The sequence below is a fragment of the Streptomyces sp. NPDC111507 genome, from assembly GCF_055638955.1.
In genome coordinates this window covers 942,929-998,326 of sequence record NZ_JBVKBU010000002.1, presented here as the reverse complement: position 1 = coordinate 998,326, position 55,398 = coordinate 942,929, and the positions used below count along the sequence as shown (strand labels likewise).

General features: G+C 68.8%; 52 protein-coding genes, 1 tRNA gene and 4 pseudogenes (1 of these 57 running past the window's edge). 23 read left to right on the top strand and 34 right to left on the bottom strand.

Going from position 1 to position 55,398, the window contains the following annotated elements; genetic code table 11:
* Positions 1–65 precede the first annotated feature (65 nt).
* Both ACZ7M2_RS12080 and ACZ7M2_RS12075 read right to left on the bottom strand, forming a co-directional pair.
* Positions 66–683 (bottom strand): flavodoxin family protein, encoded by a 618-nt coding sequence (locus tag ACZ7M2_RS12080; RefSeq protein ID WP_471595110.1) that lies wholly within the window; start codon positions 681–683, stop codon positions 66–68.
* 202 nt (positions 684–885) lie between these two features.
* Positions 886–1,419 carry a DUF6668 family protein gene (locus ACZ7M2_RS12075; RefSeq protein WP_471595109.1) on the bottom strand — a complete coding sequence of 178 codons (534 nt, stop codon included), beginning with the start codon at positions 1,417–1,419 and terminating at the stop codon, positions 886–888.
* A 183-nt stretch (positions 1,420–1,602) separates the two neighbouring features.
* Here ACZ7M2_RS12075 and ACZ7M2_RS12070 point away from each other — a divergent pair, with 183 nt between their 5' ends.
* Complete coding sequence (locus ACZ7M2_RS12070) at positions 1,603–2,781, top strand: tetratricopeptide repeat protein (protein WP_471595108.1); 1,179 nt, start codon at positions 1,603–1,605, stop codon at positions 2,779–2,781.
* Between the two features lie 96 nt (positions 2,782–2,877).
* Here ACZ7M2_RS12070 and ACZ7M2_RS12065 read toward each other — a convergent pair whose 3' ends face one another.
* The 3 genes from ACZ7M2_RS12065 to ACZ7M2_RS12055 all read right to left on the bottom strand — a co-directional run bounded on the left by ACZ7M2_RS12065 (position 2,878) and on the right by ACZ7M2_RS12055 (position 6,045).
* Positions 2,878–3,825, bottom strand: a complete 948-nt coding sequence (locus ACZ7M2_RS12065; RefSeq protein ID WP_190169908.1) for a M28 family metallopeptidase — start codon at positions 3,823–3,825, stop codon at positions 2,878–2,880.
* 149 nt (positions 3,826–3,974) lie between these two features.
* On the bottom strand, positions 3,975–5,048 hold the full coding sequence (gene rarD, locus ACZ7M2_RS12060) for an EamA family transporter RarD (RefSeq protein WP_471595107.1): 1,074 nt from the start codon (positions 5,046–5,048) through the stop codon (positions 3,975–3,977).
* 142 nt (positions 5,049–5,190) lie between these two features.
* Positions 5,191–6,045: an SDR family oxidoreductase gene (locus tag ACZ7M2_RS12055; protein WP_471595106.1), complete on the bottom strand. Its 855-nt coding sequence runs from the start codon at positions 6,043–6,045 to the stop codon at positions 5,191–5,193.
* An 89-nt stretch (positions 6,046–6,134) separates the two neighbouring features.
* Between ACZ7M2_RS12055 and ACZ7M2_RS12050 the strand changes: the two genes are divergently transcribed.
* On the top strand, positions 6,135–6,581 hold the full coding sequence (locus tag ACZ7M2_RS12050; protein ID WP_471595105.1) for a winged helix-turn-helix transcriptional regulator: 447 nt from the start codon (positions 6,135–6,137) through the stop codon (positions 6,579–6,581).
* Positions 6,582–6,627: 46 nt separating this feature from the next.
* Here the strand turns inward: ACZ7M2_RS12050 and ACZ7M2_RS12045 are convergent, their stop codons facing one another.
* From ACZ7M2_RS12045 to ACZ7M2_RS12025, 5 genes are all read right to left on the bottom strand, one after another.
* Positions 6,628–7,707 (bottom strand): 2-oxoacid:ferredoxin oxidoreductase subunit beta, encoded by a 1,080-nt coding sequence (locus ACZ7M2_RS12045; protein ID WP_352046375.1) that lies wholly within the window; start codon positions 7,705–7,707, stop codon positions 6,628–6,630.
* Positions 7,700–9,631 carry a 2-oxoacid:acceptor oxidoreductase subunit alpha gene (locus ACZ7M2_RS12040; RefSeq protein ID WP_471595104.1) on the bottom strand — a complete coding sequence of 644 codons (1,932 nt, stop codon included), beginning with the start codon at positions 9,629–9,631 and terminating at the stop codon, positions 7,700–7,702. Before ACZ7M2_RS12040 ends, ACZ7M2_RS12045 begins: the two co-directional genes overlap by 8 nt.
* A 310-nt stretch (positions 9,632–9,941) precedes the next feature.
* A complete protein-coding gene (locus ACZ7M2_RS12035; RefSeq protein ID WP_060901528.1) occupies positions 9,942–10,601 on the bottom strand; it encodes a LuxR C-terminal-related transcriptional regulator in 660 nt (219 codons plus the stop codon).
* Positions 10,602–11,271: 670 nt separating this feature from the next.
* Complete coding sequence (locus tag ACZ7M2_RS12030) at positions 11,272–12,627, bottom strand: sensor histidine kinase (RefSeq protein ID WP_471595103.1); 1,356 nt, start codon at positions 12,625–12,627, stop codon at positions 11,272–11,274.
* 279 nt (positions 12,628–12,906) lie between these two features.
* Positions 12,907–14,190: a sensor histidine kinase gene (locus ACZ7M2_RS12025; protein WP_471595102.1), complete on the bottom strand. Its 1,284-nt coding sequence runs from the start codon at positions 14,188–14,190 to the stop codon at positions 12,907–12,909.
* Between the two features lie 382 nt (positions 14,191–14,572).
* Between ACZ7M2_RS12025 and ACZ7M2_RS12020 the strand changes: the two genes are divergently transcribed.
* From ACZ7M2_RS12020 to htpX, 11 genes are all read left to right on the top strand, one after another.
* Positions 14,573–14,986, top strand: coding sequence for an NADH-quinone oxidoreductase subunit A (locus ACZ7M2_RS12020; RefSeq protein ID WP_471595101.1), 414 nt, complete (start codon positions 14,573–14,575; stop codon positions 14,984–14,986).
* Positions 14,977–15,606, top strand: coding sequence for an NADH-quinone oxidoreductase subunit B (locus ACZ7M2_RS12015; RefSeq protein WP_471595100.1), 630 nt, complete (start codon positions 14,977–14,979; stop codon positions 15,604–15,606). Before ACZ7M2_RS12020 ends, ACZ7M2_RS12015 begins: the two co-directional genes overlap by 10 nt.
* On the top strand, positions 15,603–16,910 hold the full coding sequence (locus ACZ7M2_RS12010; RefSeq protein WP_471595099.1) for an NADH-quinone oxidoreductase subunit C: 1,308 nt from the start codon (positions 15,603–15,605) through the stop codon (positions 16,908–16,910). The genes ACZ7M2_RS12015 and ACZ7M2_RS12010 overlap by 4 nt, the downstream gene beginning before the upstream one ends.
* Entirely contained in the window at positions 16,907–17,875 is a 969-nt protein-coding gene (locus tag ACZ7M2_RS12005) for a complex I subunit 1/NuoH family protein (RefSeq protein WP_471595098.1), read from the top strand. Before ACZ7M2_RS12010 ends, ACZ7M2_RS12005 begins: the two co-directional genes overlap by 4 nt.
* Positions 17,876–17,877: 2 nt before the next feature.
* A complete protein-coding gene (locus ACZ7M2_RS12000; protein ID WP_471595097.1) occupies positions 17,878–18,615 on the top strand; it encodes a NuoI/complex I 23 kDa subunit family protein in 738 nt (245 codons plus the stop codon).
* Complete coding sequence (locus ACZ7M2_RS11995; RefSeq protein WP_352046384.1) at positions 18,612–19,265, top strand: NADH-quinone oxidoreductase subunit J family protein; 654 nt, start codon at positions 18,612–18,614, stop codon at positions 19,263–19,265. The genes ACZ7M2_RS12000 and ACZ7M2_RS11995 overlap by 4 nt, the downstream gene beginning before the upstream one ends.
* Positions 19,265–19,663 (top strand): NADH-quinone oxidoreductase subunit NuoK, encoded by a 399-nt coding sequence (gene nuoK / locus ACZ7M2_RS11990; RefSeq protein ID WP_054228323.1) that lies wholly within the window; start codon positions 19,265–19,267, stop codon positions 19,661–19,663. Before ACZ7M2_RS11995 ends, nuoK begins: the two co-directional genes overlap by 1 nt.
* Complete coding sequence (locus tag ACZ7M2_RS11985) at positions 19,660–21,651, top strand: NADH-quinone oxidoreductase subunit 5 family protein (RefSeq protein ID WP_471595096.1); 1,992 nt, start codon at positions 19,660–19,662, stop codon at positions 21,649–21,651. Before nuoK ends, ACZ7M2_RS11985 begins: the two co-directional genes overlap by 4 nt.
* A 6-nt stretch (positions 21,652–21,657) precedes the next feature.
* Positions 21,658–23,235 carry an NADH-quinone oxidoreductase subunit M gene (locus ACZ7M2_RS11980; protein ID WP_471595095.1) on the top strand — a complete coding sequence of 526 codons (1,578 nt, stop codon included), beginning with the start codon at positions 21,658–21,660 and terminating at the stop codon, positions 23,233–23,235.
* Positions 23,232–24,731: an NADH-quinone oxidoreductase subunit N gene (locus ACZ7M2_RS11975; protein ID WP_471595094.1), complete on the top strand. Its 1,500-nt coding sequence runs from the start codon at positions 23,232–23,234 to the stop codon at positions 24,729–24,731. The genes ACZ7M2_RS11980 and ACZ7M2_RS11975 overlap by 4 nt, the downstream gene beginning before the upstream one ends.
* A 167-nt stretch (positions 24,732–24,898) precedes the next feature.
* The gene (gene htpX, locus ACZ7M2_RS11970) at positions 24,899–25,762 is read left to right on the top strand and encodes a zinc metalloprotease HtpX (RefSeq protein ID WP_095853138.1); all 864 of its coding nucleotides are present in this window, start codon (positions 24,899–24,901) and stop codon (positions 25,760–25,762) included.
* A 9-nt stretch (positions 25,763–25,771) separates the two neighbouring features.
* Here htpX and ACZ7M2_RS11965 read toward each other — a convergent pair.
* Together ACZ7M2_RS11965 and ACZ7M2_RS11960 are read right to left on the bottom strand one after the other, a co-directional pair.
* Positions 25,772–27,055 (bottom strand): annotated as a pseudogene (locus ACZ7M2_RS11965) (RNA-guided endonuclease InsQ/TnpB family protein).
* 300 nt (positions 27,056–27,355) lie between these two features.
* The gene (locus ACZ7M2_RS11960) at positions 27,356–27,757 is read right to left on the bottom strand and encodes a YccF domain-containing protein (protein ID WP_352046388.1); all 402 of its coding nucleotides are present in this window, start codon (positions 27,755–27,757) and stop codon (positions 27,356–27,358) included.
* Between the two features lie 118 nt (positions 27,758–27,875).
* Here ACZ7M2_RS11960 and ACZ7M2_RS11955 point away from each other — a divergent pair.
* From ACZ7M2_RS11955 to ACZ7M2_RS11945, 3 genes and pseudogenes are all read left to right on the top strand, one after another.
* Positions 27,876–27,974, top strand: a pseudogene (locus ACZ7M2_RS11955) (YccF domain-containing protein); the annotation flags it as partial.
* A gap of 15 nt (positions 27,975–27,989) precedes the next feature.
* Positions 27,990–29,135, top strand: coding sequence for a barstar family protein (locus ACZ7M2_RS11950; RefSeq protein ID WP_471595093.1), 1,146 nt, complete (start codon positions 27,990–27,992; stop codon positions 29,133–29,135).
* Between the two features lie 52 nt (positions 29,136–29,187).
* Positions 29,188–29,754 (top strand): SMI1/KNR4 family protein, encoded by a 567-nt coding sequence (locus tag ACZ7M2_RS11945; protein ID WP_352046390.1) that lies wholly within the window; start codon positions 29,188–29,190, stop codon positions 29,752–29,754.
* A 105-nt stretch (positions 29,755–29,859) separates the two neighbouring features.
* On the opposite strand, the gene ACZ7M2_RS11940 is transcribed toward ACZ7M2_RS11945, so the two are convergent.
* Entirely contained in the window at positions 29,860–31,104 is a 1,245-nt protein-coding gene (locus ACZ7M2_RS11940; RefSeq protein ID WP_471595092.1) for an APC family permease, read from the bottom strand.
* Between the two features lie 171 nt (positions 31,105–31,275).
* Here ACZ7M2_RS11940 and ACZ7M2_RS11935 point away from each other — a divergent pair, with 171 nt between their 5' ends.
* Positions 31,276–31,542 carry a GlsB/YeaQ/YmgE family stress response membrane protein gene (locus tag ACZ7M2_RS11935; RefSeq protein WP_054228314.1) on the top strand — a complete coding sequence of 89 codons (267 nt, stop codon included), beginning with the start codon at positions 31,276–31,278 and terminating at the stop codon, positions 31,540–31,542.
* 130 nt (positions 31,543–31,672) lie between these two features.
* Here ACZ7M2_RS11935 and ACZ7M2_RS11930 read toward each other — a convergent pair whose 3' ends face one another.
* Positions 31,673–32,161, bottom strand: coding sequence for a YajQ family cyclic di-GMP-binding protein (locus ACZ7M2_RS11930; RefSeq protein ID WP_101403673.1), 489 nt, complete (start codon positions 32,159–32,161; stop codon positions 31,673–31,675).
* Positions 32,162–32,363: 202 nt separating this feature from the next.
* Between ACZ7M2_RS11930 and ACZ7M2_RS11925 the strand changes: the two genes are divergently transcribed.
* A tRNA-Tyr gene (locus ACZ7M2_RS11925) sits at positions 32,364–32,445 on the top strand.
* A gap of 153 nt (positions 32,446–32,598) precedes the next feature.
* Here ACZ7M2_RS11925 and ACZ7M2_RS11920 read toward each other — a convergent pair.
* The 15 genes from ACZ7M2_RS11920 to ACZ7M2_RS11850 form a co-directional block, all read right to left on the bottom strand.
* Positions 32,599–33,963, bottom strand: a complete 1,365-nt coding sequence (locus ACZ7M2_RS11920) for a tyrosine-type recombinase/integrase (protein ID WP_471595091.1) — start codon at positions 33,961–33,963, stop codon at positions 32,599–32,601.
* A complete protein-coding gene (locus tag ACZ7M2_RS11915; RefSeq protein WP_471595090.1) occupies positions 33,960–34,169 on the bottom strand; it encodes a helix-turn-helix transcriptional regulator in 210 nt (69 codons plus the stop codon). The genes ACZ7M2_RS11920 and ACZ7M2_RS11915 overlap by 4 nt, the downstream gene beginning before the upstream one ends.
* 248 nt (positions 34,170–34,417) lie before the next feature.
* Positions 34,418–35,572, bottom strand: coding sequence for a DUF3631 domain-containing protein (locus ACZ7M2_RS11910; RefSeq protein WP_471595089.1), 1,155 nt, complete (start codon positions 35,570–35,572; stop codon positions 34,418–34,420).
* Complete coding sequence (locus ACZ7M2_RS11905; RefSeq protein ID WP_471595088.1) at positions 35,569–35,922, bottom strand: hypothetical protein; 354 nt, start codon at positions 35,920–35,922, stop codon at positions 35,569–35,571. Before ACZ7M2_RS11905 ends, ACZ7M2_RS11910 begins: the two co-directional genes overlap by 4 nt.
* On the bottom strand, positions 35,919–36,848 hold the full coding sequence (locus ACZ7M2_RS11900; protein WP_471595087.1) for a bifunctional DNA primase/polymerase: 930 nt from the start codon (positions 36,846–36,848) through the stop codon (positions 35,919–35,921). The genes ACZ7M2_RS11905 and ACZ7M2_RS11900 overlap by 4 nt, the downstream gene beginning before the upstream one ends.
* Before the next feature lie 161 nt (positions 36,849–37,009).
* Complete coding sequence (gene ssb / locus ACZ7M2_RS11895) at positions 37,010–37,468, bottom strand: single-stranded DNA-binding protein (RefSeq protein WP_471595086.1); 459 nt, start codon at positions 37,466–37,468, stop codon at positions 37,010–37,012.
* Between the two features lie 21 nt (positions 37,469–37,489).
* The gene (locus tag ACZ7M2_RS11890) at positions 37,490–37,798 is read right to left on the bottom strand and encodes a hypothetical protein (RefSeq protein ID WP_471595085.1); all 309 of its coding nucleotides are present in this window, start codon (positions 37,796–37,798) and stop codon (positions 37,490–37,492) included.
* Between the two features lie 171 nt (positions 37,799–37,969).
* Positions 37,970–40,006, bottom strand: a complete 2,037-nt coding sequence (gene traB / locus ACZ7M2_RS11885; RefSeq protein WP_471595084.1) for a plasmid transfer protein TraB — start codon at positions 40,004–40,006, stop codon at positions 37,970–37,972.
* Positions 40,007–40,018: 12 nt separating this feature from the next.
* Positions 40,019–40,606: a plasmid transfer protein TraA gene (traA, locus tag ACZ7M2_RS11880; RefSeq protein WP_471595083.1), complete on the bottom strand. Its 588-nt coding sequence runs from the start codon at positions 40,604–40,606 to the stop codon at positions 40,019–40,021.
* A gap of 15 nt (positions 40,607–40,621) precedes the next feature.
* Positions 40,622–41,125: a hypothetical protein gene (locus tag ACZ7M2_RS11875; RefSeq protein WP_471595082.1), complete on the bottom strand. Its 504-nt coding sequence runs from the start codon at positions 41,123–41,125 to the stop codon at positions 40,622–40,624.
* A 47-nt stretch (positions 41,126–41,172) separates the two neighbouring features.
* Complete coding sequence (locus tag ACZ7M2_RS11870; protein WP_471595081.1) at positions 41,173–41,403, bottom strand: hypothetical protein; 231 nt, start codon at positions 41,401–41,403, stop codon at positions 41,173–41,175.
* 29 nt (positions 41,404–41,432) lie between these two features.
* A complete protein-coding gene (locus ACZ7M2_RS11865; protein WP_471595080.1) occupies positions 41,433–41,816 on the bottom strand; it encodes an RRQRL motif-containing zinc-binding protein in 384 nt (127 codons plus the stop codon).
* A 13-nt stretch (positions 41,817–41,829) separates the two neighbouring features.
* Positions 41,830–42,720, bottom strand: coding sequence for a DUF2637 domain-containing protein (locus ACZ7M2_RS11860; protein ID WP_471595079.1), 891 nt, complete (start codon positions 42,718–42,720; stop codon positions 41,830–41,832).
* Complete coding sequence (locus tag ACZ7M2_RS11855) at positions 42,717–43,028, bottom strand: hypothetical protein (protein ID WP_471595078.1); 312 nt, start codon at positions 43,026–43,028, stop codon at positions 42,717–42,719. The genes ACZ7M2_RS11860 and ACZ7M2_RS11855 overlap by 4 nt, the downstream gene beginning before the upstream one ends.
* On the bottom strand, positions 43,025–43,288 hold the full coding sequence (locus tag ACZ7M2_RS11850) for a DUF6284 family protein (RefSeq protein WP_471595077.1): 264 nt from the start codon (positions 43,286–43,288) through the stop codon (positions 43,025–43,027). Before ACZ7M2_RS11850 ends, ACZ7M2_RS11855 begins: the two co-directional genes overlap by 4 nt.
* A 438-nt stretch (positions 43,289–43,726) precedes the next feature.
* Between ACZ7M2_RS11850 and ACZ7M2_RS11845 the strand changes: the two genes are divergently transcribed.
* The gene (locus tag ACZ7M2_RS11845; protein WP_471595234.1) at positions 43,727–44,734 is read left to right on the top strand and encodes an XRE family transcriptional regulator; all 1,008 of its coding nucleotides are present in this window, start codon (positions 43,727–43,729) and stop codon (positions 44,732–44,734) included.
* Here the strand turns inward: ACZ7M2_RS11845 and ACZ7M2_RS11840 are convergent.
* Positions 44,718–45,506 carry an NUDIX domain-containing protein gene (locus ACZ7M2_RS11840; RefSeq protein WP_471595076.1) on the bottom strand — a complete coding sequence of 263 codons (789 nt, stop codon included), beginning with the start codon at positions 45,504–45,506 and terminating at the stop codon, positions 44,718–44,720. The two genes, ACZ7M2_RS11845 and ACZ7M2_RS11840, sit on opposite strands and share 17 nt — an antisense overlap.
* A 200-nt stretch (positions 45,507–45,706) precedes the next feature.
* Between ACZ7M2_RS11840 and ACZ7M2_RS11835 the strand changes: the two are divergent.
* Positions 45,707–45,882: pseudogene (locus tag ACZ7M2_RS11835) on the top strand (GNAT family N-acetyltransferase); the annotation flags it as partial.
* 205 nt (positions 45,883–46,087) lie between these two features.
* Positions 46,088–49,930: an NACHT domain-containing protein gene (locus tag ACZ7M2_RS11830; RefSeq protein ID WP_471595075.1), complete on the top strand. Its 3,843-nt coding sequence runs from the start codon at positions 46,088–46,090 to the stop codon at positions 49,928–49,930.
* 504 nt (positions 49,931–50,434) lie between these two features.
* Here ACZ7M2_RS11830 and ACZ7M2_RS11825 read toward each other — a convergent pair.
* Both ACZ7M2_RS11825 and ACZ7M2_RS11820 read right to left on the bottom strand, forming a co-directional pair.
* Positions 50,435–50,707 (bottom strand): annotated as a pseudogene (locus ACZ7M2_RS11825) (site-specific integrase); the annotation flags it as partial.
* Positions 50,708–51,214: 507 nt separating this feature from the next.
* A complete protein-coding gene (locus ACZ7M2_RS11820) occupies positions 51,215–51,547 on the bottom strand; it encodes a hypothetical protein (RefSeq protein ID WP_352046393.1) in 333 nt (110 codons plus the stop codon).
* A gap of 762 nt (positions 51,548–52,309) precedes the next feature.
* On the opposite strand from ACZ7M2_RS11820, the gene ACZ7M2_RS11815 reads away from it, so the two are divergent.
* The gene (locus ACZ7M2_RS11815) at positions 52,310–53,155 is read left to right on the top strand and encodes a polysaccharide lyase family 7 protein (RefSeq protein ID WP_471595074.1); all 846 of its coding nucleotides are present in this window, start codon (positions 52,310–52,312) and stop codon (positions 53,153–53,155) included.
* Positions 53,156–53,355: 200 nt separating this feature from the next.
* On the top strand, positions 53,356–53,568 hold the full coding sequence (locus ACZ7M2_RS11810; RefSeq protein ID WP_060901523.1) for a hypothetical protein: 213 nt from the start codon (positions 53,356–53,358) through the stop codon (positions 53,566–53,568).
* 33 nt (positions 53,569–53,601) lie between these two features.
* Here the strand turns inward: ACZ7M2_RS11810 and ACZ7M2_RS11805 are convergent, their stop codons facing one another.
* Positions 53,602–54,258: an NAD(P)H-binding protein gene (locus ACZ7M2_RS11805; RefSeq protein ID WP_471595073.1), complete on the bottom strand. Its 657-nt coding sequence runs from the start codon at positions 54,256–54,258 to the stop codon at positions 53,602–53,604.
* 196 nt (positions 54,259–54,454) lie between these two features.
* A protein-coding gene (locus ACZ7M2_RS11800; RefSeq protein ID WP_471595072.1) for an amidohydrolase family protein crosses the window boundary here: on the bottom strand, positions 54,455–55,398 show its 3' portion. The gene runs 307 nt beyond the window's last position; the window shows 944 of its 1,251 coding nt (coding positions 308–1,251); the start codon falls outside the window, past its right edge; the stop codon is at positions 54,455–54,457.

Sequence of the window (55,398 nt, the reverse complement as noted above, 5' to 3'; positions counted from 1 at the left end):
GGTCGCGCAGTTTTTCGCGCCCCTTCAGGGCGCCGCCGAACCGCAGCGGACTTCGCCCGACCCGCTTAGCACGCGGCGGCTGCCATGCCCTGCGTGTCGTGCGTCTCGTAGGGGTAGCGGGCGAGTGGTGCCTCCCGTGCGAAGAACGTCTTCGCATGTGCCAGCGCGGCAGCGTCCTTCAGCACGTCACCGGGCCTGCTGCCGTTGCCGAGCAGGACCCCGCCGAAACGCATGCCCAGGTACGCGGCCGAGTGGTTGAGAGTGCCGATCAGCGGGTCTGCGACCTCTTCCTCCTCGTGCGCCAGCGCGGTGACGCCCCAGAGGGTGCGCCCCGCCATCCTGGCCTTGAAGTCGACGCCGGGCGTGCGCAGCCAGCCCGACCAGTAGTCCAGGTAGCGCTTGGTGAGGCCGGACACCGAGTACCAGTACAGCGGCGAGGCGATCACGATGTCGGTGGCCGCCAGGGTGGCGTCGAGCAGCAGCGCCGGATTGCTCCCCGCGGCCGGGTGTACGTGGTCGCTGTCGCGCCGCAGGTCCACGAAGTCGGGCAGCGTGTGCTCGGCGAGGCTCAGCCAGCGCTGTTCGACATCCGCGGGCAACTGTTCGGCGGCCCGGCGGGCCAGCAGCTCGGTGTTGCCGTCGGGACGGCTGCTGCCGAGCAGGAACAGGAAGTGACGGCTCATGGCTCCCCCAGGGTGCGCGTGCGACGGGCCGCGGAACGCCACGACCGCAACTGCATGCGTACACAATATATGCATACGCATGTGACGTCCATGCCGGGAGACGGGGACGGCGGATACCGGACGCCGACCACCGGCATCCGGTCCGTCCGGGTTCTGTCAGGTTCTGTCAGGTTCTGCCGGGGTCTGCCGGGGTCTGCCGGGGTCAGGGCAGGCGCGCGGCGCCCGTCAGGCGGGCCAGCGCGGCCGTCTCGCGGGGCAACGCCGAGGTGAGGTCACCGATGCGCCACGCCGGGATCCACGGCACCTGATACACGTCGATCAGCGAATCGATCACCTTGACGCGCTGGGCGAGCGGGCGGGGCAGCCGTCCGGGCGCGTCCGCGACCAGCACCACGGCGTCGAGGTCGAGCCCCGGGGGCGCCTCGCCCCGGCGGAAGGTGTCGAGCGTGTGCGAGACGGCGTCCAGTCCCGCCGCGTGCGTACGCCCGACGAGGAGCACCGACCCCGGTTCTCCCTGGTCGGGCCGGGGCCAGTTCCGCCCGGCGTCATGGCCGCCGAAGACCGCGGCGAGCGTGGTGGTGCCGGCCCCGCCGTGCGTCGCGACCCAGGCGAACCGCCGTGGGCCGACGGCGTGGCCGGGTTCGCCCCCGCCGGGTTCGGGCCACAGAATGGGTTCCACTGTGGCGGCGACCGGCCCGCGGAGCCAGATCTCGGGTCCCTCCGCCTCCTGCCGCATGCTCCCCTGCATCACCCTGGCCACTCTCCTCGGTCGTTGTCGGCGTAATCGGCCACTCTTACGAGGCTGTGACGCCGTAGTGACGCATGCAGCGGTGGTGAGCCGAGAGACTTGACTGTATGTACCTGACGGGATCTTGAGGCAAGGTCGACGCATGGAAGTACGACCCGAGTGAGGGAATCGATGTCTCGACTCAGCCGCGAACAGAAGCGGGAATCCAAGCGGCAGCGCTCGGCGGTCGGCCCCGGTGCCGGCCCGTTGGAGGTGTGGGTCACCGCGCCCGCAGGGGAAAGCGAGGGCGGTGTCACGGTCAGCGGTGTGCCGGTCGGCGTCGTGCGCGGCGAGACCGTCCAGGCCGCCGTCCTGAACCACCTCCACCGACTCGCCCTCGCCGCCGGTCACTCCGTCCTCGCCACCATCCACGACGAACGGATCGGCTTCGTCGTACCGCTGGAGGTGTACGGGGACGGGTCGAGCCGGTACACGGGCGAGCCGGTACGGGTGGGGCCGCCGGCCGAGGTGCCCGGGGTGCCCGCAGCCCCTCCCGCGACGCCTGCGGCCCCTCCCGCGATGCCGGCGGCCCCACCAGCGCCGCCGCGGGTGCCGCTCTCGGAGCCTCGGCCGCTGCCCGGGGCCGCGGCGACGCATGTGCTGCGGGCGCTGCCGGAGCCGACGCGGGACGCGGCCCCCGGCGTCGCGGTGGCTCCGACGGGCGAGTTCGGCCCGCCGCCCGTGGGGCTGACGCCTGAGCGTCCGGCCCCCGCGATGGTGGCCATGTCCGTCATGGATCCCGAGCCGGAGCCGGAACCGAAGCCCACTCCCGCGCGCGGCTTCGACGCCGTCGCCGAGTCCGTGCTGGCACCGGTTCAGGAGACGGAGGGCGCGGCGTTCCTCGTGGAGCCCGTGGCGCGGATCAACGAGGCCGTGAAGATGGGCCGGATCGAAGAGGCCACGGGGATGGCGGAGCGGGTCGGCGCGGACGCGTCGCGGTCGCTGGGCCCCGAGCACCCGGAGGTGCTGCGGCTGCGCGAGCTGACCTCGTACATCGCCTATCTGGCCGGTGACCCGCTCCGGGCGTTCCACCTGTCCCTCGACCTCGCCCGGGTCCGCAGGCGGCACCAGGACCCCGAGGCCGCGTACGGCAACGTACAGAGCGCCGCCTCGGCCTGGCGCGCCGTGCGCGACCCCGTGCAGGGGCTGAACCTGGGGCAGGACCTGATCACGCTGTGGGCCGAGCTCGTGGCCGACGGCGGCCCCGCCGCCGACGACCTCGAACAGCTCGAGTCGGCCCGCACCCGCATGACCCGCCTCGCGGAGCGGGCCCGGGCCCGCTCCCTGGCGGACAACCCGTACACCCCCTAGGAGGGCAGGGAGGACGAGGAGCTCCAGTGGGTTCCAGGAGCTCCAGCGGGCCCCAGTCGGCCCCAGGAGCCCAGGAATCCCAGGAGCCCAGGAATCCTAGGAGGACAGCGTCCACACGGCGTACGCCAGTGCGTCCGCGTTCCGGTTCAGCGCCGTGTCGTCGATGTTGGACGCCGTGTCGCAGGAGGCGTGGTAGCAGCGGTCGAAGGCCTGGCCGGAGGTGCCGCCCCACTTGGCGGCCTGGGCGGCCGTCTTGATGTAGTCGGCGCCGCTGAAGAGACCGCCGACCGGGATGCCCACGTTCTTGAAGGGGGAGTGGTCCGAGCGGCCGTCGCCCTCGGTCTCCGGCTCCGTGGCGATGCCGACGCCCGCGAAGTAGTCCTTGAAGGTCTTCTCGATCGTGGGGTCGTCGTCGTAGACGAAGTAGCCGGGGTTCGGTGAGCCGATCATGTCGAAGTTCAGATAGTCGCTGATCTTCGCCCGGTTCGCGGAGGACAGGCTGTTCACGTAGTACTTGGAGCCGACCATCCCCAACTCCTCCGCGCCCCACCAGGCGAACCGCAGGTGCTTGGTGGGCTGGTACTGGGCCCGGGAGACGGCGAGTGCGGTCTCCAGGATCGCGGCGGACCCGGATCCGTTGTCGTTGATGCCGGGTCCCGCGGTCACGCTGTCGAGGTGGGAGCCCGCCATGACGACCTGGTTGGCGTCGCCGCCGGGCCAGTCGGCGATCAGGTTGTACCCGGTGCGGCCGGAGGACGTGAACTGCTGGAGGGTCGTGGTGAATCCGGCCGCGTCCAGCTTCGCCTTCACATAGTCGATGGAGGCCTTGTAGCCGGTGCGGCCGTGTGCGCGATTGCCGCCGTTGGCGGTGGCGATGGACTGCAGCTGTGCGAGATGGGCCTTGACGTTGGCCACGGGAATGTCGGGTGCGGCTGCCGCGGCGGTGGGGGCCGGCGCCGCGCCGGTTATCGCGCCGGTGGTGAGGAGCGTGACGGCCGCGACGACGACGGCGCCGGTGGCACGCCCGGGAACGGAGAGCTTCATGTGGGGGGCTCCGGATTCCTTGTGGGAATGAGGTGCCCGATGGTGTTTCTGAGGCTGACGTTCCGTCAAGAGCGCAATCCGGTCAGGGTGGTTCGCATAGCGAACCCGGGTCGCCGGGGCGGGCGACGCTCATTGCACGCACGCTCCCGCTACGACTTGGCGTCCATGGCGGCGGCACCCGGCACGCCGGCGACGGTACCCGCGAGCGTCCCGGCCCTGAGCGCCCGAGCCGCCCGCCGCGCGGTCCGCAGCGCGTCGAAGGTGAGCAGCGACAGCGCGAGCCAGACCAGCGCGAACCCGGCCCACCGCTCCGGCGGCATGGCCTCGTGGAAGTAGAGGATGCCGAGCAGGAACTGGAACACCGGGGCGAGGTACTGCAGCAGTCCCAGCGTGGACAACGGCACCCGTATCGCGGCCGCGCCGAAGCACACCAGCGGAAGTGCGGTCACCACGCCCGTCGCCGCGAGCAACGTCGCGTGCCCCGCGCCCTCCGTGCCGAAGGTCGCGCCCCCGCTCGAACCCAGCCACAGCAGATAGGCGAGCGCGGGCAGGAACTGGATCGCCGTCTCGGCGGCGAGTGACTCGATCCCGCCGAGGTTGACCTTCTTCTTCACCAGCCCGTACGTGGCGAAGGAGAAGGCGAGGGTGAGGGAGATCCACGGTGGCCGCCCGTACCCGATGGTGAGGACGAGCACCGCGGAGAAGCCGACACCGACCGCCGTCCACTGCAGGGGGCGCAGCCGTTCCTTCAGCAGCAGGACGCCCATGGCGATGGTGACGAGCGGGTTGATGAAGTAGCCCAGGGACGCCTCGACGACGTGCTCGCTGTTCACGGCCCAGATGTAGACGCCCCAGTTGACCGTGATCACGGCCGCCGCGACGCTGATCAGCGCCAGCCTGCGCGGCTGTCGCAGCAGCTCGCCGAGCCAGGCCCAGCGCCGCATCACCAGCAGGGCGATGCCGACCACGGCGAGGGACCACACCATCCGGTGGGCGAGGATCTCGAGGGCTCCGGCCGGCTTCAGCAGCGGCCAGAAGAGCGGAACGAGCCCCCACATGCCGTACGCGGCGAAGCCGTTCAACAGGCCGACGCGCTGCTCGGCCCTGGATATCTGGGGACCCGTCGAGCCAGCGGGGCCAGCGGAACCCGCGGAGCCGACGGGGCCCCCGGAACCAGTGGAGCCGGCCGTACCCATCGAATTCTTCGCCTGCTGCACGGCCACCGGCCCTCCCTCTCGAACAGCTGCTCCCGTGCAGCCTCCAAGAAGGTAGCGTCGAGCACCCCCGCCTGTCATGCCCGTATCGCCATACGGTCATGACAGGCGGGGGTTCGGAGGGCGACGGTGCTAGGGCCCCGAGGGGGAGTCAGCCCTTCAGCGCCGCCGCGATCGACTCGGCGACCGGCGTGGTCGGGCGGCCGGTCAGCCGGGACAGGTCACCGCTGGTGCCCGCGAGCTCGCCCTTCTCGATGGACGCGTCGACGCCCGCCAGGATCGCGGCGAGGGGGCCGGGCAGTCCGGCGCCGGTCAGGATGCCGGTGAGCGCCTCGACGGAGACGGCGTTGTAGACGATCTCCTTGCCGGACCCCTCGGCCACCAGGGCGGCGTACTCGGCGAAGCTCCACGCGGTGTCGCCGCTCAGCTCGTACGTCTTGTTCTCGTGGCCCTCGCCGCTCAGTACGGCCACGGCGGCGGCCGCGTAGTCCGCGCGGGAGGCGGAGGCGACCTTGCCGTCGCCGGCGGCCTGGGTGACGGCGCCGTACTCGAGGACCGGGGCGAGGTTCTCGGTGTAGTTCTCGTTGTACCAGCCGTTGCGCAGCAGGGCGTAGGGCACACCCGACTCCAGGATCGCCTTCTCGGTGCCCTTGTGGTCGTCGGCGAGGGCGGCGGTGAGGGTGCCCGGCGCGCTGGTGTACGCGAGGAGCGAGACCCCGGCGGCCTTGGCGGCGTCCAGGACGACCTGGTGCTGGGCCACGCGGCCCTTGTCGAACTCGTTGCCGGAGATGAGCAGTACCTTGTCGCCGGCGGCGAAGAGGGTTCCGAAGGTCTCGGGCTCGTTGTAGTCGGCGACCGCGATCTTCACGCCGCGGGCCGCGAAGCCGGCGGCCTTCTCCGTGTCGCGGACGACGGCGGTGATCTGGTCGGCCGGAACCTTCTCCAGCAGTCCCTCGATGACGTGGCGGCCGAGGTGTCCGGTGGCTCCGGTGACGACGATGCTCATGGCTTGGCTCCTTGTGGGGTAGGTCTGTCACTAACCCTAGGATGTGCGCTAACTCTGCGAAAGTACCCACTTTGAAGTAAGGTACTGGCATGGGAGTAAGTGCAGAGGCATCCACCGACACCCCGGCCGCGTCCAAGCCTGCGGCCGTCTCCAAGTACGACACGGGCGAGGCGATGTGCCCGTATCGCCTCGTCCTGGAGCACGTCACCAGCCGCTGGGGGGTGCTCGTACTGATCGAACTCCTCGACCGCCCCTACCGCTTCAGCGAGCTGCGCCGGGCGATCGGCCGGGTCAGCGAGAAGATGCTCACCCAGACCCTCCAGACCCTGGAGCGCGACGGTCTCGTGCACCGTGACGCGCAGCCCGTGATCCCGCCCCGCGTCGACTACTCGCTCACCGAACTGGGCCGCGAGGCCGCCGAGCAGGTGCGCGCCCTGGCCGTCTGGACCAAGGACCGGATGGACGACGTGGAGAAGTCCCGCCACGCGTACGACGAGGCCCGGGTGTCAGCCACCCGGGCCCGTGGAACTTCTTGAACGCCTCGACGAACGCCTTGAGGAACGCCTCGAACGGTCGGCTCGCTCAGCCGACGACCGTCCAGGTGTCCCCGCCCGCGAGGAGCGTCGCGAGGTCGCCCTTGCCGTTCTGTTCGATGGCCGTGTCGAGCTGGTCGGCCATCTGGGTGTCGTAGACCGGCCGCTCCACGGAGCGCAGGACGCCGATCGGGGTGTGGTGCAGGGTGTCCGGGTCGGCCAGCCGGGAGAGCGCGAAGGCCGTGGTCGGGGACGCGGAGTGGGCGTCGTGGACCAGGATCTGTGCCTCGTTCTCCGGGGTGACGGTGACGACCTTCAGGTCACCGGTCAGCTGATCCCGTACGACACCCTTGTCGCGGTCCGCGCCGAAGCGGATCTGCTGCCCGTGTTCGAGCCGGATCACCGCCTCTTCGGCCTGCTGCTTGTCCTTGAGGGCCTCGAAGGCGCCGTCGTTGAAGATGTTGCAGTTCTGGTAGATCTCCACCAGCGCCGTGCCCGGGTGGGCGGCGGCCTGCCGCAGTACGTCGGTGAGGTGCTTGCGGTCGGAGTCCACGGTCCGGGCCACGAAGGACGCCTCCGCGCCGATGGCCAGGGACACCGGGTTGAAGGGCGCGTCCAGCGAGCCCATCGGCGTCGACTTGGTGATCTTGCCGACCTCGGAGGTCGGCGAGTACTGCCCCTTGGTGAGGCCGTAGATCCGGTTGTTGAACAGCAGGATCTTCAGGTTCACGTTGCGGCGCAGGGCGTGGATCAGATGGTTGCCGCCGATGGAGAGGGCGTCCCCGTCACCGGTCACCACCCACACGCTCAGATCCCGCCTGCTGGAGGCGAGGCCCGTCGCGATGGCGGGCGCGCGGCCGTGGATGGAGTGCATGCCGTACGTGTCCATGTAGTACGGGAAGCGGGACGAGCAGCCGATGCCCGACACGAAGACGATGTTCTCCTTGGCGAGGCCGAGCTCGGGCATGAAGCCCTGTACGGCGGCCAGGATCGCGTAGTCACCGCAACCGGGGCACCAGCGCACTTCCTGATCGGACTTGAAGTCCTTCATGGACTGCCTGGCCTCGGCCTTGGGCACCAGACTGAGGGCTTCGATCGTGTCCGCGCTTCCTGTGGTCGTCTCAGCCATCGATGGCCTCCTTGAGCGCCGTGGCGAGCTGTTCGGCCTTGAACGGCATGCCGTTGACCTGGTTGTAGGAGTGCGCGTCGACCAGGTACTTCGCCCGGACGAGCGTGGCGAGCTGGCCGAGGTTCATCTCGGGGATCACCACCTTCTCGTAACGCCCCAGCACCGCTCCGAGATTCCGGGGGAAGGGGTTGAGGTGGCGCAGATGGGCCTGCGCGATGTTCTCCCCGGCCGCCCGCAGCCGCCGTACCGCCGCGGTGATGGGTCCGTACGTCGAACCCCAGCCCAGAACGAGGGTGTCGGCCTCGCCGGAGGGGTCGTCGACCTCGATGTCCGGGACGTCGATGCCGTCGATCTTCGCCTGGCGGGTGCGGACCATGAAGTCGTGGTTGGCGGGGTCGTAGGAGATGTTGCCCGTGCCGTCCTGCTTCTCGATGCCGCCGATGCGGTGCTCGAGTCCCGGTGTGCCCGGGATCGCCCACGGGCGGGCCAGGGTCCCCGGGTCGCGCTTGTAGGGCCAGAACACCTCGGTGCCGTCGTCCAGGGTGTGGTTCGGACCTTGCGCGAACTGCACCCGCAGGTCCGGAAGCTCGTCGACCTCCGGGATACGCCACGGCTCCGAGCCGTTGGCCAGGTAGCCGTCGGAGAGGAGGAGGACGGGGGTGCGGTAGGTGAGGGCGATCCGGGCCGCCTCCAGGGCGGCGTCGAAGCAGTCGGCCGGCGTGCACGGGGCGACCACCGGGACCGGGGCCTCTCCGTTGCGCCCGTACATCGCCTGGAGCAGGTCCGCCTGCTCCGTCTTCGTCGGCAGCCCCGTGGAAGGCCCGCCGCGCTGGATGTCGATGACCAGCAGTGGCAGTTCGAGGGAGACCGCGAGCCCGATGGTCTCCGACTTCAGCGCCACGCCCGGCCCGGAGGTCGTGGTGACGGCGAGAGAGCCGCCGAAGGCCGCGCCCAGGGCCGCGCCGATGCCCGCGATCTCGTCCTCGGCCTGGAAGGTGCGCACGCCGAAGTTCTTGTGCCGGCTCAGCTCGTGCAGGATGTCGGAGGCCGGGGTGATCGGGTAGGAGCCCAGGTAGAGGGGCAGGTCCGCCTGTTTGGAGGCGGCGATCAGGCCGTACGACAGGGCCAGGTTCCCGGAGATGTTGCGGTAGGTGCCGGTCGGGAAGGTCTTGGCGGCCGGGGCGACCTCGTAGGAGACCGCGAAGTCCTCGGTCGTCTCGCCGAAGTTCCAGCCCGCCCGGAACGCGGCGATGTTGGCGGCGGCGATCTCGGGCTTCTTCGCGAACTTGTTCCGCAGGAACTTCTCGGTGCCCTCGGTGGGCCGGTGGTACATCCAGGACAGCAGGCCCAGCGCGAACATGTTCTTGCTGCGCTCGGCCTCCTTGCGGGACAGCTCGAACTCCTTGAGCGCCTCGACCGTCATCGTCGTCAGCGGGACCGGATGGACGGCGTACCCGTCCAGCGAACCGTCCTCCAGCGGGCTGGCCGCGTAACCGACCTTCGCCATCGCCCGCTTCGTGAACTCGTCCGTGTTGACGATGATCTCCGCGCCGCGCGGCACATCACCGATGTTCGCCTTGAGCGCCGCCGGATTCATGGCCACCAGCACATTCGGCGCGTCACCGGGCGTAAGGATGTCATGGTCAGCGAAATGCAGCTGAAATGAAGAAACGCCCGGCAGGGTGCCTGCGGGCGCTCGGATTTCGGCGGGGAAGTTCGGCAGCGTCGAAAGATCGTTGCCGAAGGACGCCGTCTCGGAGGTGAAGCGGTCGCCGGTGAGTTGCATTCCATCACCGGAGTCACCCGCGAACCGGATGATCACCCGGTCGAGCCGGCGTGTTTCCTTTACTCTCGCCGGTTTGCGCTGTTCTCCTACGACGGCTCCGTCGGCATGCTCCGCTGGGCTACTGACCTGGCTGGTCACTTAACTGGACCTCCTTCGAGGCGGCTGTCTGGGAGCGGCCTTCCCGCAGGCCTTCCCGGGATCAACCCTACGTCTGTAAGGGTCGCCTTCCCTCGGCCGTTCGCATGATGGACACCATTTTGAGATGGTTCGACGCCCTGACTTGTCATGACTTACTCGCCCCCGACGCTCCTCTGGAAGACGCTTCTACCTCATCCTTTGGTTCTCGTGCCGGTCTCGCGCCGCTCTGGTGCCGTGTCGGGCCCTCTGTCCTTCGAGGGCGAATCCGTTCGGCCGACGCAGTGCGTTCGGCTGCCCCAGTGTCAGTCCCTCAGGAGTTCAGATAGGTGAGGACCGCGAGAACACGCCGGTGATCACCGTCGCTCGGGGAAAGCCCGAGTTTCAGGAAGATATTGCTGACGTGTTTCTCGACCGCTCCGTCACTCACCACGAGCTGCCGCGCGATCGCCGAGTTCGTGCGTCCCTCGGCCATAAGTCCTAGGACCTCCCGCTCCCGCGGGGTGAGCCCGGCAAGTACGTCCTGCTTACGACTGCGCCCGAGCAGTTGCGCGACCACCTCCGGGTCCAGAGCGGTACCCCCCTGGGCCACCCGCACCACCGCGTCCACGAACTCGCGCACCTCCGCGACGCGGTCCTTGAGCAGGTAGCCGACGCCGCGGCTCGAACCGGCCAGCAGTTCGGTGGCGTAGCGCTCCTCCACGTACTGCGACAGCACCAGCACCCCCACCCCCGGGTGCTGCTTGCGCAGCTGCACGGCCGCCTTCACGCCCTCGTCGGTGTGTGTCGGCGGCATCCGTACGTCGGCGACCACGACGTCCGGCAGGGCGTCCTGGGCCGCGAGGTCGGTGATGGTCTTGATCAGCGCGTCGCCGTCTCCGACGCCGGCCACGACGTCGTGCCCGCGGTCGGTCAACAACCGGGTCAGGCCCTCCCTGAGCAGCACTGAATCCTCGGCGATGACCACCCGCACCCTGTCCTCCACGATTCTCGGCCCCCCACACCATTCCCCGACCCAAGCCGGCCGCGTCCCCGCCCATACATCAGCCCACAGCATCCCAGCATTCGAACCCACCTGCCCACGAGCAACGGGAATCAAGGGGAATCGGGGGGAGGGGGAAGGGGGAATTCGGGGGGCGCACTTTGGCTCCGGGGTGGGGTTTAGGGGGTGGGGGGAGGAGGGGGCCTCTTGGCGGGGCGGAGCCCTGTCGAGGTCGGGGGCCGAGCCCTGCGGGGGGCTGGGGGTTATGCGCGTGGTGGGGTTCGGGGCGGAGTCCGCGAGGTTCGGGGCCGAGGCCGATCGGGTTTGGCGCTGAGTCCGGTCGGGGTTTGGGGCCGCGCCCTGGTGGGGGTGCGGGGGCGGAGCCCCGCGGGGGTGAGAGGCGCCGCCTGCGGTGGGGGGGGGTGCGGGGGCCGGCTCCGCGCCGGCCAGAGGTGCCGCCTGTGGTGGGGCGCGGGCGCCGTCCCGTGGGGGTCAGAGGTGACGCTTGTGGTGGGGTGCGCGGCAGCTGCCCCGCGGGGGCCAGGGGCGGCGCCCGTGGGGTGCAGGGGCGGAGCCCCGCCGGGGGGTCGGGGGCGGAGCCCCCGGGGATGGGACGGGTAGGGGCGGCGGGGGCGAGAAACGCCCCACCCCCCGCCCCCGCTCACCCCCGCCAGGGCAACTCCGCAGTAATCCGACTGGGCCCACCCACAGGAGAGTCCACCACCAAAACCCCGTCCACCGCATCGAGCCGCTCCGCGAGCCCCGCAAGCCCGGACCCACCAGAAACATCGGCCCCGCCCACACCATCGTCGACAACCTGAAGCATCAACCGGTTCTCGACCCGCCACACGTCGACCGTGGCCCGCGTCGCCCGCGCATGCTTACTGACGTTCTGCAGCAGCTCGGAGACGGTGAAGTACGCGATCCCCTCGATCGCCGGCGCCGGCCGAGCGGGAAGATCCACCTCCACCTGCACCGGCACGGTGCACCGCGAGGCCACGGAAGACAGCGCCGCATCCAGCCCACGATCGGTCAGCACGGCCGGATGAATCCCCCGCGCCAGATCCCGCAGCTCCTGCAACGCCGTCTTCACCTCACCGTGCGCCTCGTCCACCATCCGCGCCGCGGCCTGCGGATCCTCGGTGAGCTTCTCCTTGGCCAGACCGAGCCCCATCGCGAGATTGACGAGCCGCGCCTGCGCTCCGTCGTGCAGGTCCCGCTCGATGCGCCGCAGGTCCGCCGCGGCCGTGTCGACCACGACCCCCCGGTCCGACTCCAGCTCGACCACCCGGCTCGCCAGCCGCGACGGCCCGAGCAGCCCCGCCACCATCACCCGGTCCACCGTGGTCAGCGCCCGCACGATCCACGGCGTGGCCATCGTGATCAGCAGCCCCAGCAGCGCGGTGACGGTGATCTCGAAGGGGTTGTCCAGGTAGATGCTGTGCGTGCCGTCGCCGTAGAGCTGGAGGCCGCCCTGCCCGCCGTACACCGGGAAGAGCCAGAACCACAGCGGATACGTCAGCATCGCCCAGCCGTACGCCCAGAAGGTCAGCGCCACCACGAACGAGAACACCGACCACGGGAACTGCACCACCGAGTACAGCAGATGCCGCCACGCCGAACCGTTCTTGAGGATCGCCCCCATCCATGCCAGCGCCCCGTGCTTGCGCACCCGCAGGGGCTCCGGCGCGGCCACCTCGATCCCGAGCAACCCGCGCGCCCGCGCCCGCTCCAGCGCGCCGAACCCGAGGACACCGGCGAGGGCCGCGGCGAGCACCGGGATCCCCAGGAAGGTGATCAGCAGGCCCATGCCGAGCGAGAACATCGTGACGGCGAACGTGAACATGAGGATGCCGACCGGCAGGCCGGACATCACGTAACCGAACTCGCGCCAGCTGCGCGCCTCGATCGGCGCCCGCAGCGGTGTCGGGAGACGGTGCCGCCGCTCCTCGGCACCCGCCTCGTGGAATCCGGGCCCGCTCGGGTACCCGTACCCCTGTCCGTACTCCGTCGCCATCGGTCTCGTCCGTTCTGCTCGTCCTGCTCGTCGGTTCGTACCCCCACCCTGCTGTTCTCGGCCCTTGCCGACCATGGAGCGGGTCGGCGTCTTGGGACGGGGGTTTTCCCTACCTCGGAGCCCGACGGAAGCCGCATACCGACGGCCCCGTTCAAGGCGGACGAGCCAAGGCGGCCCCGGTCAAGGCGGCCCCGGTCAAGGCGGCCCCCGTCAAGGCGGACGCGCCAAGGCCGACCCGTCGAGGCGGACCCGCACAAGTCACCCCGTAGGCTGGCCTCGTCAGCCCTGCCCGTCCCGCCCGTCCCCCCGGTCCCGCCAAGGCAGTTCCGCCGTGATGGTCGTCGGGCCGCCGGGCGGTGAGTCGATGATGAACAGCCCGTCCACCGCGCCCAGCCGGTCCGCGAGCCCCGCCATACCCGTACCGCCGTCGAGGGCGGCCCCACCGCGCCCGTCGTCCTGGACCTGTATGAGCAGCCGCTCGTCCGTCCGCCACACGTCGACGGACGCGGAGCGCGCCCCGCTGTGCTTGCTGACGTTCTGCAGCAGCTCGGACACGGTGAAGTAGGCGATGCCCTCGATGGCGGCGGCCGGTCTCGTCGGGAGGTCGGCCGTCACCTTCACCGGCACGGTGCAGCGTGAGGCGACCGACGACAGCGCCGCGTCGAGGCCCCGGTCGGTGAGGACCGCGGGGTGGATGCCGCGGGCCAGATCGCGCAGCTCCTGCAGGGCCAGTTTCACCTCGCCGTGCGCCTCGTCGACCATGGCCGCGACGGTCTCGTCGGCCTGCCCCTCGAGGATCTTCTCCTTGGCCAGACCGAGCCCCATCGCGAGGTTGACGAGCCGCGCCTGCGCCCCGTCGTGCAGGTCCCGTTCGATGCGCCGCAGGTCCGCCGCGGCCGTGTCGACCACGACCCCCCGGTCCGACTCCAGCTCGGCGATGCGCCGCTCCAACTCGTCCGAGGGCGACAGCAGCCCGCGCACCATGGCCCGGTCGACGTTCGTCAGCCCCCGCGCGAGGAACGGCAGCACCGGCCACAGCAGGAACAACGACATCAGCGTGACCGTGAACGTGACGATGCCCCACGGCAGCCGGATGAAGTCGTACAGCACCGTCCGCCAGGCCACCGAGTCCCGCAGACTCGACCACAACCAGGAGAAGAAGCCCGTCCCGCGCACCGGCATCGGGCTCGGCTCGTCGATCCGCACGCCGAGCAGCTTGCGCGCCCGCGCCCGCTCCATCCGGCCCAGCAGCCGCGCGCCCCGCAGGCCGCCCGCGAGCAGGGGCAGCCCGATCGCGGTCACGGCCAGCCCCGCACCCGTGGAGACGAGCGTCACGACGTACACGAAGCCGAGGATCGAGACCGGCAGATTGGACAGGAGGTGCGCGATCTCCTTCCACGTCTGCCGCCCGAGTGCGAAGCGTGGGGGAGGCAGCCGATCGCTGTCGGCCGCCTCGTCCGGTACATCTTGTGCGTCTGGTACACCCGGTACGCCCGGTATGTCCGGGGCTTGCGGCGTGTCTGACGGGCCGAGGGGGCCGACAGGGATGATGCGTTCGGTCATATTGGCTAGCCTGCCCGGCGGCGAGCCGCCGCGCCATGAGGTCGACCGCCGCGATCCACTGGGGAAAACCCCACCCCTTGAGGTGAAAGCCAAGGCCGCCGCACGGTGTACCTGGATGTGCTCACGAGGTGAAATGGGAAGTAACCGCGAGGTGCGGACGGGAACCCGGTGACATCTGAGCCGGGCGAGTGCGCGAACCCGGCGGCGGGCGAGGCGGACGAGTCCCTGACATGTCCCCGATAGCCAATGCGTGACGGGCTGCTTACCGTCTCTTTAGCAGGCCCTAGACTCCCGTCCGTACAGATCGTCGAACGGGGCGCATCACAGCGTGCGCGACGGGGCGCGCGCCGGGCGCAACGAGGTCAGGGAGTGAGGGGCTGACGTGCCGGAACCGACCGTTGTCACGGCAACCGGGGCCTTCGTCGCGGCGGGCTACTTCCAGTCGTACTCGGTCGTCGGACTGCTCGCCGTGGTCGGCGTGCTCTTCGTCGCCGTCGCCTTCGGGGCGGGCCGTCTGCTGCGGCCGGTGATCCCGACCCCCGAGAAACTCCTGACGTACGAGTGCGGCGTCGACCCCGTCGGCGAGGGCTGGGCCCACACCCAGGTCCGCTACTACGTCTACGCCTTCCTCTACGTCATCTTCGCCGTCGACTCGATCTTCCTCTTCCCCTGGGCGACCGTCTTCGCCGCGCCCGGCTACGGCGCGGCCACCCTCGTGGAGATGTTCATCTTCCTCGGCTTCCTGGCCGTGGGCCTGCTGTACGCATACAAGAAGGGCGTCCTGACATGGACGTGACCCCCTCGGACCTGACCCCCTCGGACGTGACCCCCGCGCTCTCCGAGCCGGTGCTGCTTCCCGAGCCGCAGCGGCTCGGCGTGCTCTCCCGGCTGGCCCCGGAGCCGATGAAGGTGGTCCTGAACTGGGGCCGCCGCTACTCGCTCTGGGTCTTCAACTTCGGCCTCGCCTGCTGCGCGATCGAGTTCATCGCCGCGTCGATGGCCCGCCACGACTTCATCCGGCTCGGCGTGATCCCGTTCGCACCGGGTCCGCGCCAGGCCGACCTGATGGTCGTCTCCGGCACGGTCACGGACAAGATGGCCCCGGCCGTCAAGCGCCTCTACGAGCAGATGCCCGAGCCGAAGTACGTCATCTCCTTCGGCGCGTGCTCCAACTGCGGCGGCCCGTACTGGGACTCCTACTCCGTCACCAAGGGCGTCGACCAGATCATCCCGGTGGACGTCTACGTCCCCGGGTGCCCGCCCCGCCCCGAAGCGCTGCTGCAGGGCATCCTCAAGCTCCAGGAGAAGATCGCCCGGGAGTCGCTGGGGGAGCGCTACAGCTCCTCGCCGCGTCCGTCGGCCGCCGCCCTCCAGAGCGACCTGGTGCGTCCGCCCGCCGTGGGGGAGGACCGATGACCGTCGGCTGGCTTCCCGCCCCTGTCGAAGAGCTCTTCGGCCCGGAGGCCACGGCCGAGGAGTCGTACGAGGTCCTGACGGTCGACGTACCGCCGACTGCCTGGCTCTCTGCCCTGGAGACCGCGCGCGACTCGCTGGGCTGCACCTACTTCGACTGGCTGAGCGCCGTCGACGAACCAGGCACGGGCTTCCGCGTCGCCGCGCACGTGGTGGCCCTGTCTCCCGTACGCCGCCTCCTCGTCCGTACGACCGTCCCGCACTCGGCACCCGTCCTGGCCACGGCGGTCTCCGTGTACGCCGGCGCCGGCTGGCACGAGCGCGAGACCCACGAGATGTTCGGCGTCACCTTCGAGGGCCACCCGGGCCTCGATCCCCTTCTTCTCCCCGAGGGCTTCGAAGGCCACCCCCTCCGCAAGGACTTCGTCCTCGCCGCCCGCGTCGCCAAGGCCTGGCCCGGGGCGAAGGAGCCGGGGGAGTCCGATCACGGTGGCCCCAAGCGCCGCCAGATGCTTCCGCCCGGTGTGCCCGACCCCAACGAATGGGGTCCCCTGAAGGGCCAACTCCCCCCGGCCCCCGCCCGCCCGGCGCGCGGAGCGGCCCGAGCCGCCGGCGACCGCCCGGTACGGCGGGCCCGCACGGCGGGCGAGGGCTCAGCAAGCCAGACCACCACCGGCGACACGGGAACCGGTCCCGCCGCCAGTGCCACCACTGCTGCCGCTGCCGCTGCCGCTGCCGCTGCCGCTGCCGCTGCCGGTGCGCAGGCGCCGACGCCCGCTCGCCGGGCGCGCAGCGCCAGCCAGGGCTCGGCCAGCCAGCAGACCGAGACCCCAGCTGCCGAGGAACAGGCGACTTCGACAGCCGCCCCCGCGGCCCCGGAGGCCGCCGAGCCGACGCCTCCCGCCGGCCCCCGCCGTACGCGCAGCGCGAGCCAGGGCTCGGCGACACAAAGGACACAGGGCACCGAGCAGCCGCCCGCCGCCGCGGCCCCGCGCAGCTCCGACGCCCCTTGGCACCACGCCCGCCCCGCGTTCGACGAGCCGCAGCAGGAGTCGAAGCAGGAGCAGCAGCAGGCGCAGGAGCCGAAGCCGGAGTCCAGGTCGGAGTCGGAGCCGGGAGCCACCCCGGAGCCCGCGGCTGCCTCGAGCCCGGACCCCGAGGCCACCGCGAAACCCCCGGTATCCCCCGAGCCGGACTCTGAGCCGGACCCCGGCTCGCACCCCGACTCCACCCCCGCTCCCGAAGACCCCGCTCCCGAAGACCCCACCCCCAGAACCCCCAGAAACCCAGCCGGAGGCACGCAGTGAACGACGCTCTCGACGTCGCCCTACGCCTCGTCGTCGTCTTCGTCGTGTTCCTGACGTTCCCCCTGATCGTCGGTCAGACCGAGCACAAGGTGATGGCCCACATGCAGGGCCGCCTCGGCCCGATGTACGCCGGCGGCTTCCACGGCTGGGCCCAACTCGTCGCGGACGGCGTGAAGTTCGCGCAGAAGGAAGACATCGTCCCCGCGGGTGCGGACCGCCGTATCTTCCAGCTCGCCCCCGCCGTCGCCCTGCTCCCGTACCTTCTCGTCCTCCTCGCCATCCCGATCGGCCCGGGTGAGGGCGCCGTCGGCCAGCTCGTCGACGCGGGCATCTTCTTCGTTCTCGCCGTGATGGGCGTGGGTGTCCTCGGCTCGCTCATGGCGGGCTGGGCCTCGGCCAACAAGTTCTCCCTCCTCGGAGGCCTGCGCACCGCCGCGCAGCTCCTCGCGTACGAACTCCCGATGCTGCTGACCGCCGCCTCCGTCGCGATGGCGGCGGGCACGGTCTCCCTGCCCGGCATCGTCGCCGCCTTCGAGTGGTGGTGGGTGCCCTGGCAGATCGTGGGCGCGGTCGTCTTCTTCGTGGCGGGCCTCGCCGAACTCCAGCGACCGCCCTTCGACATGCCCGTCGCCGACTCGGAGATCATCTTCGGCGCGTACACCGAGTACACCGGCCTCCGCTTCGCACTCTTCCTTCTCGCCGAGTACGCCGGAATCGTCGTCCTGTGCGGTCTGACCACCGTCCTCTTCCTGGGCGGCTGGCACGGCCCGTGGGGTGCCGACGGCCTCGGCTGGGTCTGGACCCTTCTGAAGACGGCCCTCCTCGCCTTCGTCGTGATCTGGCTGCGCGTCACCTACCCCCGCCTGCGCGAGGACCAGCTCCAGAAACTCTCCTGGACCCTCCTCGTCCCCCTCTCTCTCGCCCAGATCGCCCTCACCGGCATCGTCAAGGTGGTGATCTCGTAACCATGGCTGAGCCTCTCCCGCCCACCCGTCCCCGCATTCCTGGCTCCGGACTCGCCAAGGGCCTGGCCGTCACCCTCCGCACGATGACGAAGAAGACCGTCACCGCGCAGTACCCGGACGCCCAGCCCGAACTCCCGCCCCGCTCCCGCGGCGTCATCGGCCTGTTCGAGGAGAACTGCACGGTCTGCATGCTGTGTGCCCGCGAGTGCCCGGACTGGTGCATCTACATCGACTCCCACAAGGAGACGGTCCCGGCGGCCGCCCCCGGTGGCCGCGAACGCAGCCGCAACGTCCTCGACCGCTTCGCCATCGACTTCTCCCTGTGCATGTACTGCGGTATCTGCATCGAGGTCTGTCCTTTCGACGCGCTGTTCTGGTCCCCGGAGTTCGAGTACGCGGAGACCGACATCCACGAACTCACCCACGAGCGCGACAAGCTCCGTGAGTGGATGTGGACGGTTCCGGCCCCGCCCGCCCTCGACCCCGGCGCGGAGGAACCGAAGGAACTGGCCGCCGCCCGCAAAACCGCCGACAAGCTCGCCGCCGAGGCAGCCGCAGCAGCCGAACTCGCGGCGCAGACAGCCCAGCAGGCTGCCCAGCCCGAACCCCCGGCCAGCGGCACGACCACGGACGCGACCACAGGCACGACCACGGACGCGGTCACAGACACGACCACAGGCACGACCTCAGGCACGCCCGAGCCCTCCAAGCCCTCCGACCCGCAGGACGGTGCGTCGTGAGCCTCGCAGCAGCCACGGCCGCCGCGGCGCGGGCCACGACCACCGCCGCCGAAAGCCACGGCTTCCTCTCTCCGACGGGCGTCGAGATCGCCTTCCTCCTCGTCGGCCTGGTCACCTTCGGCGCCGCGATCGTCACCGTCACCACCAAGCAACTGGTGCACGCCGCCCTGTGGCTGGTGATGACGCTCGGCGGCCTCGCCGTCGAGTACCTCCTGCTCACGGCCGAGTTCATCGCCTGGGTGCAGGTCCTCATCTACGTCGGTTCCGTCGTCGTCCTCCTTCTGTTCGGTCTGATGCTCACCAAGGCGCCGATCGGCCGCTCCCCGGACGCCGACTCCGGCAATCGCTGGGCCGCCCTCACCGTGGCCGTCGCCGCGGCCGCCGCCCTCGTCTGGGTGGTCGTGGACGCCTTCCGCACCACTTGGGTCGACCTGAAGGGCCCCGCCGCCGGCTCCACCGAGGTCACCGGAGCGAGCCTCTTCCAGAACTGGGTCCTCCCCTTCGAGGCCCTTTCCGTCCTTCTCCTCGCCGCACTGGTCGGCGCGATCGTCCTCTCCCGCAAGGCGAAGGCTGACGCCACCACCACGGCGGACGGGGCCACCCCCGCGGGTGCCCAGAGCCGCCGGAGCGAGAAGGAAGGGACCCGCTGATGCACCTCGCCTATCCCGCCGTGCTCTCCGCCCTCCTCTTCTGCACGGGCCTGTACGGAGTCCTCGCGCGCCGCAACGCGATCCTGGTCCTGATGTCCGTCGAGCTCATGCTCAACGCCGTCAACCTGAACCTCGTCGCCTTCGACGTCTGGCTCTCCAGGACCGCCCGCGACACGCTCCACTCCGGCCAGGCCCTGACCCTGTTCACCATCGCCATCGCGGCCGCCGAGATCGGCATCGGCCTGGCGATCGTCCTCGCCGTCTACCGGGGCCGCGGCACCTCGGACATCGACAAGCTCCGCGACACCGCCGAGGGCCCCGCCCCGGACGGCTCCCACGGCGACGGCACCGAAGAAGCCCCCGTCACGGGAGACGAGAAGGCTGAGGCCACCGCGTGACCACGACCACCCTCGCCGTCCTCGTCCCCCTCCTTCCGTTCCTGGGCGCCGCGGCCGGACTCCTCCTCGGCCGCACGGCGCCCGGCTACGTCCGCCCCCTCGCGGTACTCCCGTCCCTCACCTCGCTCGTCCTCGCCGTACTGGTCGCCGTGCGCCAGGGCGGCGGCCAAGCCATCAACGCGGCCACCGAACTGACGCCCACCGGCTCGGTCCCGATCGAACTCGCCCTGCACATCGACGGCTTCGCCGCCCTCGTCGCCGTACTCGTCGGCGTCGTCGCCTCCTGCGTGCAGATCTACTCGACGGGCTACCTGCGCGACGACCCGCGCTACCCCTCCTACGCCGCTCTCGTCTCCCTGTTCACCTCCGCGATGCTGCTCGTCGTCTACTCCGGCGACCTGATCGTGCTCCTGGTCGGCTGGGAGGTCATGGGTATCTGCTCGTACTTCCTGGTCGGCCACTACTGGGAGACCCCCGAGGCCCGCGCCGCCTCGATCAAGGCCTTCCTGGTCACCAAACTCGGCGACGTCCCCTTCCTCATCGGTCTGTTCGCCCTGGGCACCGACGCCGGGTCCTTCCGCATCACCACGGTCCTCGGCACCGTCGCGAGCGGCGGACTGCACCATCCGACGCTGATCGCCCTGCTGCTCCTCGCCGGCGTGGCGGGCAAGTCGGCGCTGTTCCCGCTGCACACCTGGCTGCCCGACGCGATGGCGGGCCCGACACCCGTCTCCGCCCTGATCCACGCGGCGACGATGGTCGCCGCCGGTATCTATTTCGTCGCCCGGCTCCTCCCCGTCTTCCAGGCCTCCTCGGCCGCGATGGTGGTCCTCGCCGTCATGGCCGCCGTCACGATGGCGGGTTCGGCACTCGCCGCACTCGCCCAGGACGACATCAAGCGCGTCCTCGCGTACTCGACCATCGGTCAGCTCGGATACATGGCCGGCGCCCTCGCCGTCGGCGACCGTGGTGCCGCCGTCTTCCACCTCCTGTCCCACGGCGCCTTCAAGGCGCTGCTGTTCCTCGCCGCCGGCGTGATCATCCACGCCTCCGGCACCAATTCGCTGGCCGTCATGTCCCGCATGACGGGCCTGCGATCCCGCGTCCCCGACGCCTACTGGACGATGACCGTGGCGCTCCTGGCGCTCGCCGCGATCCCGCCCTTCAGCGGCTTCTTCTCCAAGGAGGCCGTCCTCGGCGCGGCTGAGCACGTCGCCACCGGCCACACCGAGCACGCCCCCGGCTCCGCGGGCTGGATCGTCCTCGTCGCCGGTCTGGTCACCGCCGTACTCACCGCCGCGTACGCGACCCGGCTGTGGCTGCTGGCCTTCCACGGCCGGGGCGTCGAAGCCCCCGACCACGGCAAGGAGCCGCGCAGCATGACCTTCGTGCTGTGGGTGCTCGCCGTCCCTTCCCTCGCTTTCGGGCTCGCGTACGGCCCACTGCCCGACTGGTTCGACGGCCGCGACCTGACACCGGTCCTCACCACCTCCGTCCTCGGCACGGGGCTCGCCCTGGTCGGCGGGATCGTCACCTACGGTGCCTGGCGGCACACCACCGCGCTGGCTCCCCGCGTGCCGATGGGTGCGGTCGCGGCCCACCCCGACGCCGAGCCCGCGCGGGTCGAGGCGGAGGCGATCGCCAGCCACGCACCCGCGTTCGGAGACGTGGCCTACGCCCCCGACCCGGCGGATCCCGGACGGCTGCTGCTCGGCCCACTGCACCGGCACGCGGCCGTCGGATTCCACCTCGACGCCGTGTACAACGTGCTGTTCGTCCGCCCCGTCCAGGCCGGAGCCGCACTCGTCCGGTTCCTCGACCGTGAGGTCGTCGACACCTACGTACACGGTGCCGCCGCCCTACCCCGCCTGCTCGGCGCCGCCGTACGGCGCGCGCAGACCGGCAATGTGCAGACCTATGTGAGCGCGCTGCTCGCCGGCACCGTCGTCCTGGTGGTCGCCGCCCTCCTCGTCGCCACGGGAGCGTGAGCAGGCGTGATCGATATCAGTGAATCCGTGATGCAGATTCTTCTCGCGTTGATCGTCGTCGGGCCGCTCATCGGGGCCGCCGCCGCTCTCCTGCCCGCGCCGCCCGGACTGAAGGGGAAGTCACCGGACCAGGCCGTGCTGCGGCACGGGGTGATCGTCACCGGCGTGGTGCTCATCGCCGCGATCGTCCTCGCGCTCGGCTTCGACCACGACCACCCGTCGAAGATGCAGGCCACGACGGACATCAGCTGGATCCCCGCACTCGACGTGCGGATCCACCTCGGCATCGACGGCATTTCCCTCCCCCTTCTGGTCCTGACCGCGCTGCTGACCTTCCTCTGCGCGCTCTACAGCTACTTCAAGATGCCGGCGGGGCCGACCCCGAAGGCCTTCGTCGCACTGCTGCTCGTCCTCGAGTCCGGCACCCTCGCGACCTTCGCCGTCCTCGATCTGCTGCTGTTCTTCCTCGCGTTCGAGATGGTGCTCATCCCGATGTACTTCCTCATCGCCCGGTGGGGCGGTGCGCAGCGCCAGGCCGCGGCCTGGAAGTTCATCCTCTTCACACTGCTCGGTTCGGTCGTCATGCTGCTGGGCCTGCTCCTGATCGGAATCAAGGCGGGCACATTCGACATGGTGGCACTCGCCACTGACAACGGCCGGTCGCTGAGCACATCCGTGCAGGTCATCGCCGTTTTGTCGATCGGAATCGGGCTCGCGGTCAAGACGCCGATGTGGCCGTTGCACAGCTGGCTGCCGGACGCCCACACCGCCGCGCCCACCGTCGGCTCGGTCCTGCTGGCCGGTGTACTACTGAAGATGGGTACGTACGGTTTCGTCAGGATTCTGCTGCCGATCGCGCCGGGCGGGATGCACACCTTCGCCCCCTACCTCGCCGCCTTCGCCGTGGTCGGGATCATCTACGGATCCCTGGCCTGCCTGGCCCTCGCGAAACAGGGCGCGAAGGGCGATCTCAAGCGGCTCATCGCGTACTCGTCCGTCGGTCACATGGGATTCGTCCTGCTCGGCATCGCGACGATGACTCCGACCGGCGTGAACGGCGCGCTGTTCGCCAACATCGCCCACGGTCTCATCACCGGGCTCCTCTTCTTCCTCGTCGGGGCGCTGAAGGACCGCACGGGCACCACCGACCTCGACACCCTCGCCGAGGAGACCGGCGCCGCGCTCTACGGCAAGGCTCCGCGGCTCGGCGGACTCCTCGCCTTCGCCGCCGTCGCCTCGCTCGGGCTCCCGGGCCTCGCCGGATTCTGGGGCGAGATGCTGGCTCTGTTCGGCGCGTTCAAACCCGCCGCCGACCTCAACCGTCCCGCGTATCTGACGTTCATGGCGATCGCCGCCTTCGGCACGCTGCTCACGGCCGCGTACATGCTCGTCGTCGTGCGCCGTGTGTGCATGGGCGAGACCCCGGGGCAGGAGGCGCCGAAGCTCGCAGACGTCCAGAGCTACGAGTTCGCGGCCTGGACGCCGCTCGTCGCCCTCACCGTCGTCGCCGGTCTGTGGCCCAAGGCCCTCCTCGGCCTGACCGACCCGGCCGTTCAGCAGCTCCTCGCAGGAGGCACCCGATGAGCTCCCTGGTCCAGTCCGTCGACTGGCTCGCGATCGCGCCGCCCACCCTCGCCGCGGTCGTCGGACTCGTCGTGCTCGTCGCCGACCTCTTCATCGGAGAGGAGAAGAAGGCGGTACTCGGCTGGGTGTCGGTGGCGGGGCTCGCCGTGTCCGCGCTCATGCTGCTGCCCCTCCGGGACGGCGACCGCGCCACCTTCTGTCTGACGGGCGACGCGCACGCCTGCAGCTACACGGCGGACCGCTTCACCCTCGTCATCCAGTTCCTGGTCCTCGGCGGCGCGCTCCTGGCGGCACTGCTGTCGGTCACGGCCCTCAAGGACGCCAACAAAGACCTCCCCGAAGGGGAGTTCTGGTTCCTGTTGCTCTCCTCCGCTGCGGGCGCGGCCCTGTTGCCCGCCTCCCGCGACCTCGCGACGCTCATCGTCGCCCTCGAAGTCGCCTCACTGCCCGCCTTCGCGCTCGTCGGCATCAAACGCGGCGACAAGAAGTCCTCCGAGGCGGCCCTGAAGTTCTTCCTGTCCTCCGTCACCGCGACCGCCGTCAGTCTCATGGGCGTCAGCTTCGTCTACGCGACGACCGGCAGCCTCTACCTGACCCAGATCGCGGACAAGATCCAGCACGTCGACGGACAGTTCCACACTCTCGCCCAGGCGGGCGTCGTACTCACCCTTGTCGGCTTCGCCTTCAAGACGGCCGCCGTGCCCTTCCACTTCTGGGTGCCCGACACCTACGTAGGGGCGCCTTTGCCGATCGCCGCCTACTTGTCGGTCGTCGGCAAGGCGGTCGGCTTCTCCGGCCTGATCCTCGTCACCGTCGTCGCCCTCCCCTCGTACGGGAACGTCTGGGGCCCGGCGCTCGCCGCGCTGGCCGCCCTCACCATGACCGTCGGCAACGTCGGCGCCCTGCGCCAGCAGGCCACACGCGCGTACAGCGCGGTCCGTCTGCTCGCTTGGTCCTCCGTCGGCCAGGCCGGCTACCTCCTGGTCCCGATCGCGTCCGCCGCCTACTCCAAGGACGCCGAGAAGGCCATCGGCTCCACCGTCGCGTACGCCCTGATGTACGCGGTGGTGAACCTCGGCGCCTTCGCCGTCGCCGCCCTCGTCGCCCGTACGAGCCCCCTGAACCGCATCAGCGACTACCGGGGCCTGTACGCGAGGAGCCCCCTGTCCGCGCTGATCCTCGGCTTCTTCCTGCTCTGCCTCGCTGGACTGCCGCCGGGCATCATCGGGCTCTTCGCCAAGGTCACCGTCTTCGCGGCGGCCGTCGACGCGGGGCTCGGCTGGCTGGCCGTGGTCATGGCCGTCAACGTCGTGATCGCGCTCTTCTACTACCTCCAGTGGACGACCCTGCTCTTCCGGGCCCCCGAGGGGGAGCCCGAGAAGCACCGCGTCCCGGCCCCGCTGACCGCCGCGATCGCCCTGACGGCCGTCCTGGGCATCGCCCTCTCCGGCGCACCCCAGCTGGTCCTGCGCTTCTCCGCGACCGGCCTGTTCTGAGGTCGTCACTCGGACCGTCACCCGGACGGTCCACGTGCGCTGTCGCGCGCACAAGGGAACTAGTGCTCCCCGCCTGGCGTTGACCAGTGCGGGAGGTTCCACTGAAAAGTGGAGCAACGTATCAGCAAGCAAAGGGTTCCCCTGCCGCACCACTTGGAGGGCGTACCGTGCACCGCCGGCACAATGGGCTCAGGACCGCCGTACTCCTCGGGGGACTGTCCGCACTCATCATCGTCATCGGCAGCTTCTTCGGGCGTACAGGCCTCGTCGTCGCGCTGTTCATCGCGATCGGGACGAACGCGTACGCGTACTGGAACAGCGACAAACTGGCTCTACGCGCGATGCGCGCACGCCCGGTGAGCGAATTCGAGGCCCCGGCCCTGTATCGCATCGTCCGGGAGCTCTCGACCCAGGCCCGCCAGCCCATGCCGCGCCTGTACATCTCACCGACCGAAGCGCCGAACGCGTTCGCGACGGGGCGCAACCCGCGCAACGCGGCGGTGTGCTGCACCGAGGGAATCCTGCGCATCCTGGACGAGCGCGAGCTGCGCGGTGTCATCGGCCACGAGCTCAGCCATGTCTACAACCGCGACATCCTGATCTCGTCGGTCGCGGGCGCCCTTGCCTCCGTGATCATGTTCTTGGTGAATTTCGCCTGGCTGATCCCGATCGGCCGTTCGAACGACGACGAGGGCCCCGGCATCCTCGGCATGCTGCTGATCATGATCCTGGGTCCGCTCGCCGCTTCCCTCATCCAGCTGGCCATCAGCCGCTCCAGGGAGTACGAGGCGGACGCGTCCGGCGCCCAGCTCACCGGCGACCCCCTCGCCCTTGCCAGTGCCCTGCGCAAGCTCGACGCCGGCACCAAACAACTGCCGCTGCCCCCCGAGCCGCGCATCGAGACCGCGAGCCACATGATGATCGCCAACCCCTTCCGCCCGGGTCAGGGAATGTCGAAGATGTTCTCCACGCACCCGCCGATGGCGGAGCGCATTGCCCGGCTCGAGCAGATGGCAGGTCGCCAGCAATGAAGACAATCGTCAACTGCACCGGGACTGAAGTCCCGGGCTTGCACAACGGGCATCACTGGCGGTGACGCTGGGTTTGCGTCCAGTCCCACTCCGCCGGTGCGGGGGTGGGGCAGGGGCTGTTGACTCGGCCCCGCGTCGCCATAACTCCCACGCGCGGGCACGGATGTTGTGGGAGCGGTTCCGGTCCGCGTGATCAACGAATCCGCAGAACCGGCATGCGAACCAGGCCTGCGAGACCCGGTTCGCCTGGTCGATGTGTCCGCACTCGGCGCAGGTGCGGGAGGTGCCCGCCGGATCGACGTACACCACCGGCACTCCCGCTCGGCGGACCTTGTACGCGATGAACTGCCCCAGCTGGTGGAAGGTCCAGCTGGAGTGGGTGGCCCGTTGGGGCCTGCGAAGCCGTACCCGTTCACGGTGCCCGTCAGGTCTTCCAGGGCGATTCCGCGACCGGTGCTCTCCCACTGCCTAAAGGACGTGGGAGGTACCCCCCGGCCTCGGCCACCACATGTTTCGTGATCTTGTGGTTGATGTCCCTCGCCCGCCGGGCTTCCTTGCACCGCCGCTTCTTGGCGCGGCGTTTGGCGGACGGGGTGTTCTTCTTCTGCAGTTCGGTGCGCAGCTTCCGCTCCCGCAGCCGCGTGCGGTTGAGCTGGCGTCCGGCCATGATCTTGCCGTCCGAGGTGGTGGCGATGTTCACGATGCCCAGGTCGGTCCCGAGGAAGTCCACCGGAGTCGGGTTCAAGGGTGCTTCGGGTACCTCGCAGGTCGCCAGCAGGAACCACATGCCGTCCAGGCACACGAGATCGGACTCGCCCTTGCGGTACAGGGTCAGCGTGGCCAGCTGCTCCGGGGCGACGGTGAACGCCACGTCCCTGACCCGGCCCGCCACCGTCCAGATCGAGATCCGCTGCTCGGCAATCCGCCAGGACAGCATGCGGTCGTCGTAGGGCTGCGCGCCCTGTGGCCGGAAGGCGATCGGTTTCTGCGTGGCCCGGCGGTAGCGCTTCGAGCCCGGCCTGCCCAGGTTCCCGGCCTTCAGGTTGGCCTTCAGCGTGGCGTACGCGTCGCACGTCTTTCTGATCACGTGCTGGGCGGCCTGCGCCTCAGCCCCCACCGGGCCCTGATCTCGTCGTACACGTGCTCGCGCAGCGCGAAGTTGCGCTTCACGTCCTTCTCGAAGGTGACCTGCCCGGCCCAGGTGGCGGCCTCGTTGCACGCGTGCAGAGTCGCCTCAAGTGCCGTCGCCCGCACGGGTGTGGGCAGCAGTTTCACCTGCACGGTCAGCTTCACGATCACCGTACGTACACGCCCGTACGGGACACCACCACACGTTCGGGGCGGGTCATCCGATCGAGGGAAGCGAACCGTCGCATCCTCGCTGTCTTTGCCGGCCGGGCACCCCGGCCGCTCCGCGGCCGATCACACCGTGACGACGCTGCGGCACTGCGTCGTGGGAGCGTTCCGCAGTGATGCGGCGGCGCTGCTCAGGATGCGATTCCTCCCCCGGGGGGGCGTTAGGCGGCGACATCTAGGAGAGGCGCGCAAGGCAGGCCCTTCGCTCCCGGGGCTTCGGTGTGGCGCGTGCCAAGGTCAGCGGCCACCGAACCTCTGATCGGTCGGAACCACCTCACGGCCCAGCGGCATCAACGAGACGGGGATGAGCTTCAAGTTGGCCCACCCGAACGGGATGCCAATGATCGACAGGAACAGCGGGATGCTGGTGATCAGGTGCCCCAGAGCCAGCCACCACCCCGCGAAGATCACCCAGATCACGTTGCCGATGAACGACGGCGCGCCGGCGTCCGGGCGCTCTACAGTGGTTCGGCCGAACGGCCACAGGACGTAGCCCGCGATACGCAGCGAAGCGATGCCGAACGGGATGGTGACGATCAAGATGAAGCACACCAGCGCCGCCAGCGTGTACGCGAGCGCCATCCAGATGCCACAGAAGACGAACCACAGGACGTTCAGTAGGAAGCTGAACAGCTTCATGATCGGCACCTCTCCAGGTTTCTCCGTCGCCACTGCCTGCCAAGACAAGTATCAGCTCGCCAGGCGTTCAGGCGGAACCGCAGCGGCCTTGTGGCGTGATCGGGAACGTTCCGAGACGATCCCGTTCGGCATCGCCAACTTCAAACTCATCCAGGTCTCGTTGCTCCCGCTGGGCCGCGAAAGCGTCCGCACGGACGAGCCGTTCGCCACGCGCTGACGGGGCGGCGCGGGGGTGCAGAATCCGAAGTACGCCGTGGCGGCGTACAGCAACAGGGGCGTCGGCGAGTCGATATGGGCCCTGTGCAAGGACGCCACTGACGAGCTCTACGCCGATCCGCTCCCTTCCCCGCGCGTCCGGTACGACCTGCTGGGCTGCGCACCCCGGGGCGAGCTGGCCGGGGCCGTGGAGAGGGCCCGCACCACGGGCTCCGCTCCGTTGGGCGGTCTAATGATGCGGACCCTCGACGCCACGCACACCCCGGTCGGGGAGGAATGGCCACTGGAGTACGCACGGGTCCTCGGCGACCGCCCGTGCGCGCTCGACCCGACGCTGCGCGACATCACCGTCGAGGCGTCGGCGGTCCCGGACACCCAGGCCGAACACCCCCAACGGCCGTTGCCCTCCGCGGGATACCGACTGCTGGGCGCGGACGGCGAGCCGTGGGGCCACTGCAGGGACCTCGGCCAGGTCCCGGGCGAATTCCTCGAACCGGCCGACCCGCCGGTGCGCCTGCTCGGCTGCGCCCCGCGCGGATCCCTGCGCGACGCGCTCGAAGCGGGCGACGAGGACCTGGGGCACGCCCGCGTGCTGCGCCTCAACTGGGTCGGCCGGACGGTCGGCTCCGTACTCGAAGGCGAGATCATCGCCTGGATCCCCTCCGCGCACGGCCGGGGCCTGGTCGATCTCACGCTCGACCCCTGGTCGCGGCGGCTTCCCAGAGCAGCCCGCGAGGCCTGGGACGTGTGGTGGCACGAACGCCAGTCCGAGCCGAACAGTTGGGCCCGATGCAGCTCGCAGGGGCGCGAGTTCTGGCTCGACCGGGCACGGGAAGGAACGAACCCGTACGGGCCCGACCCGGAGCCAGGCTCCACCTACCACCTCGACGGCCGCCACGTCACCGACGCGCCGGCCTTCCACTGCGCGCTGGGCGAGGCGGTGAACGGCCCCGGCGGCTACTTCGGCCACGACCTGAACGCCGTCGCCGACTGCCTGCGAGGCGGCTACGGCGCCGAGCCGCCCTTCACTCTCGTCTGGCACGACGCGGACGTCGCCCGTACCTGCCTCGGCGTGACACCGTGCCGCGACCGCAGACCCCCGACTTTCGAGGAACTGCTCCACTTCCTCACCGCGAACGGCGTCGACGTACGCATCGCCTGATGGGTTATCCACAGGCCGCCCGATTGTCAGTGGCGCGCTGCATCATGAAGCCATGACCGAAATCGAGCAGTTGCTGGCACGGGTCGGTACGGAGGCCCGCAACACCCGCCCGTGGGGCTGGCCTTCGCTTCCCGACCCCGTGGACGCGACGACGGTCACCCGCGCCGAAGCCGTCCTGGGCTTCACCCTGCCGCCACTGCTCGCCGCGCTCTACCTACAGATAGGGGACGGCGGCTTTGGTCCGGAGTACGGCCTGTTGCCGCTGCTCGACGGCTCCCCGTCCGGCGAGCCCGCCGCCGTCCCGCAGTACCTCGCCCACCGGGAGAGCGGCCGACAGGACCCCGACTGGCCCTGGCCGGAGGGCGTCCTGCCGATATCCCACTGGGGCTGCGGGATGTACGCGTGCGTGGACTGCCGCAGCCCCCGGGGCACGGTCCTGCTCTTCGAGCCGAACGCCGACGAGGCCGACCACGCCTGGTACGTGGACGCACCCGACCTAGAGGCGTGGCTGGACACCTGGCTGGAGGGCTCCGGCTGGTACGAGGAGTCCAACGACGACACGGACTTGGCCCCTTGGCCCGACTTCCGCATACGCACGGCGGCTGCACAGGCTTCGTAGCGACCTGCCCGCCACCGACGCCCCGTCCCGCCGTCGGGACGCCCCGCCCCGCCGGCGGTTACCGCGAGGCCGCCCACCCCGTCACGCCGTACGCCACCCACCCCGTCACGCGGTACGCCGCCACCCCCTCACGCGGTACGCCGCTACCCCCACCCCCAGCACGGCCGCGCCCACGACCACGGAAAGCGCCGGAAGCGCGAACGCCAGGGTCACGCACCCGACGAGTCCCACCACCGGCACCAGCCGCGCCGCCGGGGCGGTGCTCAGGGTCCACGCCGACGCGTTGGCCACGGCGTAGTACGCCAGTACACCGAAGGAGGAGAACCCGATCGCGCCCCGCACGTCCACCGTCGCGGCCAGCGCGGCGGCCACCGCGCCCACGGCCAGCTCCGCCCGGTGCGGCACCTGGAAACGCGGATGTACGTCGGCCAGGGCGCCCGGCAGATGACCGTCGCGGGCCATGGCCAGCGTCGTCCGTGAGACGCCCAGGATCAGGGCGAGGAGCGAGCCGAGAGCGGCCACGGCCGCACCCACCCGTACCACCGGCACCAGCCCCGGCACACCGGCCGTCCGCACCGCGTCGGCCAGCGGCGCCGAGGCGCGCCCGAGCCCCTCCGGCCCCAGCACCGAAAGGACCGCCACCGCGACCGCCGCGTACACCACGAGCGCGATACCCAGAGCCGTCGGGATCGCGCGCGGAATGGTGCGCGACGGATCCCGTACCTCCTCACCGAGCGTCGCGATCCGCGCGTATCCGGCGAACGCGAAGAACAGCAGCCCCGCCGCCTGGAGCACCCCGCCCGCGCCACTGGAGACCCCGACGTCCAGCCGCCCCGCTTCGGAGGCGTCCGATCCGAGACACACGACCACCACGGAAGCGAGGACCGCGAGGACCACCGAAACGATCACCCGGGTCAGCCGGGCGGACTTGTGCATGCCGCCGTAGTTCACCGCGGTGAGGGCCACCACGGCTCCGACCGCCACCGCGTGCGCCTGCCCCGGCCAGACGTACGCGCCCACGGTGAGCGCCATCGCCGCACAGGAGGCCGTCTTCCCGACGATGAACGACCAGCCCGCCAGATACCCCCAGAAGGCGCCGAGACGCTCACGCCCGTACACATAGGTGCCACCGGAGGCGGGATACAGAGCGGCCAGCCGTGCCGAGGACATCGCGTTGCAGTACGCGACCACGGCCGCGATCGCGAGCCCGAGGAGCAGACCGGACCCGGCCGCCCGTGCGGCGGGGCCCAACGCCGCGAAGATCCCGGCACCCACCATCGATCCGAGCCCGATGACCACGGCGTCCCCGACGCCCAGGGTGCGCCGCAACTCGGATCCGGAGTGTGCCATGGGCGGCACCCTACTGATTGCTGCAACCGACCGCCGCCGACGAGGCGTCTTTCCCGACAACGCGCCACGAACACCAGCACGACCACCGGCTGCTCGAACTCGAAGGCATGAGACAGCAGGTCCGGAGCAGGATCACAGCACAAGCACAGCGCGGAGAGGCAGGTTCAGGGCATGGGCATCATCAGCTGGATCATTCTGGGACTGTTGGCCGGAGCCATCGCCAAATTCCTGCTGCCGGGCCGCGACCCGGGCGGCTTCATCGGAACGACCGTCATCGGCATCGCGGGCGCCTTCATCGGCGGCTGGATCTCCGCGCGCTGGCTGGACCACCCGATCGCCAAGCAGTTCTACGACGGCGCCACGTGGGCCGCCGCAATCGGCGGCTCGCTCGTTCTGCTCATCCTCTACCGCATCCTGTTCGGCGACTCGCGCCGTTGAGCGCACGCCCCGAGGCCGCAGCCAGCAGGCGAGAAGGGTGGGCACCCCCGGGGGCCCACCCTTCCTCGTACGCGCAACTTTCCTTGTACGCGCAATGAACCACCGGCCGAAGCCGGTCGGAGGCCGATGCCTACCGGTAGTTCACGTACTGCAGCGCGAAGTCGAAGTCCTTGCCCTTGAGCAGTGCCTGCACGGCCTGCAGGTCGTCACGGCTCTTCGAGCTGACGCGCAGCTCGTCGCCCTGCACCTGCGCCTTCACGCCCTTCGGGCCCTCGTCGCGAATGATCTTCGCCACCTTCTTCGCGTTCTCCTGGGAGATGCCCTCCTCGATGGACGCGAAGATCTTGTACTCCTTGCCGGAGAGCTGGGGCTCGCCCGCGTCCAGCGCCTTCAGCGAGATACCGCGCTTGACCAGCTTGGTCTCGAACACATCGAGGATGGCCTTGACCCGCTCCTCGGAGTTCGCCTCCATCAGGATCTTCTCGCCGGACCAGGAGATGGAGGCGCCCACGTTCTTGAAGTCGTAGCGCTGCGAGATCTCCTTGGCGGCCTGGTTGAGGGCGTTGTCGACCTCCTGCCGCTCGACCTTCGAGACGATGTCGAAACTGGAGTCGGCCATGTCCTGTGGCTCCTTGTATCGGGGTGCGTAGGGGCGGCCGTCGAGCCCGGCGTAGGTCCCCGGCCGCATCCGCATAAGCCTAGCCACCCCCTCCCCTCCAAGCGCAGATCAATCGGGTGGCGAAGCACCCCCGAGCATCGGGTATCGTTTACGTCGTTGCCAGGGAGCACCGCCGAAAAGCGGTCCTCAGGGCAGCAACCCCGGCGGTGTGCCCGAGCGGCCAAAGGGAGCAGACTGTAAATCTGCCGGCTCAGCCTTCCCAGGTTCGAATCCTGGCGCCGCCACACGGGAACAAAGGCCCCGTGACCTGCCCTCTACGCAGGTCACGGGGCATTTGTCATGCGCTCTCCCGAAGGTCGCGCTGTCTCGCACTGTCTCGCATTCGAACGCCCCGTCTCGGAGTGTGTGGACGGGCCGTGGACGGGATTTCCGACCCCTCAGCCGTGCCGCCCCAGACGGGCGGAGATCTTGGCGTTGGCGGCGTCGTCTCCGTCACTGAGGAACTTGGCATACACCCGGAAGAGGACGGCCACGCTGTGCCCGGCACGCTTGGCCACGAGCTGAGGTTCCACGCCAGAGCTGAGCCATGTGGAGACCGCGGTATGACGAAGGTCATACGGTCGCTTGGCCAATGGGGATTCCTGCTGCGGGGGTGTCAGGGCGCGCGACCGGGCTTCGGCCCAGACTTCGCCGTAACCGGTGTCCTGGATCAGCCCACCGCGCTGGGTCTGGAACAGTCGGCCGTCGGGCGCCGTGCCGTAGGCGGTGACGTGCCACCGCAGCAGGGCGACCAGCTCAGGCGGGATCGGGACGGGGCGGACCGCCTTCCGCGAGCGGTGCTTCAGCCCCCGCCTGTCGTGAGCCTCCCCGCTGTCTGTCCAGGCGGAGCCCGACCGGGGCCGCGTCTCCCTGAGCCGCAGCATGCCCCACCCCCGGCGCGGTAGGTCGCAGTCCTGGAGCCGTAGGCCGATGACTTCCGCCGGCCGCGCCGCGGCGTAGTACATGCAGCCGAAGAACGCGACCAGACGGCGCCCACGGGGGCTCTGGTCCCGCACGGCGCCCAAGAGCTTGGCAGCCTGCTCGGGGTCCGGCACGCAGGCAGGGTCGAACTCTTCTTCTACCTGCTCTGGCGCCTTCCATTTGATGCGGGTGAGCGGATTCTCGGTGAGGAGATCGGCCTCCACCGCGTACTCCAGGGAGTTGTGGAAGATCGCTCGCTTCCGCCGGATCGTTCCTGCCGCCGCGGTCTTGCCGTCCAGCTTCTTGGAGAGGGCGGTTAGGGCGCTCCGTACGAGCAGGCGGTCGGAGAGAGTAGACGTGGGCAGCGACTTCCGCTTGAACCAGTCCAGCGCTTTCGCAATGTCGGCCGGGACGTCTTCCTCCCAACGGTTCTTGTTGAACGCCCAGCTATAGAGGGCGGTGCGTACGACCCTGGCGTCCGGCATGCCCTTGGTGTCCTTCACCAGCGTCGGGGTCACGGTGGCCATGGCTTCAGCGAGGGTCCGTCGTGTGGAGGCGGGGGAGCCGTCCCACTTCATCTCGATGTAGTTGCGGGCGTGCTCGTACCACGAGATGTCCCGCTCCTTGGCGACCAGGGACTTGGGCAGTCCGCTGTCCACGTCGAATGGCTCACCCTCGCGGGCCGCGGTGATGAGCTGGGCCCGACGACTCTCCGCCAGGCCGGACGTGAGGAACGACTCCGAGTGCGGGCGCGTGCCCACCTTCCAACGGAGTTGGTAGGGCTTCCGGTAGTCGCGCTTGCGGATGGCCCAGATCTTTACGGTGTAGCTCCACTCAGTCACGCAGCATCCAGTTCTTCGAGAAAGGCGTCCAGGACACTGCGGCGCACGCGCACGCGACCGGTCGGCGTGAGCTTCGCCTCGGGTCCGAGCCCGCGATTGCGCCAGCGGTACCAGGTGGCGCGGGTGATGCCGATCTCTTCGAGTACGTCAGTCAGTGGCAGCCACTCATCTATGGAGGAGCGGCGCCGACGGGAAGGGGTAGCCATGCCGGGATCTCCTTGGGACAGAAGGAGGGAAGGATGGTGGGAGGGGCCTCTCCCGCAGGTCCGCTACATCCGCCACTGTTGCTACGTCGCAGGTCAGAGCATGTTTTTGGCGTAGCGGTGGCGGATCCTGTAGCGGATGGGGCCGCTACAGGACCGGTGTGTGTAGCGGCGCGCGATGAGGTGTAGCGCGGGCGTAGCGGTTGTCATGGGTAACAGCCGCTACGCCGTTGCTGCTGGTCAGGCGGGGTCTACTCGGTGTCTGTCGCGGGTGTAGCGGATTCCGTCGGCATAGGGCAGTAGCGCCGCCATGCGTCGTGGAGATCGGCGGCGTAGTAGCCCTTGACCACCCCGGCGCCGGTGCGGATGTTCCGGGCTTTGATCGGGGCGTTGTCGGCGGTGACGTACTCGCCAAGACGTTTGGCCAGTTGCCGGGAGTCGAGTGGCTTGCCGCCCATGTCGGCCCACGGGGCTTCGTCCATGGCGTTGAGGGCGGCGAGGATCTGGGCCGTGGGCATGCGGTCGGCGCCGTTGAACACCACGTCGCGCAGATCTGTCAGGAGCCGGATTCCCAAGGACGCCTTGTCTCCGGCGGTGGCCGCGGCGACCAGTTCCACGCACGCTTCCCGGGCGCGCCGGGGCCAGTCGCCGCCTGCGGCATCGGCGATGGCGAGCAGGGGTTCCCACACGTCGGCGGGCCGGTCGGAGACGCCGTCGGGCATCTCTGGGTAGGCGCCTTCCAGATCAGTTCGTACGGCGTCCGCCCATGCGGCTATACGGTCGCGCAGCGCGTGGCCTTCCGGTTCGTGGATCCGGCTGCGGAAGGCTTCGACGTGCTCGTTGGGGGCTCGTCGGCGCATGCGGATGATGACTGAGCGAGTGAGGATCGTGTCGGGGAGCCAGCCGAGCCCTGCCACGGCGACGGCGGCGTAGGAAGGGAAGGCTTGGACGGTCTGTTGGCCGCCGTCTCCGACGCACCGGTAGGAGACGCCGGTTCGGCGGTGGCCGGCGTTGAGCAGACCGCGTAGTTCCTCGTTGTCCTTGGCCTTGGGCCCGAATACGGTGTCGATCTCGTCGAAGAGGATCGTGGGTCGTCCGGATTCCATGCCGGATACGGCGCGGAAGAGGGCGGCAGGGGAGGCGTTGACAGCCACCATCGGGTGCGGAACGAGCGTGCCGCAGATCTCCAGCCCGCGGGTCTTGCCCGATCCCGGTTCCGGCGAGAGGAATGCCAGCCGGGGTGTGGACTCGAACGCGTCCAGCAGGTGTGTGTGGGCGTTCCAGAGCACGACGGCGACGTAGGCGGCTTCGGTGGGGAAGGCGTTGAAGCGTCGGTGGAAGGCTTCGATCTCGTCCAGCATGGCGGCCCCGTCGATGGACGGCGCGGGCTGGTTGGGTCGGGTCATGCGGCATTCCTCCCTTCCTGGGGAGTGCGGTTGGGGCACTGCTTGCGGTGGGCGGTGTGGTCCTTGACCAGGGCCAGCACGCGGGCTTTGCCGACGGCGCGGCAGTCCCTGCCGCACACGCACTTGGAGGTGGCGGTGGGTGTGGCGCCGTAGGGGGCGATGACGTGCAGCCAGGCGATGGGCCGGCGCCCGTCGTCGTGCAGCAGGTTGGGGCAAAGGGCTGAAAGGACGCCTTCGGCGTCGTCCTTCGCCCGCACCACCGCCGGTCGGGGTGTGGTCTGGTCGGCGTGCTGGCAGGTGTTGGCGGTCGGGGTGAGGCAATCCAGGAGGGGGGAGTCGGGGGTGCTCATGCCGTCGCCTGCCGCGGGGTGGCGTGGGCGAGGATCCAGTCCATGGCGCTGCGGATCGTGGTGCGGCACTCGGCAGCCGGCAGTCCCGTGGACTCCCCCGCCGCCTGGATTGCTTCTTCGACCGTGTGCCGGGCGATGTCTCCCCAGGCGACGAACCGGGCCACCTTGCACGCGCTGCGGTGCAGCGTGCTGTTCCGGCCGTCCGCACCGCCCTCGGTCGCTGCCTGGATGACCGCGCATTCCCGGTCCAGGGCGGTTTTGGCGGCCCGTGTGCCGTCCCGTGCGGGCGTGATGGCGGGCGGGGCGGCGGGCTTCGGCGCATCGGTCAGAAGCATCGCGAGCCAGCCGGGGAGCGGGGCGACGGGGGCCGCCTCGATGACCTCGTAAATGCCGTCCGGGGTGGTGCTGCCTGGGGCGATGACGTAGCCACCCCAGCCGCGGGTGTCGATGTGCTTCCCCAGCCGGTTCACGCTGGACTTCAACCGCAGCCCGGTAGGGGCGGTGAAGTACAGATGTTGTCCTCCGCTGGGGGTCCGCACCTGGTAGGTGGTGGGGATCGTCTCGCCGGCGCGCTCGCAGAGCGCTGCCAAGGATGTGGCGCCGTCAGGCGCTCCTTTCGGCTCTTCCTCCTTCGGCAGGTCGAGGTCGATGACGAGCAGGCCGGCCGGTCCCGTCGCGATGCCCACGTTGTAGGGGCGGTGGGTCCATGCGGCGTGGATCAGGTCGGGGTCGGTGGTGGCGCGCTGTTCCGGGGTGCGGTGCCCGTTCGCGCAGCGCCCGGTGCAGGGGCAGGAGCGTTCGGGGTGTCCGGCGGCCCGTTTGGTGTGCGGGTGCAGGGGGATGACGGGCCAGTCGCGCTCCGCGGAGAGCAGGGCGGAGGCGAGCAGGGGCAGGTTCGCCAGATCCACCGTCAGGGGCTCGCTCACGCGACCACCCCCACGTGGAGAGAAGCGGGCCGTAAGGCGCGCGCTCGCCGGATGTCGGTCCGTTGCGTCATGCTGGAGACCTCCACAGGTCTGTTGAGGGTCTGGTGGACAAGGGCGGCCCCGCGTTCATTGGCGTGAGGTGGGGGCCGCCCTTGGCGTAGCTAGAACGGGGGCTCGGCGTCCGACTTGCCCCCGCCGGCGGCGGGGGTGGCGGTGTTCCACGGGTCGTCGCTGGACGGGCCGGACTGCGCGGAGCGCTTGGCGTTGATACCGACGGTGGTGAAACGCATCGAGGCGCCGATGTCGTCGATCTCCAGGGCGAGCATCGAGCGGTTCTCACCCTCCGGGGTCTGCCAGTTGTGCTGGCGGATCCGGCCGAACGCCACCACGCGCGAGCCCTTGCCCAGGCTGTCGGCGATGTGCTCGGCGAGGGAGCGCCAGGCGGCGCAGCGGAAGAACGTGGCCGTGCCGTCCTTCCACTGCCCGGAGTCCTTGTCGTAGGTACGCGGGGTGGCCGCAATCGTGAACTTCGCGAGTGCGGCGCCGCCGTCGGTGAACTTCAGTTCCGGGTCCGAGGTGAGGTTGCCGATGACGGTGATCGGGGTCTCTCCGAACGACATGCTGATCTCTCCTTCGTCGGGTTACTTCTTGGAGCCGCTGAGCTTGAGGGTGATCCCGCCGACGCTGACGGGTCCGGCCGCGGCGGCGACGGAGACGGCGGTGTGGACGGCAAAGTCCAGGAGGGCGAGGAACGCGGCCACGAGTCCGAAGATGCCGATGGCCGCGGCGGTGGCGACGGCGATCGGGACCAGGTAGGTGCGGGCCGAGCGTCCGGCCGATGCGGGGGTGTGGACGACGATGACGACCGGGGCGCCGGTGGCTTCGGCGCGGCGGTAGGCGTCGGCGGGGATGTGCGGGGCGAGGATCCCCGGCGGGTCGCGATGCGGCATCAGATCTCCCTGGGATGGGGCCGCGGGCGGGCGCCGGTAGGTGGCGCGGGCTCGCGGGGGTGCGGGTGTCAGGCGCGGGTGTCAGGGGGTGTCACGGGGTGGTGTCAGGAGTGCGTGACACCGCGTGTGCCTAGGGGTTTGGGTGTCAGGAGGCCGTGACGGTGTCAGGCGTCAGGCGGGCGTCAGGGCGGGGACGATGCGCCACCGGCCGGTCTGGCTGGTCGGCTCCAGCCGGCCATCCATGGCGGCTTCCTTGAGCCGTGCAGACACCCACGGGCGAGACAGGTGGTGCGCGTCGCACCAGTCGGTGAAGTCCTTCGGACCCACGACCATGCGGCCCTCTTCCTCGAACTGCGCGAGCGCCGCGGCGAACAGCCGACGGGCCTCCTCCGGCGACGGCTTGTGTCCGGACTCCTGGCCGAACAGCGGCACGTCGTCGCCGTCCTCCAGCGCGGGGAGGTCGGTCTCGGGGTCGATGTCGGCGTCCTCGGGGTCCACGAACAGCCCGAACTGCATCTCCTCTTCCTCCTCCGTCTCGGACGGGTCCGCCGCCGGGTCGTCGTTGCCGGTGGTCCGGCCGGTGTAGAGGCGTCCGGCGACGCCGCGGGCCGCGCCGGCGGTGATGGGATCGGCGGTGGCGCCGTTGCGCTGCGCCCACGAAGCCAGGACTTCCATGAGCGAGACGGAGCGGTGGCTGAACGCGCGGGTGCGGCCCGGGGAGGGGTAGCGGGACTCGTCGATGCCGGGCGACACGACATAGCAGTAGCCGGGGCGCCGGTTGCCCCACGCCCCCGGGTGGGCGCCGGCGTCGATGACCGTGTCCGGCAGGGAGAATCCCTCGTCGCGCGGGTCGCAGCCCAGTGCGATCACGGACGGCAGGGACGCGCGGGTACTGGTGGACATCTGGTCGTAGGAGGGGCGTTGGAGGGAGACGACCAGGGAGATACCGGCGGACCGGGCTTCCTGCGCGATGCCGGTGAACACGTCGTCCCCGAGTGCGCGCAGCGTGTTGGCGGCCTCTTCCATCCACGCGACCAGGAACGGCATCCCCGCGCAGCCGCACGCGCGGCCGTCCGGGCGGCAGGTGTGCTCCGTGCTGTCCTGCACCTGCGCGCACTCGGGTACCCACTGCCGGTAGCGGTGGGAGCCGAGCCACGCGGTGCGGGCGGGAATGGCGGCCTTGAGGGCTTCCACCATGACCTCGGTACCGGTGCCACCCTCGACGGCCCAGTCGATGCCGGGCAGCAGAGGCCGGAAGTCCTGGAAAGACTTCGGGTCCGACAGCCACAGGATCACGTCGTGGCGGGAGAGGATCTCCGTCTGGACGTTCAGGGCGGTGTCGCCCTTGCCGGAACCGGTGCCGCCGGCGATGAGAACGTGGGTCGAGTTCCGCTTGCTCTCCGGGTCGCCGGGAAGCCACAGCAGGAGCGCGGCGCCGTCGTCATAGCGGCCGATGACCAGCGGCTCAGCGATCGAGCCCCCCAGGTTCGACGGGCCCTCCCACTCCACCACCTGGGCCAGCATGTCTTCCGGGACGATGACCAGCTCACCGCGGCGCTCCGAGCCCGGGTCAGGCATGTAGCGCACGGCGTTGCGCGGCAGGTCCAGGGCGGAGGCAAGGCGGGCGAGGCTCTTGGTGACGTCGTCGTTGGTCTGCTCACCGGCCTCCAGCGCGAGCGAGGCGGTGACCCGGTTCGGCTCCACCTTCGCCGCCCCGATCTGCGCACGCGCCAATCCGACCTTCGCCAGCAGACCCTTGTCAGAGCCTTCACCCGTGACCGCGTCGGGGTTGCGGCGCATGACCATCCGCACGTTCCACGACAACGCGAGCGCCGGCCCGCCCATCAGGTAGAGGTCATCGATCGGGCCCGCCGTCGGGCCCGCGAGGCACGCCGCGGTCAGCCAGGCGGAGCCGGTGGCGACGGTGATGGCGGAGTGGAGGCGGCGCTGCTGGCTGGTCGACTTGCCTATCAGCCACGTGGTCCCGGTGAGGGCGACGGACGCGAGGGTCAGGCCCACGCCGGCCGCGGCGCTCTCGCCCCACCGCGCGTGTCCCAGGACTCCGGCCAGGCCCACGCCGCCGATGCCGAGCCACGGGGGAAGGTGGGGCTTGGCGCGGTGGAGCAGGTACCTGCCGACCCCGCCGGCGTCGGAGGCGCCCCGGAGCTGGTCCTCGTGCTGCTGTTCTGCGGTGTTCCGCTCGATCATGGCTGATCCTCCTTACTGCTGGGCCCAGTTGATGACCGGGGTCTGCGGCTTGCGGGCGCGGTGACGGACGCGGTTGATCTCTTCCTCGTACTGCTGCTGGAAGACGGCGTAGGTAGCCGCGGCATTCTTCGCCGCATCCCGCAACGCGTCGGCGGAGCGCTGCATCTTGCGCGCCACCTTCTGCGCCCGGATCCGGGAACCGAACGCCCGCCCCTCGGGGTCAGGGACCGCGGCCAGTACGCCCTTGAGGATCTCCGCGCCCATCGAGACCTCGATGGACATCGCGACGGCCGCGGCGCGCAGGCTGTTGCAGTAGTTCCGCACCTGCGCCGGGGAGGTGAACTCCGGTGCGGGCAGCAGGGCTTCGGCGTGCGGCCGGCCACCGCCGCCTGCGCGGGCCATGCTCTTGTTGTTGTTGACGGTGACGTTGATCGGCGGAACGAACGAGCTGCCCATCGCGCCCACGAAGCTGCCGGCAGCGGCCCCCACGCCGGCCCCGGCGTTGGCGAACTTGTTCGGCTTGGGCCCGTTGCCGTTGCGGTTGTTGGCGGGGTTGGGACGGGGGGCTCGTGCGCGCTGCCCGTTGGTGTTCTGTGCCATCAGGGTCTCCTCGGGTCAGTGGGTGCGGCGGACGATGAGCCAGGCGCTCTGCGCGGTGATCCAGGTGAGCAGCCAGACCAGCTCCAGCGGGCCCGCCAGCGGCCCGAACCCGGCGGCCAGGGCCGCCCACCCGGCGGCGCTTGTAGCGAGCAGGGCCAGGCCGGCGCGCCAGAAGAGGACGGAGCCGCTCGCGGGGCGGCGGCGCTGCATGAACGCCAGCCACAGCGCCGGGGCCGCGGCGGCGGGGGCGAGCAGCAGGCCCGACCACCAGGCGATGGCGTGCAGGAGCGCGGTGACGACGAACGCGAGCAGGGCGAGGGCGGTGGGGGCCAGCGCGCGGCGGAAGCGCCACAGCAGACCGCCCACCGCGGCCAGCGCCTCACGGGTCAGGGAGGGGTGTTCGGGCACGACGACCACGAACGGCTGAGCCGAACGGCCACGCTGGCGCGGGATGCGGACGATGGTGGCCCCGGCGGTCACCTTCTGGGTGCGCACACGGGTACGGGTACGGCTGGACACAGCAGATCTCCTAGGGAGAAAAGGGATGGGGTGGGGTGCTGTGCGGGTCAGAACTGGTCGGGGGCGAGCGAGAAGAACAGGACGCTGAACCGGTCGTGACCCAGCTCGTTCGCGGCGACGGCCCGGATCTCCTGGTAGGCCATCGAGCGGGAGAAGTGCGCGGGGTCGAAGGTGGCGACCGAGGAGACGGTCAGCACGTCGCCGGCGGCGGTCTGGACGGTCAGGATGTAGTGGAAGCCGACGGCCTTACCGGCAACGACGCTGGTCGGGGTGCTCACAGAGCAACTCCTCACGAGGTGACGGATGTTCAGGCGGCGCGCTGTTCCTCGACGGCGATGCACATGCCGCAGATCCCGTAGGAGCGGGGGATGCAGTAGCCGACATCGAGCCGGCAGCGGGGGCAGGTGCGGCGGGCGAGCATCGCCAGCGCGAGCGCGCCCCACTTGCGGGAGGTCATCGGCCGGACGGGCTTGGCCAAGTCGATGCGGTAGAGATAGGCGACCTGGTGGCCGCCAGCCCGCCGGTTGACCCGCATGAGCTGCGCGGCGATCGGCTGCCCGCCCGGACGTAAGCCCCGGGCACGCAGCTGGCGGCGGGTGGCCAGGCCCTTCGGGGCGAGGCGGTAGGGGTAGGCGGGGATGCCGTAGCGGAGCCCGGTCGGGTCGTAGCAGTCGGCGTAGACGAGAGACATGACCGTCTCCCACTCAGCCGGCGATCGCGGTGGGGAAGTCGGTCAGGTACGGCTCACGCGCCTTGACCCGACCCCGCGCGGTGCGGGCCGTCGACTCCGACGCCCCCAACCCCGCGGCCGTCATCGCCTGCGTCATGCGGGCGGTGCTCGGCTGGGTGAAGTCGGTCCCGTACAGGGCTCGCACCAACTGATCGACCCGGTTCGGGTAGACCACGGGGGTGCAGAGGTCGACGGCCGTCGACGTCGCGATGACGGGAGCCGCTTCCACGGCGACGGGCGTCGACGCGGGCTCGGTCTCCGCGGCGGGCGCCGGGAGCTCCGGCACCGACTCCGCACCGCCGGCGGGCTCCACGGGGAGCGTGGCCGTTGGGCGGTCGACGCTGATTGTGACGGGCGTCGACGGTGCTTCGACGCCCGGCGGCGGGGCGTTGACGCCCGTCATCGCGCGGCGGGCGAGGTAGGCGTGTACCTGCCGCATCAGCGCGCCGAACGCCAGCAGTGCGGCGACCGGAGGGACTGCGGCGACGACGTAGTTGAGGGCGTTCGCATCCTGGCCGACACCGGCCACGTTCAGCCCGATGGAGGCGCCGTCACCTGCGGTGACCAGGCCGATTGCCCACCAGTCGACGCGGTGGGCGAGTGAGGCGCGCAGGATCAGAAGCTCACCGATCACGATGAACAGATCCACCGTTGCCGGCCAGGCCCACGAACGGGCGACCGCTTCCGCCATGCCGTGTGCGGCGGCGACTTCCTGCAAGTGCTCGTAGGAGAGCCAGAACGCCACCGCGGTCAGTACCACCGTCAGCACGCTTGCCAGGGCGGTGATGGCGCGCTCCACGCCGACGGGCGTCAACGCCGGCTCGACGCCCGTCGAGCGTGCGTCGACGTGGGCCGCGGCGCTCATGCCGCACCCGCTTCCACCGTCGCCGGCTCGTACGTGGCGTACACGTGGAACTTGACCCGGTAGACCGTCGCGTCGAACTCCAGCGACGGCCGGTCACCGATCCGGTCGGCGACGACGCAGTCAGCGGGGACGTCCAGCGCTTCGCGCCACGACTCCACGGCGCTGGGACTGGGGAGCTGCACGCTCAGCTCGTTCGGGACGTGCTGGCTCGCGGTGATGTAGGCGCCGGGGAGGTTCGGGTGGCTGACCGCGATGCCGGCCAGGCACGTCAGCGTGGCCACCTGCGCGGCCATGGTCCCGGCGCTCACGCGGCCACCTCGGAGACCGCGGCGCTCTGGTTCGTCACCGCAAGCCAGGCGGCCAGCACCTTGCGCCGGGCCCGCCGCACCCGACGCGTGTCCACCTCCGTGACCGGCCGGTCCAGCAGGCTGATCTGTGCGTCCAACAGCTCGACTTCCGCCCTGATGAGCGGCATCTCCAGCTCGATTGCGTCCAGCTCCGCTTCCGTGGGCTCCAGCCAGGGGGCGAACGCGGTAACAGCGTCCTGAACAGTCACGATGTGACTCATTGGGTCGTGCTCCTCTCGCAGATGAACGGCCCGAACAGCGCCCCGGAGTTGCCGCTCCGGGGCGCACACCGATACGGAGGCAACTCCGCCATCTGGTGCGCACCAGTAGGTAAACATCTGGTGCGCACCAGAGTCAAGAGACTCTGCCCGTTCGAGCGCTGGTTGCCCACCTCGGTGCATCTCCAGAAGACCCGTTCAGGAGGGGAGTCGGTAGCCAACAGGCCTTAACTCCCGTCCTGTTAACCCCTGTTGACCTGCGGCGATGTGAGGCATGCTGGGAAGGTCAGTGGATGGATCTATCGCCGGACGGTGGCCGTGAGCACAGGACTGCGGAGCGCGCGAACGGCGCGAGGCTGGTCTCAGGAGCGACTGGTTCGCGAGATCGAGCAGTACGCCCGACGACACGTCACCGACGTTGCGTCGACTGCGAGTTTGCGGGTGTACGTGTCCGAGTGGGAGAACGGCAAGCGCAACATCTCGGATCGCTACGCGGCGATCCTGCGGCAGCTCCTCGGCATCACAGACGCAGAGTTGAGGGGCGGACCGCTCACGCTTCCTCCGTCGGTTGCCGACGGATACGACGAACTGCTGAGCAGGATCGATTCAGCCAGCAGCGTCAGCCAGTCCATGGTGAAGGCGTTCAACGACCAGACCGAGATACTGCGAACCATGGACCGACAGAGGGGCGCGTCCAGTCTCGTGGACCAGATGGCGGGGCACCTCAGCGCCCTAGAAGACGCGCTGAACTTTGCGGTGCTCCCGAATGCCCGGCGGCCCGTGGCGCTCGCGCTCGCGGGGGCGTCCACCCTCGCGGCGTGGCAGGCGATTGACTCGGGAGCCGTCGAGAGGGCTTGGCGGCACTACGAACTTGCGAAGCGAGCCGCGCGCGACGCTGAGGCTCCGATGTACCTCGCGCATGCGATGGCAGAGCAGGCGTACGTACTGTGCGAGGCTGGCCGGCCGTCGTTTGGCGTCGACCTGGTCCGTGACGCGCAACGCACCCTTGGCCAGGCCGGATCACCGCGCCTCCGGGCATGGCTGTACGCGGCGGAGGCGGAATTGTGTGCTCACGCTGGAATGCCTGACGACTGTCGGCGTGCCCTCGATGCCGCAGTGGCGAGCATCCCGCCGGGTCCCGGCGACCGAGACCCCGACATGCTGAGCATCTTCTTGAACGGCGCCCACCTCGCCCGGTGGCGTGGCAACATCCTTGCGCTGTTGGGCGACAATGACGCCGTGACCAGCCTGTACGACGCGTTGGACGTGGTGGACCCGACCTTTGTACGCGCGCAGGCTGGCCTGCACACCGACCTCGCGCAAGCTCACCTGGCGCGAGCCGAGTACGACGACGCGAACACTCACCTGAGGCAAGCGCGGCTCATGGCGAGCCGCACCAGTTCTGTACGCCAGCGGCGCCGCGTCGACCTTCTCAGTGCGCGGCTGTAACCCCCTGCTTGCCACGGTTCGCCAGGATGTGCAGCAGGGCAACGAGGGTGCCGGATCCCATGAGTTCACCGCGCGCCATGAGCCCGGGAACGTCGGCCAGGGGCACCCACTCGATGTGCCCCGCCTCTTCGAGGTCCGTCGGTGAACCGACCTGTTCGGCTCCCTGGCCTACGAAGATCTCGTGGGGCGAGTCGACCATGCCGACCATGGGTTGATACGTGACGACGTGTTCCACCGAGTTCGGGCGCCAGCCGGTCTCTTCCACGACTTCCCGCAGCGCCGTATCAGCCGGGTCTTCACCTTCGTCCACGATGCCTCCGGGGAGTTCCCACCCCCACTGCTGCGGGACGAACCGGTACCGCCACATCATGAGTACGCGGTCCTGGTCGTCCAGAACCGCAGTGATGGCGACATGGTGGAGCTTCACCACATGGTGCTCAAAGCGCTTCACCCCGGGCGGTTCGACGTCCCAGAGTTGGAGTTTGACCCATCGGTTGTCGTACACGTCCCGCTCGCCATGGATGCGCCAGGGCTCCAACCCTTCGGGCGTCTGTACACTCACAGCCCCGGGTACTCGGTACGAACTCCGACCCCGAACCTCCAAGGAGCCCTCGGACACAAGTCGGGCCAGCACTTGCCGCAGCGCGGTACGACCGATGCCGAGCTCTTCCACGAGCGCGCGCTCCGAGGGGAACTTGTCGCCGGGGGCGTACTCGCCAGAAGCGAGACGATCGCGAATCGTCTCGTAGACCTTCGTCGTCTTCGGTCCCATCCGTGGAGCACTCTCCGTTCTCAGGTGGTGCATACCAGCGTAGTGGGCAAGGGGCATGCTGCCTCCGTCGTAGCTGGGTTCGAAAGCCCCCGCGAACTTTCGAGATCAGGACGACATGTGGACGGGATTGGGTACGCATGCGTCTGTGGCAGATAAAGGGCCTGGTCAGATGGGATGTGATCAAGCGATCTTGGGGGTGACTCCGGCACTACTACCTTGCGCAACGCTTCACGTATGTTCGAACTGTTCGTGAGGGCGCGGCAGTGAATGGCGGCCCGAGGGTCTCTGGATGGCTGGCTCAGCGAGCGGCGCAGCCGACGGGGCACGGCTTTACGGATCTTGTGCCGCCCCTGCGCGGCTTCCGTATACCGCTTGACTCGCCGGCACGCAACGCCTCTGAGCTTCAAGCATGTGCACACGCCTTCGGAGGCTCCATCACACGGTCGCCTACCATGACTCGCCCAGCGGCCGATGGGGGAACGGTTGATTCCGCAGAGCATCGTCGCTTGTCCCCGAAGTTGTGGACTGGACTTTCTCAAAGATCCAGCGGCTGGACCCAGGATCTCGCCATACTTGGGGTCATGAAGTTTGATCTCTCCAAGCTAGGTCCCCGCGAGTTCGAGAACCTCACTCAGACGCTCGCGATTGCCGAAATCGGCTCAGCCTTGACCATTTTTGGACCCGGTCCTGATGGCGGGCGTGAGGCGACCTTCGACGGCACTGTCACGTTGGGCAAGGATGGGCCAACCGTTGACGGATACGGTGTTATCCAAGCCAAGTATTGTGAGAATCAGACGACGCCGCAGAAGGATGCGACCTGGCTCATCGGTCAGATTCGAAGTGAGCTAAAGGATTGGAAAGAATCCCCTAAGAGGACCAAGAAGCCGGATTGTTTGATTTTTGTCACTAATGTCACCCTGTCTGGCGTAGCTCGCACCGGGGGAATTGACCGCGTCGATAAGGAACTCAAAGCACACTGCAAGGATCTAGGCATTAAGGAGTGGTATGTCTGGCACGGCGAGACAATCAACCGTCTGCTGGAAAAAAACACAGAGATTCGCACCAGTTACGCAGCGTGGATCCTTCCCGGAGATGTTCTGGCTGAACTCTACTCACAAGTTTCGGAACGCAAGAAGGCAATTGGTAAGGGACTTCAGCGGTACCTAGCGCGAGAGCTTGTTCGGGATCTTCACGTAAACCTTGACCAGGCTGGATCCGCCGATGACCTAAAAATTCCTCTGGCCGAGGTCTTCATCGACCTTCCCATTGGCCCCCCTGGTAGGGGTAATCCCAACGCCTCCAATGTGCTGCGAAAGCTGATCAGCACCTGTGATGGTAAGTTCTCAACCCACACGTCAGGAAACAAAAAAGCAGGACATGGACGCTATGTCCTCGTTGGGGGACCAGGGCAAGGGAAGAGTACAGTAAGTCAATTCCTTTGCCAGATTTATCGGGCGCGTCTGATTGCTGGTTCGTCTGTAGGGCGTAGCGCCGAAGTGGCTCAAGCTGTGGAGCTGATCACTAACCAGGCAGCGCGTGAAGGTCTCACTCCTAATTCGCATCGGTGGCCCGTTAAGGTGCCGCTGACGCAGCTTGCGGATGAATTGGCACGGGGCAGTTCTAAGTCGTTGCTACAGTTCATCGCCTCCAGGGCATCAGATGCGGCAGATGTCATCATTGCACCGCAGGACCTTCGTGAGTGGCTAGCAACTTTTCCATGGCTGCTGCTACTGGATGGCCTCGATGAGGTGCCTGCCTCAAGTAACAGGGATCAAGTCCTTACGGCTGTTAATGAATTCCTCATGGATGTTGAGGAAGTATCGGCCGATGTAATGGTTATCGCTACGACTCGCCCGCAAGGCTATACAGAAGAGTTCTCCCCATCGCGCTTCTTGCATTTGGAGCTTAAATCGCTGGATAAAGAACGGGCACTCCACTATGCGAAGAAGTTGGCCACTGCCCGGCACGGTGCTGATTCTGAGCGCACCTCAAGGCTCATGGGTCGATTGAACCAAGCGGCAGATGAAGAATCGACGGCGCGCCTAATGTCGTCCCCTCTTCAAGTCACAATTATGGCAGTGCTGCTAGACCGTATGGGGAAAGCGCCAAAAGATCGCTATACCCTGTTCAAGGACTACTACAGGGTGATCTACGAACGAGAGCTTGAAAAAGAAGGGGCATCCACGAATCTGCTGCGAGACCATCGTGCAGATATTGACGCAATACATGCAGATGTAGGCCTGCTGCTCCAAACTCGCAGCGAACGATCCGGCGACACAGAGTCTAGAATTTCAGTTGAGGAATTCGGCACCATAATTCGGCAACGTCTCGATGGAGAGGGCCATGCTGGGACTGCACTTGAGTCGCTGAGTGAGTTGATCAGCCTTGCAGCAACAGATCGTCTCGTATTTCTGGTTCCATCTCGCGCGAATGAAGTTGGGTTTGAAATTCGTTCGCTGCAGGAATTTTGGGCTGCTGACGCGTTGATGTCAGCTAGCGACGAAGAAGTCCGAGAGCGGCTCGGCCTAATTAGCGCCAGCGCTCACTGGCGAAATGTATTCCTTTTCGCCGTGGGTAAGATCTTCACTGAGAGGCGACATCTTCGAGACTCGGTAAATTTCGTTGTTGCCGAACTCAATACCTACGCCAGAAACCCCCTTGCCTCCACGCGTCGCCTCGCTCTTGGGTCGCGCCTTGCCGTTGATATCCTGGCTGACGGGATGGTTAAAGCGCCCAAGCATGAAGCAGTTCTAGTAGACCAGGCTGCGAAACTGTTTGGGATCCCCGCGGTCAACGCTGTAGAGCGCCTCGTTCCAGGGCTCTCCGAAAGTGGTCAACAGACAGCAAGGGCAGCAGTCGACAATTGGCTACATGAGGGAAAGAAGGTGACTGAGAGCCTTCTCGTATTCCTGGCTGGCCTAATGTCCAAAGGCGATGAGTGGGCAGAGAGAACCCTTGAATCGATCTATGGGGATTCTGACGAGAGAACTAGAAGGAGGTTCCTGGAGCTAGCTTTCGAGCTTTCTTCGGCGGAACTGTTGAGGTTCTCAGCAGACGAGTTTCTGAACGTTCCGATTGGGCAGTTCCAGAGCATTCTGTCAGCTCGGTGGCGGCGCCAGTTTTCCCGTGCCTTGCTGGTCGGCGTGGGTCCCACATGGCTTACGAAACTGATCTCCTTTTCTGAGCAAGTTTCTCTTCCTCTAGATTACTCGTCGTCTGTGTTGGTCGGCGGCTTGAGGATGGCATTTGAAATTCCGAAAATCGGAGATCACCCTCTTTGGTCTGACCTCGACTTGTCGGGAGTCCCTAACGATCACTGGATGCATTCGGTCAGAGCCTTTGCTGACGCCCCCTCTCCAGCTTCTCTAATGGATAGCGTGCTTGCGGTTGATGTGGCCCAATGTGAACCGTTCAAGGGTACTTCGTTCCTGCCGTGGCCGATCGCAGCGGCCTTGCAGGATATGCGCGATGGCGTAACCCCTAGAGATCAACTTGATAATGCATCCTACGTGGGGGATCTGGCCTCGTGGCGGCGCATCGAGGAGTCTTGGCAGGACTCGATGGAATGGAGTGGTCTTGCTGCAAACCTCAAGGAGAGTGTTCGCAGCGGTGCTGATTTCTTGCCCTTCTCTGCGAATGTCAGCAGAGTGTTCGACACGCCGCCTCCAGGAGGTGTTGTTCATTACCTGGACGGCGTATTGCAGGAATTGTCACTGTCTCCGCCGAGTCGCACAAAGTCTTATGTGGCAGATATGGCGCTCAGTAGTGCTTCTATGTATCACAGGAGGGCGTGGCTCAGCGCTGAGACCGAAACCCTGAAAGCGATCTCCGAGCTTGCTTTGGAATCCGCAAACCATGTTGATCTTACTTGGGTAAACGGAGTCAAGAGACTTCCATCAGGGACGGGGGCATGGCTTAATGATATTCTTCGAGAGAGGCATGCGTCCGTTTGGCTGTCCGCCATTCCGTCAGTTCTCTTCCGAGAATGGATCGCGGATTATTCTCAAATCGAACTAGGAAGAGCGCTTTGTACGGGTGATTTCGTTAGCACGCCCAAGGGTCTGCGCACAGCGCTTTCCCGCGAGTGGAGAAGAATCGCGCAGGACGCGTCAATGGATATCCGTCGCAAGGGGGCAGTGTGCCTTGCGGTCAGCTCCTTCGAACCTTGTCAGGACGAGGCGGACTGCGCTGCTAGGATTGAAACTCTCGCGGCAGCATCAGAGGCTCATGTCTTCGATCCTGGATTTGTCGCGCTTCACGTCATTCTTGGGCATGAGCCCCTCCAGCAAAAGATGATGCTGGGATTCATCGACTCTTTGCCGGGGGTCGACTACGACGTGTCAGAGATGGCAATGGACCGACTCGTAGCAGATGAGGCAAGTGTCCCAACAAGGATCGATTTTCCCACTATGAGGGCGCGGTGACATTCGGTGCGCTTGTGAGGGCCACCATCGGGCCCGCCTCACTCGGTGAGTCTGCGTAGGACCAGTACCAGGATGCTCGCCACAGCGCGGTTCAGCGGGACGGTCCGTACAGCGGGCCCAGGGGGTATGAAGCATAGAGACAAGACGCCCATGGTGTCCCGCCATGAATTTGGACGAGACGTGGACGGCTGACTACCAGCGTGGTGTGACCAGCACTGTTTCCGCAGGTCAAGGCTACCGTTGGCGCGTGACCTTGGGGGGACTGTAAATCTGCCGGCTCAGCCTTCCCAGGTTCGAATCCTGGCGCCGCCACATGAAGGTAGACCCCCTCCGATCTGCGGAAACGTAGATCGGAGGGGGTCTCTTCGTTATTGAACGTGATCTTTCGATCGGAATCGAAACGGGGTGACTCGTCTCACTCCGGCTCGCCCGGATCCCACTCCTGATCAGCCTGCATCCCCCAGGCGCCCCCCAGGCGTCCCCCAGGGGACGGACGGGCGGCCACTCCGGCTCGTTCCACTCGCGCAGGGCAGCGCCTATCCGCCGGTTGGCTCGCTCCTGGGTCTGCGCGAGCACCTTCGCGTAGACCCTGAACAGCACCGCGATCGTCCGACCTGCCCGCCGGGCGCACCCCATCGGGTCCACGCCGGAGCTCAGCCGGAAGGAGACCCCGGTGTGACGCAGGTCGTTGGGCCGCCGCGCGAGCAGGGAAGCGACCTCAGCCGCGCTGAGCACATTTTCCCGAGCTTTTGCCCAGACCTCCCCGTACCCCGTTTCCGCGCGGACGTCGGTGGAGAGGCTCGTCCACTCGGTCACTGGAGGCTGACGACCAGCCAGATGCCGACCGACCGGCCGGCGCGTGCGATCTTGTCGAGGACCTCGAAGTCGGCGGCGTAGGCGGCCTCTTGGACTCATACGACCACGGCATTGAGCTTGGACTCGGGGCCACTGGTCAAGGCCCTCGTTGGCCGGCTCGGCGTTGCGGGCGGCGATCGGGGCGGGCAGGGAGTCCAGGCCGGCGGCCACGCTCGCGGTGGCCCGGGCGTGCCGGAAGCGGCGGAACTTGTTCGTGCCACCCGCCACGGCCCAGGTGGCCGCGGAGAGCAGGACGCTGTCGGCGCCCATTCCGGCTCGCGCAAACCCGGCGGTCAGGGGTGGCTCTTGAAAACCGTCGTGGTGCGAGTCACCGTGGGTTCAGATGCAGATCCCCCACCCACCGCCAGGAGACGGCCTCCGACCGGGTGAAACAGTCGGAGGCCGTGGTCTCGTCCGAGCAGGTTTCCCCTACTGCTCGTAAGGGTTGAAGCACTTGAGCGCGGCCCAGCCGTAGATGACCTTGTGGTCCTTGCGCACCACCTTGCCGTAGATCCAGGCCTTGTCCACCTTGATGTCCTTGTAGCCCTTGTAGTCCACCTTCGTGCCGTTCATGAGGTCGCCCTTGTAAGCGACGCCAGTGACCTTCGCGCTGGTGTTGGAGTGCGCTCGTATGTTGACCGAGCTGCACGTGGCCTTCAGTTTCCAGGTGGAAGCCGCAGACGCGGACTCGGCACTCAGTCCGAGCGCCCCTATCGCGAGGGCGGAAGCGCTCAGAATCGCCACCAGTGACTTCTTCAGCATTGCCGTGCTCCTTATCGACTATCGGCTGCGACTGTCCACAGCAGGCACAGCCGACCGTGTCCGGCTGTCCGCGTGGACAGACGCGACTGTCCAGTAAACCCCCGCGAGCAGGCCGGATTTCGACAGGTCATCGACAATCCTTCGATAGATCGTCAACGGTCTGACTCCTGTCTCCGCTCCGTCAGGTTCCGGGACAGCAAACGTAGTTGGCGATGGGTACGCGTTACGCGGGCGGGGTCTCGGGCGTCATGGAAAGAGGGCACCACCGGCAACCTGTGCGCGTCCGTACGCGTGGTGCGCCCCAGCCCCATGGCTGGCGAGCGTGGGGGCGACGACGCACGTGACTACGAAGCCCCAGAGCACGAGCCGCAGCTTGTGCGGCGCTGCTGTGCGGCTCCAAGAGTCGTTTGCATGTTTGCCGGACGGTCTCTCGTTGAAAGGGTCCCAGCGACGACGGCTTGGGTCAGCGGCCGACTCCGAGGCGACGCGTCCCTCGCTCCGCCCGCCACGCGTTCCTCCGCCCCCCTGCGTGGTCTGCGCATTCGCCGGCTCGGCGCGCGGCGTTCCGTGGCCGGTGAAGCGGGTGCATCAGTACGAATGCGTTGCTCCGCCGTCAGCCTTGACGTGACCGCGCCACAGCCCTACTGTCGCGGCACTCAATGTTCATGTTGACATATGAAGTTCATGTACATGAACGCTCCATGCTGAGAAATACGCGCGCCCGCCAACCGAGCCCACCGAGCCGACAGGAAGGCACCCCCCATGCGCATGCGTACGCTGCTCACCTCCCTGGCCACCGTCACCGCCGTCACCGGCGGCCTGGCCCTCGCGGCTCCCGCCGCGTCGGCCAGTTCACTTTCCGCCCCCTCGGGCGTGGCCGGCGGCCGGCGCAGTACCAACGTCGTCTCCTCACCCATGGCGGACCCGTCCGTCGCGCCCGGTGGGAATTTCGACCTGTCGGTATGGCAGCTTCAGGAGCCGGTGGGCTCCCCCGGCTCACCGGCGACGATCCCGTCCTCCCGGCTTCAGGGGGCCAACGGGTTCCAGGACTCGTATTTCTACACGGACACCCGTGACGGCGCGATGACCTTCTGGGCACCGGAGAAGGGCGTCACCACGCCGAACTCGAACTACGCCCGCTCCGAACTGCGGGAGATGAACCGCAACGGCACCGCCGCCAACTGGTCGCTCAGCGGCACGCATCAAATGAAGGCGACGCTGCGTGTCGTGTCCGTCACATCGAACGTCTGCGTCGGGCAGATCCACCTCGGCACAGGAGGCTCGTCCACCAAACCGCTGCTGGAGCTGTACTACCGGTCGAGCGGTGACATCGTCCTCGGCACGGAGAACTCGCCCTCCGGAGGGCAGACACCGCACACCGTCGGCCACGTATCGGTCGGCAAGACATGGAACTACACCATCGCGGTGTCGGGCGGACACACCATCGACGTGACGGTCAACGGGAGCACCACGCACTACGCCATCCCGTCGTCGTTCGACGCCTACAAGCAGTACTTCAAGGCCGGCTCGTACAACCAGTCGTCCTCCGACAGCACCACCAAGGGTGCTCGGGTCGCCTTCTACGGCCTCGCCGTCTCCCACAGTTGAGCGAACCTCGACGTGTCCCGCACCGTCAGCCTCACGGGGCTGGATCACGCTGGCATGCCATCGCCGTGAGGCCACAGGCCCGGGCTGCCATCGGGGCCGCCCGCACCGCCTTTTGCGGCCGGGGCCGAGGTCGGGGCCGGGGTAGAGGTAGGGGCCGGGTGGTGCCGGTGCGGCGGTTGCCCGCCGGGCAGACTGATCTCATGTCATCGCGTCGTAGGAACTGCCCCGAGTGCCGTCGGGAGATCGCCGTCGTCGCGGGACGGTTCGCCCGGCATGATCCGCCTGGTGCGCGGGGGAGCGGGGAGCTGGTCTCGTGTCCTGGGTCGCGTCGGCCGGCGCAGCTGGGGGCGGCCCAGCCGACGCTGGACGGGTACTCCGTGCCCGACTTTCCCGGGCAGCTTCCGTTGTTCTGAGCGGGCCGGTGAATGGCCTGGTCCGGTCGGCGTCTAGTTCCCCGCGACCGATTTGACCGCCACCGAAATCGGCGTCGAACCGCTGATCAACTCCAGGGTCAGCCCGGCCGTCGCAGGAGTCTCCACCAGCTCCGCCAGGACCGCGGCGACGTCGTCCCGCGAGACCGCTCCGCGGCCGGTCGAGGCCTCCAGGCGTACGAGGCCGGTGCCGGCGTCGTCGATCAGCGATCCGGGGCGCAGGATCGTCCACTCCAGGGACGTACGACCGCGTACGTACTCGTCGGCCTCGCCCTTGGCGCGCAGATACAGGTCGAAGACGTCGTCGCCCGGGTGCGCCGGGTTCGCGCCCATGGCCGACACGACGACGTGGCGCCGTACTCTCGCTCGTTCCGCGGCGTCGGCGAACAGGACGGCGGCGCCCCTGTCCACCGTCTCCTTGCGGGCTGGACCGCTGCCCGGGCCCGCGCCCGCCGCGAAGACGGCCGCGTCCGCGCCCTGCAGATGGGCGGCGACCTCCTCCACCGAAGCCGACTCCAGATCACAGAGGACCGGCTCGGCACCGGCCGCCCGCAGATCGTCGCCCTGCTCGGCGCGGCGGATGATCCCCGCGACCTCGTCACCGCGCGCGGCGAGCAGTCGCTCCAGCCGCAGCGCGATCTGACCATGACCTCCAGCGATGACAATGCGCATGTTTCCGACCGTACGCCCGGATGGACCCGTTCGCCGCACGACCCTGTGGACAACTCAGGGGTCTCTTGAGTTGTCCACAGGGGCGCGCGGCGGCGGTGGTCGTCGTGCTCTCGGCCCGCGTGGTGAACAGGGGGCGCTCGGGCTGCGGTTGCGCCCCCGCGCGCACAACATGCGGGGTGGTGGACGGCAGTTGTGGCTAGGAAGGCTCTCCGCGTCCCTGTCGGGGCAGGTCCAGGCCCGCAGCTGCCGCCGAGTTGCAGTACTCCCGCACCGCGCTGGTCCGTGCGACCACGCGCCCCCGGTGCACCACGATCCGGCTGTACGCGAGCGACAGCGCCCCTGCCAGCCGGTTCCCGCGCACCGCGAGCAACTCGGCCGGGAAACCCGCTTCCACGCGTACCTCGGGCAGCCCGAGGGCGGCCCGCGCGCCGGAGCTCACGGCGTCGTACGCGTCCTCGGGGCGCAGACCGTGCCGTGAGGCCAGCAGGTACGCGGCCTCCAGGGGGTCGCCGCGGCCCACCGGGTTCGATACGTCCCGCAGGGCGCCGCTGCCAGCGGCGATCCGTACCCCGGCCGCCCGCAACATCCGTACCGGAGCCGTTCCGCGCCGGTCCACGCCCCCGCAGCCGCCCTGCGGCAGGCACACCACGGTCACGCCCGCCGCGGCGAGTTGGTCGGCCGCCCTGGAGGCCACCTCGGACGGCAGCCGGCCGAGGCCGCCGCACGGGCCGAGTGTCACGCCGGACCGCAGGCCGCCGGCCATCGCCGCGAGCCGGGCGAGCCGGGCGGGATCGGCGGCATCCGTGTGCAGGTCGACCGGGCAGCCGTGTTCCGAGGCGAGTTCCAGGACCGCCTCCACGTACCCCGTCGGATCCGGGTCGGCGTCCGGGCAGCCGCCCACCACCGAAGCGCCCATCTTCACGGCGTCCCGCAGTATCGCGAGCCCGTCGGCGCCGGCGACCCCGGTGAGCACCCGCGGCATCGCCACCGCCGTCAGCTCGGCCAGCCCGCGCAGCGCCCGCCGCGCCTGGAGCACCGCCGTCAGCGCGTCGAGACCCTGTACGTCGCCGACGCGCACGTGCGAGCGCAACGCCGTCGCCCCGTGCCCGAGTTGCAGCAACGCGGCCTCGGTGGCCCGGC

Bases quoted from the DNA above. Each gene is read 5' to 3' on its own strand.
- ACZ7M2_RS12080 (WP_471595110.1), bottom strand. From the start codon at position 683: ATGAGCCGTCACTTCCTGTTCCTGCTCGGCAGCAGCCGTCCCGACGGC.
- ACZ7M2_RS12075 (WP_471595109.1), bottom strand. From the start codon at position 1,419: ATGCGGCAGGAGGCGGAGGGACCCGAGATCTGGCTCCGCGGGCCGGTC.
- ACZ7M2_RS12070 (WP_471595108.1), top strand. From the start codon at position 1,603: ATGTCTCGACTCAGCCGCGAACAGAAGCGGGAATCCAAGCGGCAGCGC.
- ACZ7M2_RS12065 (WP_190169908.1), bottom strand. From the start codon at position 3,825: ATGAAGCTCTCCGTTCCCGGGCGTGCCACCGGCGCCGTCGTCGTCGCG.
- ACZ7M2_RS12055 (WP_471595106.1), bottom strand. From the start codon at position 6,045: ATGAGCATCGTCGTCACCGGAGCCACCGGACACCTCGGCCGCCACGTC.
- ACZ7M2_RS12050 (WP_471595105.1), top strand. From the start codon at position 6,135: ATGGGAGTAAGTGCAGAGGCATCCACCGACACCCCGGCCGCGTCCAAG.
- ACZ7M2_RS12045 (WP_352046375.1), bottom strand. From the start codon at position 7,707: ATGGCTGAGACGACCACAGGAAGCGCGGACACGATCGAAGCCCTCAGT.
- ACZ7M2_RS12030 (WP_471595103.1), bottom strand. From the start codon at position 12,627: ATGGCGACGGAGTACGGACAGGGGTACGGGTACCCGAGCGGGCCCGGA.
- ACZ7M2_RS12025 (WP_471595102.1), bottom strand. From the start codon at position 14,190: ATGACCGAACGCATCATCCCTGTCGGCCCCCTCGGCCCGTCAGACACG.
- ACZ7M2_RS12015 (WP_471595100.1), top strand. From the start codon at position 14,977: ATGGACGTGACCCCCTCGGACCTGACCCCCTCGGACGTGACCCCCGCG.
- ACZ7M2_RS12010 (WP_471595099.1), top strand. From the start codon at position 15,603: ATGACCGTCGGCTGGCTTCCCGCCCCTGTCGAAGAGCTCTTCGGCCCG.
- ACZ7M2_RS12000 (WP_471595097.1), top strand. From the start codon at position 17,878: ATGGCTGAGCCTCTCCCGCCCACCCGTCCCCGCATTCCTGGCTCCGGA.
- nuoK (WP_054228323.1), top strand. From the start codon at position 19,265: ATGCACCTCGCCTATCCCGCCGTGCTCTCCGCCCTCCTCTTCTGCACG.
- ACZ7M2_RS11975 (WP_471595094.1), top strand. From the start codon at position 23,232: ATGAGCTCCCTGGTCCAGTCCGTCGACTGGCTCGCGATCGCGCCGCCC.
- ACZ7M2_RS11960 (WP_352046388.1), bottom strand. From the start codon at position 27,757: ATGAAGCTGTTCAGCTTCCTACTGAACGTCCTGTGGTTCGTCTTCTGT.
- ACZ7M2_RS11945 (WP_352046390.1), top strand. From the start codon at position 29,188: ATGACCGAAATCGAGCAGTTGCTGGCACGGGTCGGTACGGAGGCCCGC.
- ACZ7M2_RS11940 (WP_471595092.1), bottom strand. From the start codon at position 31,104: ATGGCACACTCCGGATCCGAGTTGCGGCGCACCCTGGGCGTCGGGGAC.
- ACZ7M2_RS11935 (WP_054228314.1), top strand. From the start codon at position 31,276: ATGGGCATCATCAGCTGGATCATTCTGGGACTGTTGGCCGGAGCCATC.
- ACZ7M2_RS11930 (WP_101403673.1), bottom strand. From the start codon at position 32,161: ATGGCCGACTCCAGTTTCGACATCGTCTCGAAGGTCGAGCGGCAGGAG.
- ACZ7M2_RS11915 (WP_471595090.1), bottom strand. From the start codon at position 34,169: ATGGCTACCCCTTCCCGTCGGCGCCGCTCCTCCATAGATGAGTGGCTG.
- ACZ7M2_RS11910 (WP_471595089.1), bottom strand. From the start codon at position 35,572: ATGACCCGACCCAACCAGCCCGCGCCGTCCATCGACGGGGCCGCCATG.
- ACZ7M2_RS11905 (WP_471595088.1), bottom strand. From the start codon at position 35,922: ATGAGCACCCCCGACTCCCCCCTCCTGGATTGCCTCACCCCGACCGCC.
- ssb (WP_471595086.1), bottom strand. From the start codon at position 37,468: ATGTCGTTCGGAGAGACCCCGATCACCGTCATCGGCAACCTCACCTCG.
- ACZ7M2_RS11890 (WP_471595085.1), bottom strand. From the start codon at position 37,798: ATGCCGCATCGCGACCCGCCGGGGATCCTCGCCCCGCACATCCCCGCC.
- traB (WP_471595084.1), bottom strand. From the start codon at position 40,006: ATGATCGAGCGGAACACCGCAGAACAGCAGCACGAGGACCAGCTCCGG.
- traA (WP_471595083.1), bottom strand. From the start codon at position 40,606: ATGGCACAGAACACCAACGGGCAGCGCGCACGAGCCCCCCGTCCCAAC.
- ACZ7M2_RS11865 (WP_471595080.1), bottom strand. From the start codon at position 41,816: ATGTCTCTCGTCTACGCCGACTGCTACGACCCGACCGGGCTCCGCTAC.
- ACZ7M2_RS11860 (WP_471595079.1), bottom strand. From the start codon at position 42,720: ATGAGCGCCGCGGCCCACGTCGACGCACGCTCGACGGGCGTCGAGCCG.
- ACZ7M2_RS11850 (WP_471595077.1), bottom strand. From the start codon at position 43,288: ATGAGTCACATCGTGACTGTTCAGGACGCTGTTACCGCGTTCGCCCCC.
- ACZ7M2_RS11840 (WP_471595076.1), bottom strand. From the start codon at position 45,506: ATGGGACCGAAGACGACGAAGGTCTACGAGACGATTCGCGATCGTCTC.
- ACZ7M2_RS11830 (WP_471595075.1), top strand. From the start codon at position 46,088: ATGAAGTTTGATCTCTCCAAGCTAGGTCCCCGCGAGTTCGAGAACCTC.
- ACZ7M2_RS11820 (WP_352046393.1), bottom strand. From the start codon at position 51,547: ATGCTGAAGAAGTCACTGGTGGCGATTCTGAGCGCTTCCGCCCTCGCG.
- ACZ7M2_RS11815 (WP_471595074.1), top strand. From the start codon at position 52,310: ATGCGCATGCGTACGCTGCTCACCTCCCTGGCCACCGTCACCGCCGTC.
- ACZ7M2_RS11810 (WP_060901523.1), top strand. From the start codon at position 53,356: ATGTCATCGCGTCGTAGGAACTGCCCCGAGTGCCGTCGGGAGATCGCC.
- ACZ7M2_RS11805 (WP_471595073.1), bottom strand. From the start codon at position 54,258: ATGCGCATTGTCATCGCTGGAGGTCATGGTCAGATCGCGCTGCGGCTG.